Below are 55485 nucleotides of genomic sequence, written 5' to 3' on the forward strand. Positions count from 1 at the left end.
GGCCCTTTTCCTCGGCGGTGACCGCCAGGAACAGCAGCGAGCGCTGCGGGCGCTTTTCCTTGGCGAAGCCACGGGCAAGCTCGATCAGCGAGGCGGTACCGCTGGCGTTGTCCAGTGCGCCGTTGAAGATGCGGTCGCCGCGCGCGTCCGGCTCGCCCACGCCGATGTGGTCCCAGTGCGCGCTGTAGATGATCGTCTCGTCCGGGTGGCGGCTGCCTTCCAGGCGTGCGGCCACGTTGTGCGAGGTGATCACTTCGGTCTTCACCGCGTACTTGGCGTCCAGGCTGGCGCCGGTCAGCGGCACCGGGGTGAAGTCGCGCTGCTGCGCCTTCTTCTTCAGCGCCTCGAAGTCCTGCCCGGCCGAGCGGAACAGCTCCACCGCCAGGTCGCGCTGGATCCAGCCTTCCAGCAGCGGGTGGCTTTCGGCCGGGTTGTCGCGCACCACGTCGAACATGGTGTTGGTGTTGGAACCGGCCACGGTGGCCCAGCCATAGGAGGCCGGTGCGGTCTCGTGCACGATCAGCACGCCCAGTGCCCCCTGGCGCGCGCCTTCCTCGTACTTGTAGGTCCAGCGGCCGTAATAGGTCATGCCCTTGCCGTCGAAATCACCCTGGCCGGTCTCGAAGTCCGGATCGTTGATCAGTACGACGGCGATCTTGCCCTTCAGGTCCACGCCCTTGAAGTCGTCCCAGTTGCGCTCCGGCGCTTTCACGCCATAGCCGAGGAACACCAGCGGGGCCTTGCTGATGTCGACGTTGCTGGCGCCGTTCATGGCGGCGCGCACGGCGATCTGCTTGCCCTGCTCCAGCGGCACGGTCTTGCCGCCCTGGTGCAGCGCCAGCTGCGGTGTGCCGACGATGTCGCCCTTGCGCAGCGGTACGGCCTGGGTCCACAGGCGCTTGCCGTCCTTCAGGTCGCCGCCCGGCTGCAGCCCCGCATCGGCAAACTGCTTGCTGAGGTAGGCGATGGTCTTCTCTTCGCCGGCGGTGGCCGGCGAGCGGCCTTCGTAGGCGTCGGAGGCCAGTTCCTTGACGTCGGCGGAGATCCGCGCGCCATCGAATTTCGGGGTGGCTGCCATCAGTGCGCTCGACACCGACAGGGCCAGCACGCCCAGTACCACTCGTTTCATTGCTCTCTCCAGCAGGGAAATCCTTCTGGAGTGTAAGGGGTAAGGGGTTCGGCAGGGCTGCGCCCTGCACCTGCGGTAGTGCCGGCCGCTGGCCGGCAACGTCGGGGGCAACAGCCGAAGCAACAGCGGCATTCCGTGGGATGGCGGGTCGGTCCCGCTGCTGTTGCTGGCTGTCGACCCGGGTCGACACGGACGGAAACACGAAGGGGTCAGATCCCTTTCCCGGCGGGAAAGGGATCTGACCCCATCTGTGTGTTGCTTGGGCGTGTTACCAGTTCGGATCTTCGGCCGGGGCCGCGGCGGGCTTGGGCTTCGGCTTGGCCGCCGGGCGTGCGGCCGCTGCAGCCGGGCCAGTCCCGCCCGCAGCAGCGGCGGCAGCCGGCTTGCTGCCCAGCTTCTGGCGCAGTTCGATCTGGCCCGGACGGAAGCCGCCGCGCATCGCGTCGACGCCATCTTCGATGGTGCCGTACGAGGTCTGTGCAGCCACGCGGTCGATGCGGATGGTGCAGCACGGGTGTTCGCTGCGGCCCAGCGAACGGCCGGTCTGCGGGTCCTTCAGTTCCTCGCCCAGGCGCACAGCCTGCCAGCGCTGGCCGGCCTGCACGGTGTCACCGCCCTGGCTCAGCACCACCTGGTCACCGTCCACCGACACCACCGATACCGGGAACAGCGTGGTGACGATGCTGGTGCCGATCTGGCCGGACAGCGATTCCATCATCGCCGCGGCCATGTTGCGGCCGTTCACCACACGCGGCAGGGTGCTCGGCCCGGTCGATGCCAACTGGTGGTCGAAGCTGTCGGACATCACCACCTGGCCGGTGGTGGCGTTGACCAGGCGCAGGGTGATGCGGCCGCCCCCGGAGTACGAGGTCACCTGACGGTCGGACATGCGCAGGTTGCGCACGCTGCGCGGGTACTCGAAGCGTTCGATGGTCGGGATCAGGATCAGGTCGGTCGCCAGCTGCTGGCCGACGCGGGCAGTGTCCTGCAGACGCACGTTGCCGCTGTTGATGTGGTCGATCTCGGCCTGCAGTTCGTCGCCGAACTCGCGATCCAGCACGATGAAGCGCTGGGTCTGGGTCAGCGTGTCGGACAGGCGTGCGCGGATCGCGTCGGCCACTTCATCGGCGCTCACGCGGCCATCGCCCACGGCATAGCTGCCGGCCTTGGTACGCGGCAGCGCGACCACGATCTTCGGCTTGCCCTGCTCGTCCGGTGCGCGGTACTGGGCGATCTGGGCACGCACGCGTACCTTCCAGTAGCTGCGCATGCTGCGGTGGGTCACGTCGGAATCGAACGAGCTTGCGCCACGCTTGGCATCGACACTGACCTTCTCGTCGTAGCGCTCCTTGACACTGGCCGAGGCACCGCCGCCCTTTGCCGTGGCTTCGCCAGAGGCGCTGGCAGAGGCCGAGCCCTTGAAGCTCCAGCCTTCATCGCTGGCGCGCACGCGGGCGATGGTTTCCTCGTCCAGCTGCCGCACTTCGTCCTGCGACAGGATTTCATAGCCCAGCACCGCGCCCTGCGAGCCGGCGATCATCTGCTGGGTGAACGCGTCGGCGCGGATATCGCCGACGTGTTCGTCATCCACGTCCACATGCAGGCCTGCGCGCAGGCTCTGCATCTGGCTGGCCACGCGTACGCCGTTGACCTGCGCCACCGCCGACTGCAGCGCCGCCAGCACCGCCAGTTCCGGGGTGCTGCCGATGCCATCGGCCTCGCGCGCGACCTGGGTGGTGCCGCCGAAATCCGGCGTGCCACGCAGGGGCGCGGCTTCCATTGGCGCATTGCTGGCCAGTGCACTGGTTGCCTTGTCCTTGGCGGGTGTGGGCGCATCGGCGGCCGGGGCGTCCTGCTTGCCGCAGGCTGCAAGCAGCACGGCAGCCAAGCCCAGGCCGATCAAACGGGAGGTCGTACGCATGGGGTTGATCCTCGGATCAGATCGAGTCGAGCATCGAATCGGCGTTCGACGGCACCTTCACCTTGCTCTTCTTGGCGAAGGTCACGGCCGACTTGGTCGAGCCGTACAGGCCCTGGATGAAGCCCGGCGATTCCTTGGCCACCCATGCACCGGCAGCCAGCTTGCGGCCGACGGTGGCCATCTGGGTGGCGCCCAGGTTCTTCATACCGGCGGTGAAGTTGCTGGCTTCGCCGCCCAGCTTCTGCGCTTCGGCAGCCGAAGCCAGCAGCGAGACCAGGCCTTCGGCATAGTGCTGCTTGGATTCAGCGTTCAGCTCCGGCTGCGCGGCCTGGCGCTCGTCGATCGCGGCCTGAGCGGCTTCGCTGACCGACACCGACTTCTTCATCGCATCGACGCTGACCGAACCCGACGACAGCGCCTGGCGCTCGGCTTCCAGCAGCTGCACCTGCTCGGCCAGGCCGAAGGCACGGGCGAACGAGGTCTGGGCCTGCAGCGAGTGCGACTGCGAGCTGACGAAACGACGCACCAGTGCTTCCTGCGCGGCTTCATCCGGTGCGGCGGCGCTGGAGGCGCTGCTGCTGGAGGTACCGGTGGCGGCGCCGGCCAGGTCCTTCAGCTTGCCCAGGCCAGCGTGCGCCGGCATCGACAGGGTGGCGGCAGCGATGGCCAGGACAAGAGCGGTATTGCGGATCATGTGAGAGTCCTTTGGGAGAGACGGCCGCGGTGCGGCACGTGGGGAATCGGTAAGCCCTGGGGCGATGCCGAGCGCGCTCGGCACCCACCGGGGCGGCGGATCAGCGCACTGCCTTGACGTTCAGCTCGTTGATCATCTGCTGGGCGGCCTTTTCGGCAGCCAGCTGCAGTGCGTTGGTACGGGCCACGGTTTCATTCGGGCCGGTACCGGAGAACTGCACCGGGCCGACCGACGACACGGTGCGTGGGAAACGACCGGTCACATCCAGTACCTTGCCGGTAACGGTGACGAACACGCGGGTGTTGCCACTGGCCGGATCACGGTCGCGCATGCCGATGTCGAGGGTGCCGACGGCGATGTACGGAATGTTGGCTGCACGGATGCCGTTGGCGGTGTCACGCAGGGTGGCCGGGGCCAGGTCGTTGCCGGTGCTGAAGTCCTTGCGGATGCGCTCGATGCTGAGCAGGCCACGCGACTCGCCTTCCACGTATTCGGCTTCAACCACTTCGTAGCCGGCGGCGCTGAAGGCACCGGTCATCGCGGTGTTGACCTCGGCGGCGTTGGCCACCTTCCAGGTGATGTTGTCGGCGCGCGCGGTGGTGCTGCCGCCGCTGGTGACCGACACCGAACCATTCTGGTTGATGCTGCCGTTGGTGCTGACCGAGTTGCCGCGGAAGCTGTCGCCCTCACGGGTGTTCTCGCTGTAGCTGCTGCTGGCGTCGACGCGGCGGTATTCCTTGTCCTGGAACGACTGCACGGTGTCCTGCGAGCGCGCCATGAACAGGAAGGTCAGCAGCGAGCGCTGCGCGGCGGTGGCACCGGCAACGGCCGAACCCGCATCCAGCTTGGTCTGCAGCAGGGTGGTGTTGATCTCGGCCCGGACGGTGACGGTGTAGGTCTTGGCTTTCTTGTCTTCGGTGTCCGACAGCTGCACGGCGCTGAGCACGTAGCGGTCGATCTCGCCGATGAACTCGGCGCGACGCGCTTCGAACAGGCGCAGCTTGGCCGCACCGGTTTCGGCGATGTACGCCTCCAGGGCATTGACCTTGGCCTTGTTCAGGGCCTGGGCACGGGTATCGGCACTCAGGCGCAGGCCGTAGCTGGCCGAGCCGGTGCCGCGCGAACTCGCGGTCTGCGCAGCGACCGGCGAGGCCACCACCAGCGCGATGAGGATGAGCAGGATGGTACGCATCAACGACATGACTTGATCAACTCCTGGAGGGCTTGGGTCTGCTGCTGCAACGGGCGGCCGCCCGGCTTCTGTTCGTCCAGCCAGGCGCGCGAATCGGCACGCTTGGCGGCGGCGCCGGCGAAGGCGTCGAGCCCGGCCAGCAGGGTTTCGTAGCTGGCCGACCACTGGTCGACCTGCCACTGCGTGGCCGGAACCACCTTGGTGGCCCCCTTGCGCAGCGGCTGTTCGAAATAGACCTTCCCCGAGAACGGCTCGGTCACCTTGGCGGTGAAGAAGGCGCCGAACAGCATCGTCTTCATCGCCGGGGTTTCATTGATGACGCCGTTCTTCAGCGCATCGACCTGCACGGTGATGACATAGTCCGGCTCGGGAATCTTCAGCTGGTAGACCTTGCCGTCGGCAAAGCGCGCCGCCATCGCACCGCCGATCGCCTGGCCCGAGGCCGGCGGCAGCAGCCCGACGCCGGTGTTGGACGACAGCGTCTTGGACAGTTCATGGGCCAGGGTGGCGCGCAGCGGCGCTTCCCACTTCAGGTCGGGCAGCTTGGCGCGGACCGCGTCGGACAGGGTTACACCACCGACCTGCAGACGGCGCACCGCCGCGTCGGGCAACCTGGCCTGGGCAAGGCTGGCCGCCAGCACCTGCGACAGGCTGGTATCGGCGCCGCCATACAGCAGATCGGCGACGATCGCGTCGATATCGTCGTTGTCCGGTCGGTAATCCTGCACGTCGATGCGCTGCAGCGTGAGCGGATAGGACGCGATCACCTGGCGCTCGCGGAAGTCGAAGAACAACGCCTGCAGCGCGACTTCCACCAGCACCTTGTACTGGTCACCGATCGGCTCGACCGAGACCAGTTCGCGGTCCAGCGCGGCGGCCAGCACGGTGGCACTGGTGGTGCCGTCGAGCATCGCCACCGGCTGGTCGATCAGTTCCAGGTTGGCCGGCGCGCGACGCTTGAGCCCCTGCGCCAGCGTCTGGTTCAGCGGGACCAGGCCACGCCGTTCCAGCACCGCATGCGCATGAGGGGTGGTCGCCTGCACGGCGGCGGCGTCAGCGGTATAGGCAAAACCGGCCCAATAGGCCTGCTGCGATTTGTCCGCGGCCTGCACGGCCGCCGGCCATACGGCCAGGCACAGGGCACAGGCAAGCAGGCGCGCAAAAGCGCGCGATGCGCTCTTCGTCCTTGAATACATTCAACCGCTCCTCGGTCAATACGCACGGAATGCGGACGCTGATGCGTCCGCTGGGCGCGAAACATAGCCGCTCAGGCGCGCGGCGACAAGTGCTGTCCTTGTCGGCTCAGTCCGTGGGCGGCAGGCCGGCCCGTTGCCGCAGCAGTCCGCGCTCGGCCTGGTTCTGGCTGAGCCGGGCGGCCTGGCCAAAAGCGTCACGCGCGTCCTGCTCACGTCCCAGTGCCTGCAGCAGCTCGCCGCGCACCACCTGCAGCGGCGCGTAGTCACGCAGGCGCGCGTCGACCAGCAGGGGCTGCAGCTGCGCCCACGCGGCGAAGGGACCGTCGCTGCGCAGGATCGCCACCACCCGGTTCAATGCCACCACCGGCGAAGGTTGCACCTGCAGCAGCTGTGCATAGAGCGCAGCAATGCGCGGCCAATCGGTATCCTCGGGGCGCCGCGCCGCTGCATGGCAGGCCGCAATGCGCGCCTGCAGCACGTAGGGATCGTCGCCACCACCTGCCGCCAGCGCACGCGCCAGAACCTGCTGCCCGCGTTCGATCTGCAGCCAATCCCAGCGCGCGCGGTTCTGCTGGTCCAGCAGCACCGGCACACCCTGCGCGTCCACCCGCGCCGCTGCGCGCGAGGCCTGCAGCTCCATCAGCGCCAGCAGGCCCAGTACCGGCGGCACCGGCAACCGATGCGCCAGGATGCGGGCCAGCCGCAGCGCTTCCTCGCACAGTGCCGGGCGCATCCAGTCATCGCCAGCGCTGGCCGCATAGCCTTCGTTGAACACCAGGTAGATCGCCTCCAGCACCGAGGCCAGGCGCTCGGGCATCGCCTCCGCGCGCGGCACTTCATAGGGCACCTGCTTCTGCGCCAGGGTGCGCTTGGCGCGCACGATGCGCTGGGCGATGGTCGGCTCCGGCTGCAGGAACGCGCGCGCGATCTCCACGGTGGTCAGGCCACCGAGCAGGCGCAGGGTGAGTGCCACGCGCGCATCGGCCGGCAGCACCGGATGGCAGGCCACGAACATCAGCCGCAGCAGGTCATCGCCCAGGTCATCCTCCAGCGCCTGGCTGTCATCGGGTGCCGGCAGCGCCGCCGGATGCAGTTCCTCGCCCCATTGCGCGTGCTGCTGCGCCACGCGCTGGTGCTGGCGCAGCACGTCGATGGCACGGTTGCGCGCGGTGGTCATCAGCCAGGCTCCGGGATTGTCCGGGATGCCCTGCTCCGGCCAACGCTCCAGCGCGGCCAGCCAGGTGTCCTGGGCCAGTTCCTCGGCACGGCCGACATCGCCACCGAGCAGCCGCGCCAGGCGCGCGATCAACACTGGCGACTCCATCCGCCAGAGGGTTTCCAGACGCTGCGTCAGTGCGGGCTCGAGCATGCGCCGATCACAGCACGCACGCCCGGCCCACACAAGCGCCGCAGCTCACGCTTCAACAATCGGCTTGAAGCCGCCCCAGAACATGCGCTTCGTATCGAACGGCATGTCCTTCGGGCCCAGCGACGCCAGTCGCGGGTCGGCCATCACCCGGGCATTGATGCGGTCGCGTGCCGCGCGCGAGCGGAACACCACGAAGGCGACGATCACCGTCTCGCCCGGTTTCGCCTTGACCGCGCGCGGGAACGAGGTGCTCTTGCCCGGCTCCACATCGTCGGCCACGCATTCCATGTACTGCAGCGCGCCATGGTCCTTCCACACCGCGCCGGCCTTGCGGGCAAGGCGGCGGTAGGCCGCCACCTTGTCCTGCGGGCACGGCAGCACGTAAGCGTCCACGTAAGCCATGCGGATTCTCCTGCGGCGGCCGTCAGCCCGGCTCGCCGTCCATGTGTGCGATCTCCCAGAGATGGCCGTCCAGGTCCTGGAAGCCACGCTGGTACATGAAGCCGTAGTCGCGCGCCGGCTGCGGTTCGCTGGCGCCGGCGGCCAGGGCCTTGTCCACCAACTCGTCAACGGCCTTGCGACTAGGTGCCGAGAGTGCGTTGATCACTTCGGTGTGGGTGTGCGCGTCGGCAATCGGCTTGTTGGTGAACTGCTGGAAAAAGGGCTGGGTCAGCAGCATCACGTAGATGCTTTCGCTGATGACCATGCCGGCCGCGTCGTCGTTGGTGTAGGTCGGATTGAAGCTGTAGCCCAGCGCGGTGAAGAACGCCTTCGACTTCTCCAGGTCCTGCACGGGCAGGTTGACGAAGATCATCTGCGGTTGTGGTGCACTCATCGTTGAAGCTCCTTGTGGATGACAGAGGCGGGATCAGGGCTGCTTCATGCAGTTGACCATCCACGGCTTGCCGTAACGGTCGATCAGCATGCCCCAGCGATGTGCCCAGAACGTTTCGGCGATCGGCATCTGCACCTGGCCACCTTCGGCCAGTGCAGCGAACACGCGTTCGGCTTCTTCGATGCTGTCCAAATCGACATTGATGGTGGTCGAGCCGCCCTCGCCGCCGCCGGGGCCGTCGGCTGCCATCAGGATGGCGTTGCCGATCTCGAGCTGGCTGTGCGCGACGTGGTCGAGGGTTTCCGGCGGCATTTCGTTGCAGCCCGGCGAGCCATCGGAGGGCGGCATGTCGCGGTACTTCATTTCCGAGGTGACCTGGCCACCGAGTGCCTTGGCATAGAACGCCATTGCCTCGTGGGCCTGGCCGCTGAAGCCGAGGAAGGGAATCAGTATCATGGCAATACTCCGTTGTGCGATTCAGGGTGGTAGTGCCGGGGCGTGCCCGGCTGGGAGAGGAATCGGGTCAGCCTTCCAGCTGTGCACGCAGACGCTGTTCCTGCTGCTGTAATTCGGGGGTGAAGGCTTCACCAAAGTCTTCTGCGGAGATCAGGGGACGCAGTTCCAGCGTGCCGCCCTCGCCGAACGGCGCACGGCTGGCCCATTCAACGGCCTCGTCCAGCGACCGCACCTCCCACAGCCAGAAGCCGGCGATCTGTTCGCCGGCGGGACCGAACGGACCGGCCTCGACCTTGGGTGCCCCGCCGCCGAAATGAATGCGACGGCCGCGCTGGGTGGCGTGCAGGCCTTCACCGGCGAGCATGATGCCGGCGGCCACCAGTTGTTCGTTGAAGGCGCCCATTTCGGACAGTTCCTGTTCGCTGGGCATGCGGCCGGCTTCGGAGTCGGCGTTGGCCTTCACGATCACCATCACTTTCATTGCGGTCTCCTGTGGGACGCGTGGTGCGTGCCCTTCATTGGGTACAACGAACCAGGGGGCTGGGAATCGACACGTCTGTTGGAAATTTTTTCTTGCGCGGAAAGCGCGCCTTCGGCGGGGTCGGCGAACGGCGGAGCCCCTCCGTGGAGGGGTGGGTTGGTCGCTGAAAGCTCGGGTTCATGGGTTTGGCCGGGTGGGTAGGCGGGTCGGGGGACGCCGTAAACCCGTCCGTGGGGGCCAGATCACAGATCAGACACCCCCGCCCCGCCTACCCACTCGGCCCTGGACAGTTTCCTGCCTCCGGTACCCACCACGGGAAGATCAAGAGAAAAGGCAACAGCAACAGCAAAGGCAACGGCGGTTGGCTGGCGGGGTCGGCTTTGCGAGCGAAGCGACCCGCTTTTTGCTCTTGTTGTTGATTTCCCGTGGTGGGTCAGCCGCAGAGATCTGTCCAAGGCCGGGCGGGGAGGCAGGGCAGGGGCGTGAGCCGCATGGATGCGGCGACCGAGCTTACATGGACGTACTTGCAGCGCCCCCTGCCCTGCCTCCCCGCCCGGCCCACCCTCAGGAAACCCGCTTTCAGCGACCAACCCCACCCCGCCACGGAGGGGCTCCGCCGTTCGCCGATCCGCCGAAGGCGCGCTTCTGCGCTGCAACATGCCCGTGCGCAATCCTGCGCCATCATGGAACCCCCGCCCCCGCCCCCGCCAGGACCGTGCCATGCAGCAGTACCTGCTTCTGATCTACATCGAGCCTGCCCTGCTGCAGGCCCTGCCCACCGAAGAATTCAACGCGCTGATGCGCGACTGCCTGGCCCACGCCGACAAACTGCAGGCCGAAGGCACGCTGCTGGCCGCACAGAAGCTGCAGCCGGTCGACACCGCACAGACCCTGCGCGTGCGTGATGGCCACAGCCGCGTGCTGGACGGCCCCTTCGCCGAGACCCGCGAACTGCTGGCCGGCTTCAACCTGATCGTCGCCCGCGACCGCGACGACGCCATGCGCATCGCCCGCGACTTCCCGTGGGCACGCTTCGGCAGCATCGAAGTGCGGCCGCTGGAAGACATGGACGCCGAGCGCGAACGCTGCGGCGCCCCGGCTGCGGCTATGGCAGCAGCCGTACCCTGATCTCGCGCGGGCCGACGCCCTCGTTGCCGCTGTAGTCGCGCACGCTGGCGCGCACGATGTACTCGCCCGGCGGCAGCGCCGCCGGCTGCCAGCGTCCGGTTTCCATCAGGCCGTCGCGCACGGTGTTGGTGGCCAGGTAGCGGAACCGGGTGACCGCGCTGCCATGTACGGTGATGCCGCTGTCCGGTGCGTAGGCCACGCGCACCGCTTCCCGCTGCGGCGGCATGCGGTTGAACACGATGTTCCAGCGCGGCTGCTCGTAGCCCTGCAGCGGTTGTCCCGTAGCATCGAGGATCTGGTAACCCACCTGGTACATGCCCAGGCGGCGCCGCGGCAGGTTGTTGTCGACCTGGTCCCAGGCCTCCACCACGATCTGCACGCCACGCCCCTGCCGCGCGACCATCACCACGCCATCGCTGCCTGCGGCCATCGGCCGGTCGTTGTCGTCCAGCAGTGCGACATCAGTGATGCGCGGTGCGAAGTGATCGGCGTAGTTATGGAAGCCAAGCGCCACCGCATTGGTCTCGAAACCACCGGTACCCACCGCCAGGTGCACGTGCGCCTGGTTGTTGATGCTGCCCAGGCGGTCACCCACATGGATGCGCATGCCACGGCGCACGCGCATCCGCTGCAGCTTGCCCTGCTCGTCGTACAACGCCTGCCAGCGCGCGTCGAACGGTACATCGCGCGGGGTGCGGCCGACGCGCATGTGGATGTACTTGAGGCGGTCCACCGCCAGGCCCTCGGCCTGCTCGCCCAGGTTCCAGGCTGCCACCGGACTGCTGATCTTGCCTTCGGCAATCGCCAGCACGGTCTGGCCCACATCACCGCGCACGTCGAAGCCGCCATGCAGGTGGTGGCGGCTCTCGCCGCTGAAGTTGCCGCGCACTTCGCCGAGGGTGCCGACCACTTCATGCCAACCGTCCTGCGGTGCCAGCGGCCAGCGGCCGTCCGTCTTCGGCAGCGCCGCATCGGCCGCCGGGCCAACCAGTGCCGGTGCCGGCAGGTCGCCTACCGGCAGCGGGCGCAGGCGATGCAGACGGTAGCTGGCGGCGTCGGCCACCAGCACGCTGCCATCTGCATCCATCGCCAGTCCGCTGGGGCGGGCCAGCCGCGGCAGGCGACCATTGCCAACCAGCGCGATCTGGTGGCCCTGCGGCGTCACCTGCACGATGCGGCCATCCATATCCCCCACGTACAGCACGCCGTCGTGGGTGGTGGCCAGCGACAGCGGCCCATTGATCACGCCGCCGGCGGCGACCACGGTGCTGACCGTGCCATCGGCCCCCACCCGGCGCACCGCGTTGTTGAACAGGTCGGCCACCAGCAGCGCGCCCTGCGCATCAAAGGCCAACGCCACCGGCGTATCGAAGCGCGCAGCGGCGCCGGTGCCATCGGCCAGGCCCGGCCGATCACCGCCTGCCAGGGTGCGCACCATGCCGTCGGTGCCGATCACCCGGATGCGGTCATTGAAGGTATCGGCCACGTAGACCTGGCCCTGCGCGTCCACCGCAACGCCCATCGGTGCATCGAAGCGGGCCTGCGTGGCCGGGCCATCGGCGTGGCCCTGTTCACCACCGGCCAGCGTGGTCACCTGGCCATCGGTGCCGATGCGGCGGATCGCATGATTGCCGGTGTCGGCCACGTACAGGTTGCCCTGCGCATCGCCGGCAATGCCCGAGGGCGTATTGAAGCTGGCCTGCAGCGCAGGGCCATCGACACGGCCCTCGCCCTGCCCGGCCACGGTTTCAACGCGGCCATCGGGCAAGCGGCGGCGGATCCGGTTGTTGTCACCGGCATCGGTGAAATAGACGCTGCCATCGGCACTGCGCAGCAATGCATACGGATCGGCGAAGCGCGCCTGCGCGGACGCACCGTCGCGGTCGCCGGGGTGGCCATCACCCGCCAGCGGCTCGATCTGCGCGGTCCAGGCCAGCGGCGTGGGCACCGGGCCTGCAGGGCCGGCCAGCGTTTTCAGCGGGGTGTCCCACCAAGTTGCAGCCAAGCCCACCGCCGTTGCCAACGCCACCCCTGCCGCCATCCATTGCCACCGTGCCATCGTGTTGCGCTGCCTCTGCCTGCCGCTTGAAGAGGCACCGACAATAGACGCTGCGCGTGCGATCCGCCACGGCCGATCATGCGGCAGAAGGCCAGGATTCGCTTCGTCGTGCTTGTCCTCGCTGGCCGTAGCAGGTTCAATGCGGTTCCCACGGATGGAGATTCTCCATGCCCCACGTTCTCCCTCTCACCGCCCTGCTGCTGGCCGCATTGGTCAGCGCGCCCGCCTCCGCCTCGATCACGGTGGCCCCGCAGAAGCCATCGGCCACCGCCGATGCAGTACACGCGGCGTACGCCACGCGCTGGGATGAAGCCATCCAGCAGGCACGCGGCGGCAACACGCTGGGTGCGCTGATCAGCATGGAGCGGCTGATGGAGGATCCGTTGCTGGACGACTTCGATGCCGAGCGTCGCGGCCGCGCCTCGCAGGTCGCCGGCTGGACCGCGCTGATGCAGAAGAAGCCCGACCAGGCCCGCCGCTACCTGCAACGGGCGCAGGAGGCCCTGCCGGAGGATGCACAGATCCTGCTCACCCAGGTGTCGGTGGAACTGTCGGACAACCAGCCGGCCGCAGCCACCACTTTCCTGGTGAAGGCACTGCAGCACGCCGACGCACCGCTGCAGATCGATCACCACGCCATCAACTACCTGCAGTACCGCCTGCGTGACCAGCCGCAGAAGCGCATGGACCTGCTGCAGGCGCTGTTTGACAACGGCTGGAAGAGTGGCGGCCTGGAACCCACCGGGCTGTGGCTGGCGCTGGCCACGCTGCAGGCCGACAACGGCCGTGGCGACAGCATTCCGGCCACGCTGGCGCGCATCGACAGCCCGGCCGAGATCATCCGCCTGCGCAGCGACAAGCGCTTCGATCGCTATGTCGATCGCGGTGACGCGCGTTTCGATCCGGTGCAGGCGGCACAGCGCCACCTCGATGAACTGCGTGTTTCCGGCCTGCTCGACCGCGCACTGGACGCGCGCATGGCCGAGTTCAGCACCACCTTGCTGATGCTGGACCGCAACGAGGAAGTGCTGTCGTTGACCGAGGGCATGGCCGGTGCCGCAAGCAACGGCGAATCGCCTGCCGCCGCGGAAGCGGAATGGGTGGCCTGGCTGCTCAACAGCCGGCTCACCGCACTGCGCCGGCTGGGCCGCACCGATGAGGCACTGGCCACGGCGAAACAGGCCGCCCGCATCGGCGCGCTCGGCCCGGATGGTGTCGAGCACCAGATGAATGTCGGCTTCGTGTTCAGTTCGCTGGGGCGCATGCAGGACGCTGCGCAGGCAGTGAATGACATGCCGGGCCTCGCCGGGTACGGCAAGGCCGCACAGGCGCTGCTGCAGTTCGCCGCCGCCGGCGAGCGCGGTGATGCCAAGGCGCGCGATGCAGCACGCGCGGTGATCCTGGCCCAGCGCGACGATGCCCGCCTGTTCCATCGCGAAATGCTGCTGGAGGAAGGCGACCTGGACGGTGCCGCCGCCGTGCTGATCGAACAGCTGCGCTCGCCGGTTGAACGCGGTGAAACCCTGGCCAGCCTGCAGGACATGCGCACCTATCCGTCATTGCCGGGCGATGTGCGCATCGATGCCGCGTGGCGTGCACTCAAGCAGCGTGCCGACGTGCAGGCCGAGGTGGCACGCGTCGGCCGCATCGAGCGCTACGACCTGGTCAGCAGCTCTACCTCGCGCTGAGCGGCTCGGCTCTACAACGCCACGTGCAGGCAGCACCGTCCGCTAGCGGGCTGGCACTTCAGTGCGGATGCCCATCGCTTCGCGGTAGCGCGCGTACAGCGCCATCACCTTGTCCACATAGGCCAGGGTTTCGGCGTAGGGCGGCACGCCCTTGTAGCGGGTGACCGCACCGATGCCCGCGTTGTACGCAGCCGCCGCCAACGGACGATCGCCGTTGTAACGGCGCAGCAGCGCGCGCATGTAGCGCGCGCCGCCCTCGATCGACTGCTGCGGCGAGAACGGATCGCGCACGCCATACTCCTGTGCGGTCTCCGGCATCAACTGCATCACGCCCTGTGCGCCCTTGGTCGAGACCGCCAGCGGATTGAAATTGCTTTCGGCATGGGCGATCGCGCGCAGCCAGGCATCGTCGACGCCGGTGGCTTTGGCCGCGGCCTTGAACTGCCTGGCGTGCTGCGCGAGCTGCGGCTTGCCGACCTTGCCCAGGCCCTCGTGCGCCGGCTCGCCCGGCGGCGTGGCCACGGTGAACTTCAGGAATACCCGCGAGCCGGGCAGGTTGCGGGTGGAATAGACCAGCACGCCGTCCTGCTCGCGCTCGTACAGCACACCACTGAACACGCCCATGTTGCCCCACAGGTTCGGGGCCTGGATGGCATTGTCGTCGATCTCCTTCGGCGTGCACCGCGATCCCGGCTCTGGTGCGGTGGCCAGGCTGACGGTGTTGCCCTGCACGCAGCGATAGACCGTGCGCGCGGCAGCCATCCCGGGCCACAGGATGGGCAGCAGCACCAGTGCAAGCAGGAGAGGTCGATGGGACATGGCGGCCGGATGATCCGGCCGCGCCCGCGAATGTTGGGTGAATGGGGGCCGGCAGGGCTGCGTCCTGCACCCGTGGTAGTGCCGGCCGCTGGCCGGCCACCTCAACGGCAACAGCCGTTTTCACGCGAGGAGGCGGGGTGGGTCCCGCGACCTGCCGGGGTCAGGTCCCGTTGCTGAGCAACGGGACCTGACCCCACTTCGGATCACTTCGCGGCCCTCCGGCGCACCCAGTACCCCGCGCCCAGCAGCACGAACCACACCGGGCTGGCGATCAGCGCCTGGCGGGTGTCGCCCTGCAGGCTCAGCAGCACCAGCACGGCGGCGAAGAACATCAGGCAGGCCCAGCACATGGCGACGCCCCCAGGCATCTTGAAGATCGATGCAGCGTGGCGCTCCGGGTAGCGACGGCGATAGGCCATGTAGGCCACCAGGATCAGCGACCAGACGAAGATGAACAGCACCGTCGCCAGCGTCGTCACCAGGGTGAAGGCGGTTACCAGGTTGGGAATCAGGTAGATCAGCAGCGTGCCGCCCAGCAGGCACAGGCACGAGAACAGCAGGCCACGGGCCGGCACCGCAGCGCGCGACAGTTTCGACAGCCCGCGCGGAGCGTGGCCCTCTTCGGCCAGGCCGTACAGCATGCGGCTGGTGGAGAAGATGCCACTGTTGGCCGAGGACGTGGCCGAGGTCAGCACCACGAAATTGATCAGGCTGGCCGCGGCGGGAATGCCGGCCAGCACGAACAGCTGCACGAACGGGCTCTTGTCCGGCACCACCTGCCGCCACGGGGTGACGGCCATGATCGCGATCAGCGCCAGCACGTAGAAGATGATGATGCGCACCGGAATCGAGTTGATCGCCTTGGGCAGGTTGCGCTCGGGGTCGGCGGTTTCGGCGGCGGTGGTGCCGACCAGCTCGATGCCGACGAAGGCGAACACCGCAATCTGGAATCCAGCGAAGAAACCGACCAGGCCCATCGGGAACATGCCGCCGTCATTCCACAGGTTCGACAACGACGCGGTGTGGCCGCTCGGCGAGGTGAAGCCCCACGCCACCAGACCGGCGCCGGTGATGATCAGCGCACAGATCGCCACGATCTTGATCAGCGCGAACCAGAATTCCATTTCACCGAACAGCTTCACCGTCACCAGGTTCAACGCCAGCAGCAGCATCACGCAGGCCAGCGCCGGTTTCCAGGCTTCAAGCCCCGGGAACCAGAACTGCGCATAGGCGGCGATCGCGATCACGTCGGCAATGGCGGTGACGATCCAGCAGAACCAGTAGGTCCATCCACAGAAGAACCCGGCCCACGGGCCGAGCAGGTCGGTGGAGAAATCGATGAAGGACTTGTACTGCAGGTTGGACAGCAGCAGCTCGCCCATCGCGCGCATCACGAAGAACAGCATCGCGCCGATGATCAGGTAGACGAAGACGATGGACGGGCCGGCCAGGCTGATGGTCTTGCCCGAGCCCATGAACAGGCCGGTGCCGATGGCACCGCCGATGGCGATCAGTTGCAGGTGGCGGTTGGACAGGCTGCGGCGCAGGTGCTCGGGGGGCGTGGCGGGCTCGGTCATGGGCGCGGGAAGGGGCGGGCGAAGCGTTCGACGGTAGTCCTCCGCGGCGCCGAGCGCCAGCGCCAGACGGCCCCATTGCGTCAAAGCAGGCCGCTTTCACCACAATGTGACCGAATACCGTATTGATCCCATTCCGCCCGGCCCGGCGCCATGCTCAGATAGCCGCACCTGCCCAAGGACCGGCCCGACCATGCGCCCTGCCCCGCCCGCCCTGCTGGAGCCCCGGCCATGAGCCGCCTGCGCGTCATCATCGGCGGTACCGCACTGGCCCTGCTGGCCGCTGCGGTGCCGATCGCGGTCATGGCCTACGCCACCTGGGACCGCGCGGTCAGCGTCGAACAGCAGCGCCTGCGCGACATCGCCGATCGCACCCTGCGCCGCTCCGACCTGTCCTACCAGGAGGCGCTGGCGGCGCTGAAATCCGCCGAAGCCGGTGCCTACGTGTCCTGCAGCCCCGAGCACATCCGGCGCATGCAGACCCTGGTGATGACCACCCCATCGATTGACCAGATGGGCTACTTCGAAGGAGGCAAGCTGCGCTGCACCTCCTGGGGGCCGTTCCTGTCGGATGTGGATCAGCCCAGGCCGGACCACGTCACCAGCGACGGCGCCGGCATCGCGGTGGACGTGCGCCCGGAAATCAGCGGGCGACGCCAGGTGCTGGCGATCCTGTATGGGTCCTACGACGCACTGGTGGACCCACGCCGCTTCGTCGATGTCATCGCCGACCCGAATGTGCGGCTGGCACTGGCCAGCCCCGATGGACGCCTGCTGGCCAAACAGCCCGGCCTGGATCCGGACCTGCTGCAGGCGCTGCTGCGCGACCCGGGCGAAGGCCTGGACCAGACCACGCTGTTCGCTACCGCGCGCAACGAGGAATGGCTGGCCGTCGCCACTACACCGCGCACCGCGCTCGCTGCGGCCTTCCGCCAACAGGCCTGGCTGTACGTGCCGGTGGGCCTGCTGCTGGCCGCCGCCGGCGCCGGGCTGGTGATCTGGCTGTCGCGGCGCCGCCTTTCCCTGCGCGGCGAACTGGCCACCGCCATCCGCCGCCGCGAGCTGTACCTGCATTACCAGCCGATCATCGAACTGGACACCGGCATCTGCGTCGGCGCCGAGGCGCTGGTGCGCTGGCAGCGCCCGGATGGCACCCAGGTGCGCCCTGACCTGTTCATTCCGCTGGCCGAAGAGGCCGGCATGATCGCCGACGTCACCGACCTGGTGATCGAGAACGTGGTGCGCGACATGCGCGAGCTGCTGGTCGCCGACCGCAGCGCGCACATCGCGATCAACCTCGCCGCCGAAGACATCAGCAGCGGTCGCGCCCTGAAGATGATCTCCCGGCACATGGCCGGCAGCGGCATCCTGCCGCAGCAGATCTGGATGGAGGCCACCGAACGTGGCTTCCTCGATCTGGACCGTGCGCGCACCATGCTCGCCGCCGCCCGCCGCGCCGGCCACAGCGTGGCCATCGATGATTTCGGCGTCGGCTTCTCCAGCCTGCAATACCTGCAGCAGCTGCCACTGGATGCGCTGAAGATCGACAAATCATTCATCGATGCGATCGGCACCGAAAGCGCCACCAGCCCGGTCACGCCGCACATCATCGACATGGCCAAGGAGCTGGGCCTGTGGGTGGTGGCCGAGGGCGTGGAAACCGAAGCGCAGCTGGCCTACCTGCACAGCCGGCATGTGGAATTCGGGCAGGGCTGGCTGTTCTCGCGGCCGCTGCCGCGCGATGAGTTCGTCGCCTTCCATCAGAAGCGGCAGCAGCAGTACGGCGCTGCACGCGAACACATGCAGAACCCGCGCAGCGTGCCGATCGAGCGTGAGGGAGTGGAGTAGGACGGCGAACGGCGGAGCCCCTCGTGGCGGATCGCGCCCGGTGGATCCATCAGGTGAGGCCGCGTGGGTAGGTCGCGCAGGGGGCGCTGCAAGTACCCGTCCAGGGCCCGGCCCAGCCGCTGGCGGCTGTGCGTTCGGACGCTTGCGAAGCAGTGCTTCGCAAGCAAAGCGCCCTCACCCATGTAGGCTCGGTCGCCGCCTGCTCGTGTGCGCTGTCCTGCGCACACGGCAAGACCGGGGTTGGGCGTCCTGCGCAACCCACCCACCCGGCCACGGACACATTGCGGCGGCGTCCCGCCACGGAATCAACGGAAGAAAGCGAAAGCAAAGGCAAACGCGGGTCGCTGCGCTCGGTAGATCCACGCCATGCGGGATGGCGTGGACCACGGTAGTGCCGGCCGCTGGCCGGCACCTCCGTAACGTTTGGCCTGCGCCTACGCCCAGGCCTTCGGCCGTGCCAGCAGCCACGCGGCGGTCACCGCCAGCAGCAGCAACGGCAGCCATCCCAGCTGGCGTGGGCCGCTGGCCTGCAGCAGCACGCCGCCTGCCACGCCGCCGGCCGCAATGGCCAGGTTCCAGCCGGTCACCAGCATCGATTGCGCCAGGTCCGCAGCGGCCCCGGCGCGCCGTGCCAAGGCGGTCTGGAACAGGGTCGGCACGGCGCCGAACGCCACGCCCCACAGGATCGTCGCCAGCAGCAGTGCGCTCGCCACGCCAGGCCACACCAGCAAGGCCAGCACCGGCACGATGAAGCCGATCACCGCCGCCCACACCAGCGCATGCAGGTGGCGATCCACGCCCCAGCCGGCAATCGCGATGCCGGCAATGGCCGCCATGCCGAATGCAAGCAGCAGCCGGTCCAGCCAAGCACCGGCACCCGCGTCGACCGCCAGCGGCTCGATATAGGTGTACAGCACGTTGTGCGCCAGCACGTACAGCGCCATCACCAGCAGCGCACTGCGTACACCGGGCAGGCGCCACACGGTCGCCAGCGAAGTGCGTTGCCCGGCCCCAGCGGCCGGCAGCGCAGGCAACGCCCAGCGCGCGTAGGCCAGCAGCAGCAGACCCAGCACGCTCATCAGCGCGAACGCCCAGCGCCAGCCGATCTGCTGCCCCAGCAGCGTCCCTGCCGGCACCCCCAGCGACAGCGCCAGAGGCGAACCGACCATTGCCACTGCGATGGCCCGTCCCTGCAGCGACGGCACCACCATGCGCGCGGCATAACCGGCCACCAGCGACCACAGCAGTCCACCGCTCACACCGGCCAGGAAGCGCGCAGCCAGGATCAGCGCGTAGCTGCTGCTCAACGCCGTCAGCGTATTGACCACCACGAAGCCGGCGATGGCCGCCAGCAGCAGCGGACGCCGTGGCAGGCGCTGGGTCAGCGCGGTCATCGGCAGTGCGGCCATCACCGAACCCAGCGCATACACGCTCACCAGCTGGCCGACCGCCGCATCACTCACGCCCAGGCTTTCGCCCATCGGCCGCAGCACACCCGCCGGCAGGGTCTCGGTCAACAGGGTGATGAAGCCGCCACCGGCCAAGGCAAGCAGGCCCGCCCACGGCAGGCGCGTGGCCTCGCCGGCCGGACTGGCGGCATCGATGGCATGGCCGCTCATCGCGTTGCCCCCAGGTCGGCATAAATCGCATCGCGCAGTTCATCGACAAAGGCGCCATCCATGCCTTCGTACAGGGTGTTGGTCAGCGCCACCACGCTCAGCCCGCGCGCCGGATCGACGAACCAGCTGTGCCCGTACGCGCCGCCCCAGCGCCAGCTGCCCACGCCCTGCGGGGTACCGCTGGCGGCGGCATCACGCAGCACCGCAAAGCCCAGCCCGAAGCCCCAGCCGGCCGGTTCCGGCGGCCCCTGTTCGCCCACCTGCCCGGTGGCCATCTCCTCCGCCAGCGCGGGTGGCAACAGACCAGAGCGCTGTACGTCGCGCAAGGCCTCGAGCACCGCCATCACCTCGTCGGCGGTGCCGACCAGGCCCGCACCGGCCGAGGCGAAGCGGCTGGCATCGGTGGCGCGCGCAAGGCTGTACTCGATGCCGACCGTGCCCTCGAACGGCGCGACCATCTCGCCTTCCTGCAGGCGATGCGGCTGCGGCGTGTCGCTCACATAGGGCGTTGCCAGGCGCTCGGCAGCGCGGGTGGCGAACGCCGTATCGCGCAGGCCCAACGGGGCAGCCAGCAGACGCTCGAACAGCGCCTGCAGTGGTTCACCGGTCGCGGCTTCGGCCACCGCACCGGCCACGTCCACGCCCAGCGAGTACAGCCACTGGCTGCCCGGCTCGAACAGCAGTGGCGCCTGCGCGATCCGGCGTACGTTCTCGGCCAGGGACACCGGGCTGGCGTCCATGCCATCGCTGACGCCGGCCCGGGCGTACGGTCCGTGCGCATCGGCTTCCAGGAAGCGGTAGCCCAGCCCGCTGCTGTGGCTGAGCAGCCGGCGCAGGCTGATCGGCGGCCTGCGGCCATCGGCCAGTGCCGGCCGGAAGTCCGGCAGCCAGCGCTGCACCGGCGCATCGAGGTCGAGCACGCCCTCGGCCACCAGGCGCAGGATCACCGTGGCCAGCAACGGCTTGCTGACCGATGCCAGCCGGAACAGCTGATCGCGCTGCATCGGCCTGGCCGACTCGCGATCGGCCAGCCCGGTCGCGCTGGCATGGCGCAGCACGCCGTGCTCGCGCACCAGCACCACCGCACCGACCAGGCGCAGCGGGTGGACCTGCTGCAGCAGCCGCTGCACCGAAGGCAGCGTCGGTGCAGGTTCAAGGGAAAGAGCGGCATTCATCGCGGTGATCCGTGGGGAGAGGCCCGCCACGTTAGGCAGCACGGCGCGGCGCAAAAAGCCGGTTGCCGCTCCGGGCATCATGGACCGTGCAGTCCGCAATCGGCATCATGCCCGGAGCTGTAACGCCGCAAGGGCTGCGCGAGGCCCCGCACCACAGTGTTGCGATGGCCGCGCCGCGTGCCGCGATCACCCGCCCCTACCCTGCCGTTTTCATTGCCGGTACGCCCATGTCAGTCCTGGACAACCTCGCCAACCTGCAGACCTTCGTGCACGCCGCCGACACCCGCAGCTTCGTCGAGACCGGTCGCCTGCAGGGCATCTCGGCATCGGCCGCCGGCAAATGCGTTGCGCGGCTGGAGCACGCACTGGGCGTGCGCCTGTTCCACCGCAGCACGCGCAGCATCACGCTCACCGCCGAGGGCCAGCTGTTCCTGGCACGCTGCCGGCGCATCCTCGACGAGCGCGATGCCGCGCGCACCGAACTGGCGCAACCGCACGCTGCACCGAGCGGCACGCTGCGCATCGGCCTACCGTTGGTGGGCGACCTCACCCTGCCGTTGATGGCCGAGTTCATGGCCGCGTATCCGGACATCCGCCTCGACCTGGATTTCAGCGACCGGCTGGTCGATGTCATCGAGGAAGGCTTCGATGCGGTGCTGCGCGTTGGCGAACCCAGCGACTCGCGGATGAACGCACGCCGGCTGGGCGTGTTCCCGCGGCGTGTCGTCGCCTCGCCGGGCTACCTGCAGCGTCGCGGCGTTCCGCGCACGCCGGCGGGACTGATGCAGCACACGCTGCTGCACTATCGCTTCCCCACCACCGGCAAGCTGGAGCCGTGGCCGATCCACTGGCCCGATGACGAAGCACCGCAGGAACTTCCGGTGCACATGGTGGCCAACACCATCGAGGCGCGGGTGGCGCTGGCACTGCGTGATGTCGGCCTGGCCTTCGTGCCGGTGCACTCGGTACGCGAAGCGCTGGCCGACGGCCGCCTGGTCACCGTGCTGGAGGATCATGTGCACTCCTGCGGCACCTTCCACCTGCTGTGGCCGTCGGGCCGACACGTACTGCCGAAGCTGCGGGTGTTCATCGACTTCGTCGGCGCCCGCCTGGACACCGTGCCGTAGATCCACGCCACGCATGGATGCTTCTTGTGGAGTCGAGCCATGCTCGACTCACCGGCACCCCAAGCGAAGATCAGCCGAGCGTGGCTCCGCGCTACAGCTGCACGCAGCCATTCAGCCAACCCCGCTATACTGCCCGCTCATTCCTCCCAGAGGCTCGCGACCAATGCGCCATTGATGCCGCCGTCTTCCCAGCAGACGGCCTGACTCTTCCCGCCCCTGCGCGCAGGGGAGAACCCGGCATCCATGGAGGTCGCATGACCACACATTCCCTCACGCTCGATCGCGTGTCGTATCGGCTGGCCGACGGCCGCCCGCTGTTTTCCGATCTGTCGTTTTCCTTCGATCCGGTCGCCACCGGCCTGGTGGGTGCCAATGGCACCGGCAAGAGCGTGCTCGCACGCCTGCTGGCCGGCCGGGTGCGGCCAGAGAACGGGCAGGTGCGCAGCAGCGGCCGCGTATTCCTGTTGCCGACGCCTGGCTATCCACCCGCCGGCACGGTCGCTGAACTGGCCGGCGTCGGCGCGGAACTGGCCGCGCTGCAACGCATCGAAGCCGGCAGCGTGGATGAGGCCGACTTCGCCTGCGTCGGCGACCATTGGGATCTGCGCGAGCGCCTGCAGCAGCAATGGCAGGCGCTCCGCCTGCCCGACGATCTCGATCCCGCCCAACCCGCCGCGCGTCTCAGTGGCGGCCAGGCCATGCAGGTGGCGCTGTCCGGCGCCTGGGCCAGCGGCGCCGATTGGCTGATCCTGGACGAACCCAGCAACCACCTCGATGCCCGCCATCGCCAGCGGCTATACGAACGGTTGCGGCAGTGGCGCGGCGGCCTGCTGGTGATCAGCCATGATCGCGAGCTGCTGGCGCAGATGCAGCAGATCGTCGAGCTCGATGCGCGCGGACTGCGTCGCTATGGCGGGCCGTGGCAGCACTACGCCGACGCGCGGGCCGCCGAACGCGCAGCGGCCGCCGCACAGCTCGACCACGCACGGGCCCAGCACCGGCAGCAACAGCGCAGCGCGCGCGAGCAGCACGAACGCCAGCAGCAGCGCCAGGCACGTGGCAATCGCGATGCGAAGCAGGCCAACCAGGCACCGATCCTGCTTGGCCGGCAGAAACAGCGTGCAGAGGCCAGCCACGGGCGCGCGCAACAGGTCCAGGCCGATCGTCTGCAGGCCAGCAGCGACCAACTGCGCGCAGCGGCTTCGGCAGTTCACGCCGCGCCAGAGCTGGCGCTGTTCGCCGGTGACGGTGAACGCGGCAGCGCACGTCTGCTGCAGGCGGAGTCGCTGGTGCTGCCGCATGGTTGCAGTGCACCGTTGCAACTGGAGGTCCGCCGCGGCCAGCGCATCGCCGTGGTCGGTGACAACGGCAGTGGCAAGTCCACGCTCCTGCGCGTGCTGGCCGGCCAGCTGCCTGCACGCAGTGGCATCGTGCAGCGTCATGCACCACTGGCGCTGCTCGACCAGCAGCTGCTGGGGCTCTCCGGCGAACGCAGCATTCTCGACACCGTGCAGGCTGCCAACCCGGCGGCCGATACCGGTGAACTGCGCACACGGCTGGCCCTGCTCGGGCTGGACGCGCAGCGCATCCAGCGTGCAGCCCATCGCCTCAGCGATGGCGAACGGGTAAAAGGCGCGCTGGCCAGCGTGCTGTATGCCGATCCCGCACCGCAGCTGTTGCTGCTGGACGAGCCTGGCAATGCACTGGATCTTGATGCCCTGCAGGCGCTGGAAGAACTGCTGGCGGCATGGCCGGGCGCGCTGCTGATGGTCAGCCACGACCGGCACCTGCTGCAGGCGTTGCGGCCGACCCACGTGCTGCAGGTGGGCACCGGGGGTTGGCAGTGGCGTGACGCCTTGTAGATCCACGCCATGCGTGGGTCCACTGCAGCAGCCGAGCATGGGCTCGGCTCTACAGGATTGGCCGCGACGGATCACATTGTAGAGTCGAGCCATGCTCGACTCCGCCATGCATCCATCCACGCATGGCGTATCGACCAGGGGTAGTGCCGCCCGCTGGCCGGCAACCCATGGATCCTCAGTGCACCGTCACCGCTTCCACACCGGGAACGCCTGCGGCAGCTGTTGCCACAGCAGCGGCCCCGCACGCAGTTCCTGATCGTTGAGCAGGCACGCGTCCAGCTCCGCACGCACCGCACGCTCATCCATGTGCACGCCGATCACCACCAGCTCCTGGCGGCGGTCGCCCCACAACGGGTGCCACACGCGCTGCATCGCCGAATGCGCGGCTGCATCCGGGAAGTCTTCCGGTCCCGGCAACGGTGCGCTCCAGCAGTCGGCCTGCTGCCGCGCCCAGCCCAGATCGCTGTACGGCAGCGGCGTGGGCGGCAGCAACGGCGGCGTGTCCTCCAGCCCGGCACGCACGCGATCGCGTGCGGCGTACCAGAACCCCGCCGCCTGCGTCCGCGTCGCGGCGCCCACGGTGTTCAGCTCGCCCACCCAGTCCATGCGGTTGGCCAGCCAGAACCAGCCCTTGCTGCGGATCACGCCGGGCATGCCCGACTGCAGCGCACGGGCGAAGCGCGCGGGATGGAACGGTCGCCGCGAGCGGTAGACGAAACTGGCGATGCCATATTCTTCGGTCTCCGGCGTATGCTCGCCACGCAGTTCCTTTACCCAGCCCGGCGCACGTTGCGCACGCTCGTAGTCGAAGCGGCCGGTGTCCAGCAGCTCGGCCAGTGGCACGTCACCGAAGCGTGACAGCAGCAGCTTCGCGTCGCGGTTCAGGCCACGCAGCACGGCCAGCGTGTCCTGCAGCACTTCGTCATCTGTCTGGTCGACCTTGCTGACCACGATCACGTCGGCGAACTCGACCTGCTCGCACAGCAGGTCGACTACGCCGCGATCGTCATCCGGCCCGGCCTGCTGGCCGCGCTCGGCAAGGCGCAACGTCGAGCCGAAGTCGGCGAGGAAAGCGCTGCCATCCACCACCGTCACCATCGTGTCCAGGCGCGCGATGTCACTCAGGCTGAAGCCCTGCTCGTCGCGTACCGCGAAGGTGGCCGCCACCGGCATCGGCTCACCGATGCCCGTCGACTCGATCAGCAGATAGTCATAGCGCCCCGCATCGGCCAGGCGCCGCACTTCCTGCAGCAGGTCATCGCGCAGCGTGCAGCAGATGCAGCCATTGCTGAACTCCACCAGCGTCTCTTCGGTGCGGTGCAGTTCGGCGCCGCCCTCGCGTAGCAGCTGCGCATCGATGTTGACCTCGCTCATGTCGTTGACGATGACCGCCACGCGCAGGCCCTCGCGATTGCGCAGGATCTGGTTGAGCAGGGTGGTCTTGCCGGCTCCGAGGAAGCCGGACAGCACGGTGACCGGAAGGCGACGGTCGGCGCGGGAAACAGTGTTCATGTCGGAGCGGGTTGGCTGCGGAACGGAAATGTTACTGTATAACAATTGCTGCGCAAGGAACCTCCCCCGATGAAGTCGCCTTCTGCCGCCCTGCTTGATGCCGGCGCGGTCGCCCTGTCCAGCCTGTGCCTGCTGCACTGCCTGGCGCTGCCCCTGCTGGCCGCCGCGCTGCCGCTGTTCGGCACGTGGGCCGAAGCGGAATGGGTGCATCTGCTGTTCGTGGCCATCGCCCTGCCGCTGACCGGGTATGCACTATGGCGGGCCGAGCGCCGCCATCCGTTGCCGGTGCTGGCCTGGGCCACCGCCGGCGCCGGGCTCGGCCTGCTGCTGGCCGGCGCGCTGGCGTTGCCCTCGCACGACTGGGAAACACCGATGACCGTCACCGGCAGCCTGTTGCTGGCCGCCACGCACATCTGGAACGCGCGGCACCGGCACGGGTAATGCCGGTCGCTGGCCGGCAACTTCACGAACGGGGAAGGCAACCTGCGGTTGCCGGCCAGCGGCCGGCACTACCCGGTCATTTGCCGTAGCGGCGCAGCAGTTCGACCAGCACTTCGGCCTCGGCCGCCCGCTGCTGCGGGTCTTCGGCGCCGACCACATGTTCCTGCAGATGCTCGTGCAGCAGCTCCATCAGCAGGCTGTGGGCGGCGCCGCGCACCGCAGCAACCTGCACCAGCACGTCCGCACAGTCGCCGGCCTCACCCTCCGGCCTGTCCAGCGCCTGCTCCAACGCCGCCACCTGGCCGCCGATCCGGCGCACCCGGGTCAGCAGCTGCTTTCGATTCCTGTGTACATGGGCCATGGGCGCATCGTATACCCTATGAGGGTATCCTTCCACCCTCTGGTCTTCCCATGCACCTGGACGCCCTCGCCGCCGCCCGTCGCCACGAACACCGCTTCGACGACGGCAACCCGCTGGCCGAACGCAATACCCGCCGCGCCCTGTGGCTCACCGTCAGCATGATGCTGGTGGAAATTGTCGGCGGCTGGTGGTTCAACTCCATGGCCGTGCTCGCCGACGGCTGGCACATGAGTTCGCACGCACTCGCGTTGGGCCTGGCAGTGTTCGCCTACCGCTGCGCGCGCCGCTACGCGCACGACCCGCGCTTCGCTTTCGGCACCTGGAAGATCGAGATCCTGGCCGGCTATACCAGCGCCATCGCCCTGCTTGGCGTCGCCGCGCTGATGGCGGTGCAATCGCTGGAGCGGCTGTGGGTACCAGCGCCGATCCACTACAACGAAGCCATCGCCATCGCCGCGGTCGGGCTGGGCGTGAACCTGCTGTGTGCCTGGTGGCTGCACGACAGCCCGGGCCACGCGCATCATCACCATGGCCATGACCACGGGCATGGCCACGACCACCACGACCACGGGCATGCGCACGGTCACGACCTCAACCTGCGCTCGGCCTACGTCCACGTGCTGGCCGACGCCGCCACCTCGGTGCTGGCCATCGTCGCCCTGCTCGGCGGCAAGCTGCTTGGCCTGACCTGGCTGGACCCGGTGATGGGCCTGGTCGGCGCCGTGCTGGTCACGGTGTGGGCGATCGGCCTGCTGCGCGACAGCGGCCGCATCCTGCTCGACGCGCAGATGGACGCGCCAGTGGTGGCCGAAGTACGCGAGGTGATCGAACAGGGCCCGTGGCCGGCACGCCTGGCCGACCTGCACGTCTGGCAGGTGGGTCGCGGCAAGTACGCGGTCAGCGCCAGCGTGGTCACCAGCGACGCCACGCTGGATGCCGATACCGTGCGCAGCGCGCTGGCGATCCATGAAGAGCTGGTGCACGTAACGGTGGAGATCCACCGCAGCGCGTGAGACATCCGGTAGTGCCGGCCGCTGGCCGGCAACCCCATGAACACCGCACGCGATCTGCAGTTGCCGGCCAGCGGCCGGCACTACCGCTAGAGCTTCAGCATCATCCGCAACAGGTACATCAGCAGCGGCAGCGCACTCAGCACTGCACCGCCGATGCCGATCCACGGCCAGCGCTCACCGCGCACGCGCGAGGCCACGGCCAGGCCGCCCCCCACCAGCGCCGCACCCAGCACGCCCACGCCCAGCCCTGCGGCCATGCCATTGCCACCCGCGGCGACCGCCGCCTGTGCCGCCACGGTGCCTGCCCCCCACCCCACTGCAATACCCAGCCAACTGGCCACGCCACACCACGGTGCCTTGCCCTGCGCCATCCGAAAACCCCTGTGTCCTTGCCGAATTTCTGTACGGGCCACGCCCGCGTGCTGCCTACACTAGCCGCACCTGCCCTGTAGGGACATCCCATGCGCGCGCTCCGCCTGCTGCTGCCCGGTGCCCTCCTGCTGCTCACTGCCTGCGGCGACGATGCACGGCTTCCCTTCTCCGCCGACCCATTACAGGGCTGCTTCGCCACAGGCGCGCGCAAGCCCGCCGACTTCCGCATCGACAAGGAAGGCGGCCAGTACTTCGTTTCCTTCAGCCGTGGCGCGCAGTGGCAGCGCGAACCCAATGCCCTGCACAAGGCCACCCGCAGCGAGATCGGCCGTTACTTCCGCGACGGCGCCGAGCAGATCGACAGTGCCCTGATCCGCATGTCCGGCGGCTTCGGCATCTTCCACTTCAACAAGGGCGCGACGCTGAAGGGCAAGGCCGGCGACAGCGACTACATGGCGCTGATGCTGATCGGGGCTGGGCCGGTGTATGCGGTGAAGTGCGATTAGGCAATGGATCAACATTCAAACTAGTGAGAAAAGTTTGAAATGTGGTCAAGCACAGCGCAGGTCACAATCTGAAACATGAATATGTTTGAGCCTGATGTCTCCGCAACCGTAGAACGGAGACTCGCAGATGAGCAATCGCACGCTGATCCTGTGTCTGGCAATCGCCACGGCCTCGCCTGCATTCGCAGAAACACCATTGAGTGTCGACAAAACGGAGCTCGGCACCAAGGGGGAGATCATCATTGTTCGCCGTACAACTTGGCCGGACTTCGACGGCGGGCAGATTCCAGTTGATCAGCATCTCAAGCCGGATGGATTTGGACGCCTGATCTATCGATACAGCGACCAGCCGGAGGCGACCAAGCTCTATCATCAAGCCTTCTGCGCTTCCATGGATATGGAACCATCTCAAGGCGAAGGGACGATTGAAGGGCCTGCAGCAGGCTGGGCATGCACTCGTGAAAACACACCTGGTAATCCAACCTCAAAATTGAATTCGAAGAGTATTGACTGGGTTACGGCAACTGCGCCGAATGGACGTGTGCCTGTGGGTGTTTCCTATTACTCAACAGGCCAGATGAACGCAGAGAGCTCCGTCGCCGGAGCCCGAACAGCTAAGATTGGTGTTGACAACGGCAGATGCTACCTTAGCGATACACGTCATTACTCATCCCCCTTCTATCTCAGCGAGGGAATTGGCGTCGTCTGCACCGTAATGGAGTCACGGTTCGTGAGCACCTCCCTGGACGTGTGCATACCAAAGCAATGCGCATCCAATCGCGGAACTCAGTTCGCCCAGTAGGCAACTGATCTTAGGCGGCCTTCAGCCTTTCACTGAAGGCCGTGCCGCGGCATCCCGTCATACTGATTGATTGCACACGCCTCACAGACCGTTGTTCTCAACGACCATGGTCAGAAACCACTCTTTCAACCCATCATGGGGGCTGCGGTAACATGCCCTCCCCCGAACCGCCCCGGTACCCGCCGTGCCCCATTACACCGGCCCCCTGCTGACCCGCGACAGCGCCGACACCCTGCGCCGTGCCCATGACAAGGGCGCCGCCGACTGGCAGGGCTCGCTCGACCTCGGGCGCAGCCAGGACAGCGTGGCGCTGGACGCGGACGGCTTCCACTTCCGGGGCCAGCCCTACCCCTGGCCGGGCAAGCTGAAGGACCGCACGCTGTACTACTGGGATGGCGAGGACTTCGCGCCGATCTCGCGCTACAGCGGCTCGCTGATCAAGCTGGTGCCCACCGAATGGGGCGCACCGACCTTCGAGATCGACGGCATCAAGATGCTGCCCACCTCGAAGCTGTCGCCGTTCGAGGATGCGCGCCGCAAGGTCGAGCTGGTCGCGCCGGCCGGCAAGGTCATCCTCGATACCTGCGGTGGCCTCGGCTACTTCGCCGCCTGTGCGCTGGAAGCCGGTGTCAGCCAGATCCGTTCGTTCGAGAAGAACGCCGATGTGATGTGGCTGCGCACGCTCAACCCGTGGTCGCCGGATCCAGACTCGGCTGCCGCCGGCGGCCGCCTGCAGTTCAGCCACGGCGACGTCTCGCAGCAGATCGAACAGGTGGCCAGCAACAGCGTCGACGCGATCCTGCACGACCCGCCGCGCTTCGGCATCGCCGGCGAGCTGTACTCGCAGGTGTTCTACGACCACCTCGCCCGCGTGATCCGCAAGGGCGGCCGCCTGTTCCACTACACCGGCGCGCCGAACAAGCTGACCAGCGGCCGCGACGTGCCGCGTGAAGTGGCCAAGCGCCTGGAAAAGGCCGGTTTCAAGGCCGAACTGGCGCTGGACGGCGTGCTGGCCGTCAAGCGCTGAGCCTTACTCCGAATCGACCTTGGCCAGCTTCATCACCCACGCCGGCACCTCGGGTTCGCCGGCGTAGAAGTCCTTCGGCTTGTTCTCCGCCATCGCCCAGCGGTGCAGCCAGCTCGGGCCATAGCGGCCGTTGTAGCCCTCGGCACCCCGCGCGTAGGCCGGGTCACGCATCGCCTCGTCCAGCGAAATGAAGCGATAGCCGCGGCGCTTCGTGGCCGCGACCAGTTCGGCGAAGGTGGCCGCGTTGAGCTCATTGGCGTGCATCAGCCACACCTGCGGCAGCGCGTACCCCAGCAGCGCCTGCGACTGCTTCTCGTAGTAATCCAGCTTGTTCAGCATGTACGGCACGTAGCCCTTGCGCAGCTGCGCCAACGTCGCCGCGCGCGCGGGCGAGTCCGCCTGCTCGTTCATCACGTTGGCATAGGCGAACGCCCACACCCACTCGCCGTTGTCCACCGTCACCGGCGCCACGCGGTAGCCATGCTGCTTGAAGAACGCATCCATCTGCGCGCGCTCATCCGCGGTGCGCCCGGCGCGCAGGTAGGGGTGGCGCATCCACTGCGGCGCCTGCCCCTGCTCAGCCAGCAGCGGCCGCAGCACCGTCTCGCCGCGCAGGAAATCCTGCTGGAACGCCGCCACGCCCTTCGCATTCAGATCCATGTGCGAGTAGGTGTGGTTGCCCAGCACATAGCCCGCATCGCGCCAGTCGCGCAGCATCTGCACCCGCGCCGGCTGCACCTGTCCATCCACCTCAAGCTTGTTCTCGTTGACGAAGCCGACCACCGGCACGCCTGCCTGGTGCAGCTGGGCCATCAACGCCTCATGCCGCGCCTGCAGGTCCGGCGGCGCAATCTGGTCAAGTCGTGCCCATGGCAGGTCATCGATGGTCACCGCGATACGGCGGTCCACCTCGGCGGCATGTACCGCCAGCGAACACAGCAACAACGGCAACGCACGCAGCAACAAGCGCATCGGGTCTTCCCTGGAGTGGCGAGGCATCGACTGTAGCGCGATTGCCGCGCGCCGCCGAGCGTGCTCAGCCCGCCCGGGCCCGCGCGATCGCACGCCACAGGGCAACGCCGCCGGCCATTGCGGCCAACAACAGCACCGTCAACACCAGCGCCAGATCATCCGGATTGCGCAGCAGTGGCGCGTTCACCCGCGTCAGGATGTGGAACACCACGCGCTGCGCCTGCTCCAGCGGTACATCACCCTCCGACACCAGCTCCACCAGGCACGCCGTGGGTGACAGCAGCGCCACATTGCTCCACGCATTCTCGTACAGGTGCAGCACCCATCCGGCCAAAGCCAGTGCGCCACCGTGCAGCACCATAAGCGCCACGTTCGCAGTGCGCAGCCGATCGCGCAGCCACAGGGCACGGCTTGCGCATACCGCCATGGCCCCCAGCAACGCCAGCACCACGCCTACCCATGGAATCCAGCCCAGGGGCTGCCAGTCATCCAGTGCGCCCGCACGCGCCATCACTTGTTCGGCAACCTGCAATCGCGCTTGGGCGTCCGGGCCCCCACAGGCCGCCGTCACCGGCTCCAGCAACAGCTCCACGCGGTAATGGAAGAAGCCGGCAGCCAGTACCACAGACAGCAGCGCGACCCACTGGAGCATCAACAGGATCGGCCCCTGCCCACAGATGCGGCGGATTCGGGAAGTGGCGGCGCTCATCGGTTCATCCATGACAGCAAAGAGCCATCCTAACCAAGCGCTTCGCACGTGTCGGCTGGCGGATGCGACACGCACCACGCAGCGCCGTTACGATGACGAGGTTGATTGAATCCGTGTGTGCCAAGCAGGATGTTCCCGATGGTGATGCTGTACCTGATCGTACGAACGCTGCTGCCACTGCTGGCGTTCGTGCTCGCATGGTGGCTGCTGGCGCGCCTGATCAATGCGCGCGTCGCCCGGATGCCACGCGTCCCGTTGAACCTGCCGGAGCACAGCAGCAGCCCCCGCAAGAACGATCGACGCATCTACGCGCGCAAGCTGCGGCGGAAGCCGGGCCTGCGTATGGCAACCCGCGCCGCCACCGCACCCCGCAGCTGGCACGTCGCCGCGGCCATCCTCTTGCTGATGGCGCTGATCGCCACCGTGCTGGCCATCCCCGATGGCGCACGCTTCCAGGTGATGGTGGGCAATCTCATCGGTTATCCGGGAATCGTCATCGAGGCGCAGGTTCCCGTGGCCGCACAGCCCGTCGTGCTGCAGGCATGGCAACCCGCGCTCGCACAGCTGGGGCGGCCCACGGCGATGCGCTACCCGATCGGTCGCACCGGTGGTGAGCATGAAGCCCATGCGGTCGTACCCGTGCAGGTACGGCTGCAGGGTGATCGCCTGCAGGTGGCCGTCGCGCGACCGGTAGACGCTGAAATGCTGCGTGTAGAACTGGCACGGCTGGCCGGGTTGCCAATCGAGGCCATTGACGTACAGCAACGCGACGTTGCGCCGTGGAGGGAGTCGGGCTGGCAGCCACTGCCCGGCCCTTAGAGCAGAGCCCATGCTCCGCTGCCCTTTACCCCTTCCCCGGACGGCACGCGCTGCGCGCGCCAGCCGAGCATCGGCTCGGCTCTACATCAAGCCCACACCCAGCCTTTGAATCACGACCCTCGCGGCAGCTTCGCCGCCCACATGTTGTCGACCAGGTTGGGATAGCGCCGCCCGTTCTCCTCGGCACGTTGCCGTGCCGCCGCCTTCTGCGCATCCGACAGCGGTTGCGACGTCTGGCCCTTGGGGTTGGGCTTCTTCCACGGGGGGGTTCTGGTCTGGCGCATGGCCGCAGCTTAGCGCTTCAGGAAGTTCAGCAGGGCCAGATTGAAGCGGTCGGCGTGGCTGGTGTTGCAGCCATGTGGCGCGCCTTCCAGGATCACCACTTCGCTGCCCTTGATGGCCTTGTGGGTACGCTGGCCGGAGCCCTCGAACGGCACGATGGCGTCACTGTCGCCGTGCAGGATCAAGGTCGGCACCGTGATCTTTTTCAAGTCATCCCGGAAATCGGTCGTGGCGAACGCCTTCATGCAGCCCAGTGCCGCCGTCTGGTCGGATTGATGGCACAGCGCGATGGCCGCCTGGCGCGTTTCTTCGGTCACCATCAGCTGGCCATTGGCGCTGAAGAAGTCGCGGGTGAAGCCGTCGAAGAACGCCTCGCGGTCCTTCTCCAATCCGCTGCGCATTTCATCGGCCTTGGCCTGGGGCAGCGGCCCCTCCGGGTTGTCGTCACTGCGCAGCAGGAACGGCGGCACCGCCGCAGCGAACACCACACTGTGCAGGCGATCCTGGCCGTGGTTGGCCACGTAGCGCGCTACCTCGCCACCGCCCATCGAGAAACCGACCAGGGTGACATCGCGCAGGTCACGTTCCTCGATCAACCCCGCCAGGTCCGCCGCCAGGGTGTCGTAGTCATAGCCGTCGGCCGGTTTGTCGGAGCGGCCGAAACCGCGCCGGTCGTAGCTGATCACGCGGTGCTGTGCATCGCGCAGGATCGCCACCTGGGTCTTCCAGGCGTCGGCAGACAGCGGCCAGCCGTGGATCAGGATGACCGGGCGGCCGTCGCCACCAGTGTCTTCAACGTGCAGGCGGATGCGGGAAGCAGGCATGGGCGCTCCTGTGGAAGGGGAGGATTTCAGGCTAGTGGCCGTCACCTGTGGCGGCTGTGAGGGAATCCCGGCCGCTCATGACATCCCCTGCACAGGCAACGGCCTCAAGGCTGGAACAGGGCCGCCAATATGGGCATTCATTCCGTGGCGAGGCCGTTTCGTCGGAAGCCGGCTGCAGCGGCCCAAACGCCATGCCAGCCTGCGTGAACCCTCCCTGGAGCCTCACCATGCTGCTGCTCACCCTGCCCTTGCTGGCCGCCGGCCTCGTTGCCGCGCCAGCGCCCGCCGACACCCTGCGCGCGCAGGTCCGCCAGGCCGACACCCAGCTGTTCGCCGCCGCCTTCGAGGCCTGCGATGCCGACAAGGCCGCCGCGATGACCACCGAAGACATGGAATTCTTCCATGACAAGGATGGCAAATCGGCCAGCAACCGCGAGGACTTCCGCCGCAGCGTGGCCAGCCTGTGCAGCAGCGCGCGCAAGGGTGGCTGGCAGCTGCGCCGCGAGCTCGTGGAATCTTCGCTGCAGGTGTTTCCGCTGCACGATGAGCGGGCGCTCGAAATCGGCGACCACCGCTTTTACGAGCGCGGCAAGGACGGCGTGGAACGCTGGACCGGCCAGGCCCGCTTCATCCAGGTCTGGCGCCGCGTGGGCGGGCACTGGCTGGCCGAACGGGTGATCAGCTATGACCATCGGCCGGCGGACTGACGTTTCCGGCGCCCTTCACCGGCCGGATCTATACTGGCAGAGTTAACCCCGACCCACCGCTACCGTTCGATCGCCATGGCAGAGATCACCCCCAACCACCCCGACTACGGCCTCAACCAGCAGATCCGTCAGGGCGTGGCCGCACTGGACGCCCAGCATGGCCGTGCGTTCGACCAGACCAGCGAACGCCTGACCGCCAGCCTGACCGTGCTCGCCCGCGAGCAGGGCCTGCAACAGGTCGACCACGTGCTGGTCAGCAACGCCACGGCCCAGCACCCGGCCGGACACAACATCTTCGTGGTGCAGGGCGACCCGGCCAATCCAGCGCACCTGCGCGCGATGATGCCGACCGCGGTGGCGGCGCAGACGCCGGTGGAGCAGTCGATGCAGAAGTTGGGGTTGGGTGTGCAGCAGCAGGTTGAGGCGCAGGCGCAGGAAATGCAGAATCCCGCGCCTCGGATGGGGTGATGCTTCTCTGAAGCTATCTTCACGATTTACGGCATTTTCCAGTAATGGACCTCAATAGAGATAGCGCCGCCCGGCTGACGTCTCGCCACAGAGTAAACACCGTTGGCGTGCATCAGCGTGCGATCGTCGGCGGGCAAGCCCGGATACTTGTCGGCTGCTTGATAATCGCCATAGTACGCAATCCAAAGCCCTACCCACTCAAGCTCTGGTTGAAAATCCCTCAACTGTTGACTTGAGACAAGAAGCCCGCCGAACAACCCAACTACGCCCAGAAGCCGTGCCAATGCGATGTTCTTCTTCCCTTCCAATCTATTCTTTACACGCCGGCCGACAGAAGGGATCAGCATCGCCAGAAGTGGCACTCCGAGCGCCACCAATCCCAACGTGATTTGCCAGACAACGGTCGCCAAGCCTACAAGCAACATTGCCAGCGTCAGCCAAACAAATATGTAAAGCGGAAGCGCTAGTGCTCCGGTAGCCATGACGAAATCCTGCCCCGGAAGACCGGTTGCGCTGGTCATGATGTTTCGCGCGATCATGGCCGCCCCAAGAATAACCCCCAAGTGCAGCATCAGCATTAGCCTGCGCACATAGCCATACCTCCATGCCCCCTGAAAAATTGGGATAAGCCAGGTCATCAACCCCAGCGCCATCAATGTATAGCCAAGGACAAGAGCAGCCTGGCAGCTGTACTGATTCCCGGTTCTTACCACCTCAAAAATCCACACCGCCAGCAGTGATACTCCGAGCAGGTAGAATTTTTTCTCCAAATCCAGCGCTCTGAGGCGATCAACAGTGCGCGCAAGAATTTCCATGTTTTCCGAACTCAGTAGGAGCGGCCAGCATTCTGCAGGTTCATCAATTTGTTGACCACTGTGGATCAAGTCCACAGTGGTCACTCGTTCGACTCCTTACAACTGGATGCGCGCCACGCTCTCGTCAGCGCCCTTGTCATCCTTCTCGCCGTTCTTGATGCTCACGAACAACACGTTGTTCTTCGCATCCAGCGCCAGGCTGTTCGGGTGGGTCGGCACCGTGTAGGTGGCCACCTTCTGGTAGCTGTCACTGTTGTATGCGGTCACCGTACCGGCTTCGCGGTTGGTCACGTACAGGCGCTTGCGCGGTGCATCCAGCAGGATGCCCAGCGGGCCGGCATCGGTCGGGATGCTGGCCAGTTCCTTGCCGGTGCTGCGGTCGAGCACCAGTACGCGCTGGCCCGGATGCTTGCTGACCAGGCCGCTGCTCTTGGCCTGGTAGCCACGCAGGAATTCCGAGCCCTGGTCGGTCACGAACAGGCGCTTGCCCGCCGGGTCCAGCGCGATGTTCATCGGCTGCTCGGCGGCGATCCTGTGCTGCGCCACCACCTTGTTCGAATCGGTACCCACCACCACCAGGTCGGCCAGCAGGTTGCTGGTGTAGACGCGCTTGTTGGCCGCATCCAGTGCCAGGCCCGGCGCCTTGGCATTGCCCAGGCCGTCGATGGTGTTGATCACCTTCAGCGTGTTCGTATCGATCACGAACAGCACGCTGCTCACGTCCGGCTGGCTGCTGTGGCCGGTCACGTACAGGCGGTTGGCCGCGCTGTCGACCACCAGCTCGCGCAGGTCATGGGTGTAGGCGGCCTTGCCGTCCTTGCCGGTCTTCTTCTCCATCAGCTGGATGGTGCCGACGGCCTTGTTCTGCGCGGTGTCGACCACGGTCACCGACAGGTCCACGGTGTTGCCCACGTACAGGCGGTTGTGGGCGTCATCCAGCACCACGCCGAAGGCTTTGCGCTCCAGCGGGATGCGGGTTTCCACCGCCAGCGTGGCCGGGTTCAGGCGCAGCACCTGGGCCGGGCCGGCGTCATCGCCGAAACCGCCAGAGGAGGCCACGAACACGGCGTTCTGCTTCGGGCTGTAGGCCAGCTCGTACAGGCCCTTGGCCACGGCCTGGCGCTGTACAGCGGCGGTGGCACTGGCGGCGGGCGCGTTGTCGGCGAACGCGGAGGGCACGCCGAGGCTGAGCGAAACGGCAACGGCCAGCGCGGCCGAGCGGAAGAGAGGAGTACGGAACATGCGAGCGTCCTTGAATGGGCACGGGAAGGTGTCCTGGCTCGCTGGGCCGTACTTCGACGGCCCGCCCCGCATCTGTCTGCGCGGGGTGGGCTGGCTGGGGTTGCGGGGGGAATGGTAGCAGGTGGGGGGCGTGGCGTGCGCCGGCGCGGGCATGGCCGACGCTCGACCTCGATGCTGCGCCCGCCGCTATGCCATCCGTGGACCGTGGCTCTGCTGAAGCTGCTGCTCCTCCTGCAGGCGCTGCGCGTCTCGCTGCGGCTCATTCTGCTGCAACTGCGCGACCCGATCGAACGAGGCCTCCACCGGTGCCTGCGCAGCCACCTCCGCCGGCATGCTGGCGCGCTGGTGTGCCGGGTCACTGCGGTCCCCCTGCACGATGAACAGCTTCGGTGCGGTATCACCGCGCTGCTCGCCCAGCACCACTTCGTCCACGCGCGAGAACTGCTGCTCCTTCGACAGCGCGAGCAGGCTGGCACTGACATTGCCGTTGCGCGCCCCGAAAGCGCCGAGGTCGGCCACCTGCTGGTGGATCTGGTTGAGGCGGGCATGATCGTCGTGCGCCGGGTCTGCGGGCGTGCCGCTTGCCGCGAGGGTGCTGTTGCCGCGCCACTGCTCGCCGTTCTCGGTGAACATCCACTCGCGGAAGGTCTGCTTCGGCATCGGGTTCCACTGCACCTTGTCCAGCTCGCTGCCCTTCACCTGCTGCGGAATGGCGTTGACCGCGCGGATGTTGTCCAGGACCCTGGTAGCGCCCTCGTAGTTGCTGATCTCCCCGGCCAGCCCGACCGGGCGCAGCCCAGCGTGGTTCAGGGCACCCCATGCGAAATCGGTGCACGCGTTGGAGAAGAAGTCGTACTCCATGTCGAAGCCGTGCTTCTTCGGGTTCGCCGAGAACTCGAGGATGCGGTCGTACTGCTCCTTGCTGATCTCGATCGTGCGCTCGAAGCGGGGCTTGTCGTAGACCCGCAGATCCGTGTCATCGACTTTGCCCAGCGAGGGATTCGCACGGTCGTTCCCCATCGTGAATCCCCTGCTCACGGGTACCGGGTCATTTGATCGCGCCAGCGAAAGAAACATGTGCCCGGCAAATGACGGATCCAACAATCTCTTCTGGCCCGCGTCGCCCACATCGACTCTCGGCGTGCCCGGTGCGGCGAGATGAATCGTGACCGTATAGCGCTCTGCTTCCTTGCTCATGTCTTACTTCCCTAGCGATTGATATCCAACAATCAGTTCGGCTTGGAGCCCTTCCAACTGCGGGCGGTCCTCCATCAGGTCGACAGTCAACCGATACCGGCCCGGCTCCAGCCAACCGACCTGCGCGAACTGAAGCACCTGATACAGCATCTCATCCGAGTGCAAACCGGCCTCGATCAGTGCGTTGTCATCCAAGCTTGTATCAGCCAGATATCGCACAACCTCATCTTCTGGAATTCTCTGTGAGTCGCGCCCGTCAGGAGTGCTCTGCCATAGCTGTACAGGACCAAGTGCGCCGCCATCAATCCGCTCCAGGCGCAATCGCGTGGGTGGCTTTCCCAGCCTGATCTTCTCCCACGCGTCCAGCAACGAGCGCCCATCGGTATCCTGCAGCCGCAACCCGATGTTCAGGATCGGAATGGCCGGCTTCTGGGGCGCCGGCAAATCAAACGTGACCTCGGCAATCCGACCGGCCTTCTGCAACTGCACGGCCCGCGTGAGCGGCACAACCGTGCGGGCCTCGGCCTGTGCGCGCGTCAGCAGGGACGGCGCAACCTCAGGCGCTGGTGACGCACGGCATGCCGTCAGCGCGCCCAGCACCGCCAGTACCACCAGCCCCCGCCGCAGTGGCCGCGTCATTGCTCCTTCAACCGCAGCGAATCGGCCACATCGGTCTTGGCCGCCACCTCGGTGGCGATGCTGGCGCGGCGGTGCCCCGGGTCGTTGCGGTCGCCCTGCACGATGAAGATGCTTTCGGCGGCATGGCTGTTCTGGGTCGGCCGGCTGAGCAGCACGTGGTCCACGCGCGAGAGATTGTTCTGCTTGGCCAGCACCAGCAGGCTGGCGCTGATGCGCTGGCTGGCTGCATCGAACGGGCGGCCGTGCGCGGCGTCCAGCTCCGCCACCTTCTGGATCAGCTGCGAGAACAGGCGATGGTCTGGGTGCGAAGGGTCCAGCAGCGTGCCGGCCACTTCAATCGGCGTCGGCGGCGGCTCGTCGCTGGCGCGGTCACCCTGGCGATGGTGCTCGGCCTCGTGCTCGGGCATCGCGTTGTGGGTTTCGGCATTCAGGTCGCTGCCCGGGAACGGCGCGGCGATGCACTGGATCTCCGGCAGGTTGAACAGCACCGCGAACTCGCCCAGATTGCTGCCGCCATCCAGCGTCGCCGGCAGCGGATGCAGGCCAGCGTAGTGCAGGGCCGCCCAGACGAAATCGCTGCAGCGATTGATGGTGGCCGGGCGATCAACGTCGAATTCGAACTCGGCCGGTTCCTCGGCGAAGTCGCGCAGGCAGCCGTAGTGCTCCTCGGTGATTTCCAGGGTGCGGCTGTAGTACGGGTCCAGGTGCTCGTCGGCATCGTCGTGGCGCACCTGTGCGTACTGCACGCCGGTGCGGGTTTCGCCCGGCGCGTGGCACGGTGGTGCGAAGCCATAGCTGTGGGCCTCGTCGCCCGCAGCGACCTGCAGGTACATGTGGCCGCGCGGCGAGATGCCCCCACTTTTCAGCGGGGTGCCGGGCGCGGCCAGATAAAGGGTTGCGGTGTAGCGTGTTGCCTGCTCCATGCCTGTTCAGCCTTGATGGGTACTGCGGTCCTGGGCGGATGATGGCATAGGTGGGATGGGGGGCAGGTGGAGGTGAAAGCAGTTTCGAGGCCGAGGCGCTCGAAACTGTGATCTGCCGTGCAGTCGCTGGAAGTCAGCCCATCTGCAGCGGCGCCCGGGTTTGTTCCATGGCCAGCTCCTGCGGCGCCAACGAGGCGCGCTCCTGCTGGGCTTTCGAAATCTGCTCGACCTTCGCAAAGGACTGCTCCACTGGCGTTCGCGCGGCCTCCTCCGCCGCCATCGACGCCCGCACGTGGGCCGGATCGTTGAGCTCCCCCTGCACAACGAACAGTCGCTGCGCCGAACCATCGCTTGGCGCATTGCCCAATACCACATGATCAACGCGCTCCAGCCCGCTCTCCTTGGCCGTGGCCAACAACCCCACTGAGATCCTCTCGCTGGTCGCATCGTAGGAACGGCCATGCCCCTCATCGATACCCGCCACTCCCTTGCGGATGGAGTCGAGCATATCCCTGTCCCCCCGCGGCAGTTGCTCATCGCTGATGATTCGCTGGAACAGCGTTCTCTCCGGCATTTTGTTGTAGTGCTCGGTATTCAACGCGCTGTCCGGAAAAGGCGCCCGGATACTACGGATGTACTCGATGTTGGTGAGAGGCTTGAGGCCGCCTTGGAAATCCTTGTCCTGCATGAAAAGCGCATTGGTGCGATGAAGTCCCGCGTGGTTCAACGCACCCCAAGTGAAATCGATACAACTATTGTTGAGCCCGTGATACTCCGTATTGAACCCGTGCTTGTCCGGCGCATCACCAAATTCTTTGAGCTTTTCGTACTGATCTTTCGAGATTTCGAGCGTTCGCTGGTAAAAGGGATTCTGGTAATCACCCGCGTCGGAGTCATAAACCTTGCCGGGACCGGTCGTTGCCCCGTGCTCCTTCGGCGCAAAGCCATAGCTGATGCTCTCACGGCCATCGCCCACCGTGTAGTAGACGTGACCCGCGGCAGACGTTCCGCCCCCCAACAGCGGGGTTCCTGGCGCCGCAACGTAGATTGTCACGCGATATCGTTCGTCCATGAAGCGCTCCTATTTTGACTTGTGCTTGTAGGCGACCAGCAATTCTGCCGGGATTGGCGCAAGGCGCGGTGAGGGGTCAAGTAACTCCACACTCAGGCGATAGCGGCCTGGAGAGAGATTCTGGCCCCACGCCATCGCCAACTGCTTGTAGTGCCCTTGCAGACTGGACAGCCCCGCCGCCTCAAGTGAAGTGTCGTCCACGTCATCGAGCCACACCGTTGAAACTTGCCCATCAGCGTTGATCGGCACAAGAGTGGCGGCCGTTCCTGGCTGCTGCTCAACACGCACGAGTGGAGCATTTGCCTCACCCATTTCCCCGAGCCGAGTGAGGTGCACGCGTGCAGGCAGACCAGCGCGTCGAATCATCAAGGCCCGCTCAAGCGCTGCTGCGCCATCCTCCCCACTTACGCGGACGGCAACCAGGAGTGTTGGCGCGGCGTTTCTACCGGGCGGCTCAAGATTGAACTCTACAACCATGGGCTCGGCCATTGACGTCAACGTAAGCGGCCTGACAAGCGGCACATTGTTCTGCGCAGCACCGGAAGAAGGCTCAGATCGCGGCGGTGCTGTCTGAGCCTGGCAAGCGCTTAGCAGTAGCAAAGCCAAGCATGCGCCTGCCCCCAGCATCCGTCGTCCCAGTCGCAGCATCGTCCGTCCTCGCTTCAACTTTGATTGATAGGTGTTTTCTCACCAGACCTTCTTATACACGCAGGCCTGGAAGCAATCCATGACGACTGCCACCACAGAACGGGAGAGCTGCAAATTGGACAGCGGCTGATTAGTCGCTATGGGCTGCAGAGCACGAGGCATTGACGACCCAATGCGTGCTTGTCCCAGCGCAGCCTATGAAACACTCAATCGTTGAGGCTGTTGACTGTCCATAGTCCTATTTCACGTTGTAGTTAGCGACGAGAAGCTCGAAGTTGAGATGCGCAACGTCTGGATTGCCCTGAAGGTTGGTCACCTTCAGCCGGTACTTCCCGGCTGTCAGATCCCCGGAATCGGCACGGGCCACCTCGTATTCCCTGTAGGCCAGGGACATGTCGTACTTTCCTGCGTTGACCAGACTGTTCGAATCCGCGCCGACGGCGCTCCTGTACTCGTACACATCGCCCTTGGCCGGTTGATATCGGCTGCCCTGCCAGACGGCAGGCAGATCGCGAGTCAATACCTGTAGTGCTATGGGCGTTTCGGCGTCACCCTCCAGCTTCCACAACTGTACCTTCAGGGGAATCCGGGCGTCTTCAAGGAAGTCGACATCGCCCGGCTTCATGTCCGGGCGCTTGGCAGGCCCACCGGTACGGAAACCGATCAGGAAGGTGCGAGGTCTGGGATCCTTCTCCCAAGGCGGTGGCAGCTCAAAACGCGCCTCTACCGTCGCACCTGCATGGACCAGGTCCATTGGCTTGGCGACAGGGAAACCGTCGCCATACATCTGGGGTGCCTGGGCGCCACAGCCGCCCACAAGCAGCGGCAGCAGTACCATCCATGGCCTCAGTAGGTGTCGCATCCGTTCCTCACGTTCGGGCACTCACTTGCCGGCAGTTTATACACCGCACCGGCCGGGGGACCTGAACTGGCTTCACATTGCCCAGCGGCGGGATGGGGATTTCTGCCGGTGAACATTGCGTGGGCAAGTTCTGGTGTTAGCAGGCACGCGATGGTGCAGGCACTATTCCTGCAGTCAGGAGGATGACCATGACCACGATAGACACCGCATGGCTGGAAGCGTTCGACAAGGAGCTCCTCCACCTGTTCGCCATCGACCACCGCGATGCTGGCATGGATGAGTACCTGCTGGGCTGCTACGCAGACCTTCCGCCGCGCGAGGCGCTGGCGTTCGGCAGCGACTACGACCTGGAGCGCGACGATGCGCTGTGGCCACGGCCGTGCGTGGCGTCGGAAAGTTAAGCTGTGTCGCAATCGGCACACTTCGGATCGAAGCCCAGCGGGCGGACTGTCGCTTTTGAGACCCCGATCCTCTGCAAACCGTGCTTTTCAATGCGCATTCGGGCGGTAACTTAACACCGGACGAAACCACTGCACCGCAAGGGTTCTGCCACGCGCGCGCCATGCAACAATGCCGTAAGCGTCAGCATTTGCGGCCTCTGCGGCCTACGGTTTCTTGGCATCTCGCAACCATGCGAGTACACCTTGGCGTGCCACCGGAAAAGGGTGGCGCGGGACTCGAAAACCCGTCTATGTACCAGATGTATGCGCTTGCCAGCCGGCGCCACCGTTTGTGTGGCGCCGGCTGGCAATCCGTTCGCGTTTCCATGGCGGGCGGTGCGTGGGGATCTTCGGATCCGCCGGTCTGGTACATACCGGTTTTCGAGCCCGCACCGTCCGCCACCTTTATCGGTGGCGTTGCTATCTGTCCTGTACGGAGCATTGCCATGAACACATCGGACTTCCGTTCCCTGCACGCGCAGTACGATCCGGACAACGCCGAACCCGAGCGCGTACCCTTCCCCGATCCCAACGCATTCGTCGCCACGCTGCGCCGCATCGGAACTGGTGCGGCTGCGGATGGCCAGCCTTGGCCGGAGCGGCATCAGCTGCCTGGGCGTTGTCTTCAGCTGGCGGATGCGGATTGCGCGCTGGCCGGGCTGCGTGTGGTGGCGGAGCTGATGTTGGCTGCGGAGCGCACGCGGCAGAACGGTGCGCCCGAGGAGTACCTGGGGGATCGGGTGATGGAAGGGTTGAAGATGGCGTGTGTGGCGTTGACTGCGCAGGTGGCTGAGCGGTTACAGGTGCGGGAGTAGCTACCCGATTTGCATCTCATGACACTGCACTGCAACCTTCTTGGAGATCTGCGCTGTTAGGGCAGTACACCGAGCCTCATTTGTATGTCTTTGCGATGCCTGGGTTCACACCCCACTTACCGCGCTATGCAGTAGGTGGGGCCTAGAGCTCTAGGTCCCTCCAATCAACTTAGGAGAGCAAAGAAGAAAGCCTCTCGACGGTTCGCCTGAGACTGTCCGAAGCTACCGAAGCCCGGCGGGGGCACCAATGTTCTGCTACGAACTCCGAAAGTTTCGTGTTATAGCCGACTCCTTGGGATGCGATAGCAGAGCGCTGACTTATCAACTCTTCCCTGATGGCTCGGGGCGCCTGTCGTGCCAGATGCAGCAATTTAGCTTTAGGATCAGGCAGCTGTTCCGGGTCAAAATCAATGCGAGTCCCGATAAACTGCCCGAATCCATCACGATCTGCCATTATCCAGCTTTCAACCTCTCGGACAGCCACTCGCAAGAAGAATTGATCTGAAACTTGCCGCCCAGCCACCCATTGTCGCACTAATTCTTCCGCGCAGACTCCATCATCCAAGTCAGTTACAACGAGGACCGGGTACTGGCGGGCCATCTCGATAAATGAACTAATTCTGGACTTTAGATAACCGCAACCACCCTTCCTAAGACGCATAAAGACATTCAATCCGAGTTCACTTGCAATTCTCTCGCAAACTACTTCGGTAAGAAGATCTTCTGTCGCAATTGCAATCTCTGTCACTCCCAGAACCCCAATTGCTCAATTGAGGTAGGCCTTGTTTTTGGAAGTATGACTTCTGCAACAGAAAGTCCGGCATTCAGCGCAACCGCCTCTTTCTCATTGACGGGACGAATCACCGTACCTTCCACGACCGGCTCCAAAAGAAGAACCCCTCTCGCGTCAATCCCAGGATTGCTAAGTAGCGCCTCACTATGGGTGCTCACTATGATTTGACGATTCTTCCTCTTTCTGTCCCGCTGAATCCTAGTCAAGAGGAGCGGAATCTCCCTGACAATTGCATCATTTAGAGAAAGCTCTGGCTCTTCGAGCAGAAGCAAAGAGTCTCCTTCAATGAGAACCCATAGCAGGCCCAGCAGCCTCAGCGTACCGTCGGAAAAATGTTCTTCTCGTTGCCAGCCCGCGTTAGGGCGGTAATGCGAATAGAGCGCCTCGAGGTGGGGCCTCCCGTTAACAGGATCGGGGGCAAATCGAAGCTCTTTGAACTGCGGAACTGCCAGCGCCAGGGCCTTTCCAATTTTCTTAAGCCGGGAGTCTCTGGCGCGAGGCTGGGTCTTTGCAACGCGCTCCAGAAATCCCTGACCAAAGGGATCGTCCTCCAGCAATTGACCGCCAATTCGGTCTGCATACTTAAGCAGCTGAGGGACCAGATGGAGATACGTGGTCTCCCCGAAAAACTCAGCTAATTCTCGGAACTTTACGTTTGCCTGGATTTGTTCTAAAGCGGTCTGAGTGAGGCGAACTTCGTCCGCTCTGTCCTTATCATCCGGCCTATCAAGAACGGGCTTCCCATTCCGGAAGACTTGCTCTCTCGAAACAATTGTTCTTTGCGCGCCCTTCCCTTCAGGACGAAAGCCAAGCACATACTTCCAAGTGGGTGCATCGTCTTCGGCATTCTCTGACAACTCAATTTCAATCCTGACCTCTGGATCACGCCGCGCGTGGAGGCAGCGCAGTTTCTGAATACCTCCTCGATCATGAACCGCCTTCTGCAGACCGCCACCATGAGACTTGCTTACGTCCCGAAGGAACCGAAAAACGTCGAGAAAGTTCGACTTCCCGGATGCGTTCGCACCGAGCAAGTAGGTGCGCTCTCTAAGCGGGACATCGACCTCCCTAAAGTTTCGCCAGTTTCTGAGCTTCAGATGCGTCACGATCATCGAAATAGTCCATACATAGAAAGAGCGACCCTTGACGGGTCGCTCTATCATGTCCAATCAGTCGAGAAAATCAAACCCCAACAGGATTAGCCTTCTCCGGATCAATCTTGTACTGCTTGATCGCCCGGGCCACGTCCTTCGCGGTCATCTTCCCTTCCTTCGCCAGCGCCGCAATCGCGGCATGGGCGATGTAGTAGCGATCCACCTCAAAGAACCGGCGCAGGTTCGCACGCGTATCCGACCGGCCGAAGCCATCCGTACCCAGCACCGTGTAAGACATCGGCACGAACGCGCGGATCTGGTCCGCATACGCACGCACGTAGTCGGTGGCGGCAATCGCCGGGCCCTGGCGGCCTTCCAGCAGCTCGGTCACGTAAGCCTTGCGCTGCTCACCTTCCGGATGCAGGCGGTTGGCACGTTCCACGTCGAAACCATCGCGACGCAGTTCGTTGAAGCTCGGGCAGCTCCAGATGTCGGCGGTCACGCCGAAGTCCTTGTCCAGCAGCTCGGCGGCAGCAATGGCTTCGCGCAGGATGGTGCCCGAACCCAGCAGCTGCACGCGCAGCTCGCCCTTCTTCGGCTTGCCGGCGTCGGTCAGCAGATACATGCCCTTGACGATGCCTTCGGCCGCGCCTTCCGGCATTTCCGGGTGGGTGTAGTTCTCGTTCATCAGGGTGACGTAGTAATACTCGTCCACCTGGTCTTCCATCATGCGCTTGGTGCCGTGCTGCAGGATCACCGTCACTTCGAAGCCGAAGGTCGGGTCGTAGCTGCGCACGTTCGGGATGCCACCGGCCACCAGATGGCTGAAGCCATCCTCGTGCTGCAGGCCTTCACCGTTCAGCGTGGTGCGGCCGGCGGTGCCACCCAACAGGAAGCCGCGGGTACGCATGTCGGCGGCCTGCCAGGCGATGTCGCCCACGCGCTGGAAGCCGAACATCGAGTAGTAGATGTAGAACGGCAGCATCGGCACGTTGCTGACCGAGTAGCTGGTACCGGCGGCCATCCACGAGCTGATCGCACCCGGCTCGCTGATGCCCTGCTGCAGCACCTGACCGCTCTGGTCTTCGCGGTAGAACATCAGCTGGTCGGCGTCGACCGGCTTGTACTTCTGGCCGAACGGCGCGTAGATGCCGATCTGGCGGAACAGGCCTTCCATACCGAAGGTACGGGCTTCGTCGGCCACGATCGGCACGATGTGCGGGCCCAGTTCCTTGTCACGCAGGGTGATGTTCAGGCTCTGCACGAAGGCCATGGTGGTGGAGTAGCTGCGCTCGCCGCTGCTCTTCAGCAGGCGCTCGTAGGCTTCCAGCTTCGGCGCCACGAAGGTCTTGTCGGCCTTGCGGCGGCGCTGCGGCAGGTAACCGCCCAGCGCGGCACGGCGTTCCTGCAGGTACTGCACTTCCGGCGAATCCGGGCCCGGGTGGTAGAACGGCACCTGGCCGTCGGCCAGCTGCGCATCGGTCACCGGAATGTTGAAGCGGTCGCGGAAGTGGCGCACCGCTTCGTCGTCCAGCTTCTTGGTCTGGTGGGTGGGGTTCAGTGCCTCACCGGCGCTGCCCATGCCGTAACCCTTCACGGTCTTGGCCAGGATGACGGTCGGCATGCCCTTGGTGTTCACGGCCTGGTGGTAGGCGGCGTACACCTTGTGCGGGTCGTGGCCACCACGGTTCAGGCGCCAGATGTCGTCGTCGGAAAGGCCGGCGACCATCGCAGCGGTTTCCGGGTACTTGCCGAAGAAATGCTCGCGGGTATACGCGCCGCCGAAGGCCTTGCAGTTCTGGTATTCGCCGTCGACGGTTTCCATCATCAGCTTCTTCAGGACGCCGTTGGTGTCCTTGGCCAGCAGGGCATCCCAGTAACCGCCCCACAGCAGCTTGATCACGTTCCAGCCGCCGCCACGGAACACGCCTTCCAGTTCCTGGATGATCTTGCCGTTGCCGCGCACCGGGCCGTCCAGGCGCTGCAGGTTGCAGTTCACCACGAAGATCAGGTTGTCCAGGCCTTCACGGCCGGCCAGGGCGATGGCACCCAGGGTTTCCGGCTCGTCGCTCTCGCCGTCGCCGATGAAGCACCACACCTTGCGGTCGGACTTCTCGATCAGGCCACGGTTTTCCAGGTAGCGCATGAACTGCGCCTGGTAGATGGCGGCCAGCGGGCCCAGGCCCATCGACACGGTCGGGGTCTGCCAGTAGTCCGGCATCAGCCACGGGTGCGGGTACGAGGACAGGCCACCGCCGTCCACTTCCATGCGGAACTTGTCCAGCTGCTCTTCGCTGATGCGGCCTTCCAGGAAGGAACGCGCGTAGATGCCCGGGGCGCTGTGGCCCTGGATGAACAGCAGGTCGCCCGGGTGGTTCTCGCTCGGGGCGCGCCAGAAGTGGTTGAAGCCCACGTCGTACAGGGTGGCGCCGGAGGCGAACGAGGCGATGTGGCCGCCCAGGTCACCCGGCTTGCGGTTGGCGCGCACCACGGTGGCCATCGCGTTCCAGCGGATGATCGAACGGATGCGCCATTCCAGCTCGGCGTTGCCCGGGCTCTTGGCCTCGAACTGCGGTTCGATGGTATTGACGTATTCGGTGGTGGGAGAGAACGGCAGGTAGGCGCCCGAACGACGGGTCAGTTCCACCATGCCTTCCAGCAGCTGATGCGCGCGCTCGGAGCCCTCGACATCAATAACGGCCTTCAACGACTCGATCCACTCCTGGGTTTCCACAGGATTCGGGTCGTTGTTCAGCACCTCGTTCAACCAGTTCATTAGCGCTCCCATAACCGCACGCACGCGCGCGACTGTTGTATAGATTTCTAGACCGCAAAGTGTAGCGCACCAAGGGCTTTCGTCACTTGGCTACGCAGGCGTATGGATGCAACCGGCCAGTGTCCGCAAGGGGCTTGCCGGGCCCGCTGATGGCCCTGCGGCAGGCCTTGGCGGCTGCGCGGGCTGTCGCTTGCGGGCCGCTGCGCCCATGTGCAGGACGCAGTGTTACCGCTGCCGATGACGGTTGTAGGGCAACCCCGGCACCGCTGTAGGGGCGGTTTGGGCAACGGTACTGAACCGGCGACAACATGTCGCACCTGCCTCTGGATCGGTACCGGCAGCGGGTCCAGCGTGGGCCGCGAGTGAGGGGCCTGGCGGCCCTGCTCCCTTCCACGGTTCGCCGGGGCGCCCTGCAAGGGGCGCCCCTTTTGCTGTGCACGCGGCCGCCCGTGGCCCAAAACGGACCTGCTTGTGGCCGGATCGATGATTGCCGGCTTCGATATATCGATATATCGTTTGCACACTCGTTTACCGATATATCGAAATGAGCCGCGTCTCCTCTCCCAGAACCCGTTCCACCGATCCGGATGTGCCCCGCCGCAACGGCCAGCCGCGCGTGCTGAGCCGCGGCGACCTGCGCCTGCTGGTGCTGGCCCTGATCGGCGAGCAGCCGCGCCATGGCTACGAGCTGATGCAGCTGATCAGCAACCAGTTCATGCAGGCCTATACGCCCAGCGCCGGCACCATGTACCCGCTGCTGGCCAGCTTCGAGCAGGCCGGCTGGATCGAGGCCGAGGAAGTGGACGGCAAGCGGATCTTCCGCATCACCGCTGCCGGCGAGTTCGAGCTGAAGGTGCAGCGCACCCAGGTGCGGCTGGCGCAGCGACGTGCCTTCGACCGTGCCCGCGAGATCACCAAGGCTTCGCTGCCGCCGCCGCTGGCCACCGCCCTGCGCGAGTTCAAGCGGGCGCTGGTGCATCACCACGGCCGCTGGGCCGAGGGTGAGGCGGACGAAGTGGCGGCGCTGCTGACGCGGGCATCGGCCCTGCTCAACGGTACGGCCGGTAGCGAGAGCCCACCCATTTCAACGACCCAGCCAGACTGAATCCAGCCAGGTCTCCCCTACGCCGCGCGCCCCCGCGCGACACCTTTACAGGTATCCCCATGACCGAACACAACAACACGCGCCTGCGCCTGGATGTGCGCTTCCGTGAACTGACCGTGCTGCGCACCGAAGAGGTCACCCCGCACATGCGCCGCATCGTGCTGGGTGGCGACGACCTGGCCGGCTTCGATTCGCCCGGCGCCGACGACCACATCAAGCTGTTCTTCCCCAACGCTGCGGGCGAGATGGTGTTGCCGGTGCTGACCGCCGAAGGCCGCAGCTATCCAGCCGGCAAGGAGCCTTCGCCGTCGCGCGACTACACCCCGCGCTGGTGGGACCACGAAACCGGCGAGCTGGCCATCGACTTCGTACTGCACGACCAGGGCGTGGCCGGGCCGTGGGCCGAGCGCGCGCAGCCCGGCGACACGCTGGTGATCGGCGGCCCGCGCGGCTCGTTCGTGGTGGCCGACAGCTACGACGCCTACGTGCTGATCGGCGATGAAACCGCGCTGCCGGCCATCGCCCGCTGGCTGGACGTGCTGCCGGACGGTGCCGAGGTGCAGGCCTTCATTGAAGTGCGCGACGAAGCCGAGCGCCAGGACCTGCCGCAGTACGAGAACGTGCGCATCCACTGGCTGGAGCGCAACGGCTTCCCAGCGGCCAGCAGCACGCTGCTGGAAGACATGCTGACCGACTTCGAGGCCCCGGACGGTGATGTCTTCTACTGGATCGCCACCGAATCGCGTCGGGCACGGATGATGCGCAAGTTCATCGAAGGCCACCTGGGCGTACCGCGCGACTGGATTCGTTCCACCGGCTACTGGAAGGCCCACCCGGACGAAGCCGACGGCGATTGACCGGGCAGCCGGCGGGTTGCGCGCCGTTGCCCGCACGCCCATGACTAGGTAGAGCCGAGCCCACGCTCGGCTGCTCTCCGCTCCGCCATCGGAAAACCCTCGCGCGCGATGAGCCGAGCATGGGCTCGGCTCTACGGGTATGCCGCCGCCCGGTTCAACGCATCAGCCGCCAAGCAATGCGACAATCGCGCTCCTTTCCTGCAGCAACGAGGCCCACATGGCCAAACTGACCCTGGCCAGCGTGGATGCGCTGCGTACCCGCTTTGCCGATGACGCCGCCTGCGATGCGGCGCTAGCCGCCTTCGCCGACGCCGCTGCCCTGCGCGCGCCGCTGCGCGAGCTGGTGGCGGCACAGCACCGCTACCTGCAGGCCGAATTCGAAGTGGCCCAGGTGGCCGACGTGCTGCGCCGCGACCAGAAGTACGCGCCGGTGGGCCGGCCGTCGGTGCACATCGTGCAGCTGCGCAAGCAACAGGCCGCGACCAAGCAGGCGGCGCTGATCGCACGCCAGGTGGTGGCGCAGGCCGCGCAGACGTTCGCACGGGCCAGCGGGCTGGCGGTGAAGGCCAAGCAGAGCCCGAGCGAAGCGTGCGTGGCATGGTTGGGTACGTTGCGCTGAGGGATCGTGCGGACCAACGGTCCGCACCCACCAGATGCCGGTTGGCACCTGCCGGGTAGTGCCGGCCGCTGGCCGGCACCCCCCTCATCATCGGGCACCTCGCAAGCAGCCGGCCAGCGGCCGGCTCTACCAGAACCCAAAAAGAAGGCCCGCTTTTCAGCGGGCCCTCTGCCTTCTCACGACGAGTGAGCGGGGTGCATCAAGCCGCCGGCTTTTCGCCGGTGGCTTCGGTGGTGATGCGGATCTTCACTTCATCGCTGACGTTCGGAGCGTAGGCGCCGACGCCGAAATCGCTGCGCTTCAGGGTGGTGGTGGCGTCGAAGCCGGCGGCCGGAACCTTGGCCATCGGGTGCTCGCCGCCGCCGTTGACGGTGACGTCCAGGGTGACCGGCTTGGTGATGCCCTTGATGGTCAGGTCACCGGTAACGGTCAGCTTGTTGGTGCCGGCCGCTTCCACCTTGGTGCTCTTGAAGGTGGCATCGGCGAACTTGGCGGCGTCGAAGAAGTCGGCGCTCTTCAGGTGCTCGTCGAACTTGGCGGTGAAGCTGTTCAGGCCGCTCAGCGGCAGCTTCACTTCCACGGTGGACTTGGTCACGTCTTCAGCGTTGTACACCAGGGTGCCTTCGACGTTGCCGAAGTGCGCGCTCGGGTTGGAGAAGCCGAAGTGGCTCCACTGCGCCAGCACGTCGGTGTGGCTCGGGTCCAGCTTGTAGGTGCCCGAGGCGATCTTGATCGCTTCGGCGGCCGGCGCGGCAGCAGCGGCATCAGCGGCCGGGGTGGCGGCCTGCTCGGTGGTGGCCGGGGCGGCGGCATCGGCCGCCGGGGCAGCGGTGTCGGCCGGCTTGGAGCAGGCGGCGATGGCCAGGGTCAGGGCCAGCGGCAGCAGCAGTTTACGGGTGGCGCTCATCTGAGGAACTCTCCGGATCGTAGGGTGGGTACACGGTGCAGCAATGGCCCGCCGCGGAACAGCGGGCCCGAAACCGATACAGCGACTTACGCGATGCGCGCCGCTTCGTCGAACGACAGGCGCGGCAGGCGCGGGAACAGGCCCGCCGGGTCACCGTAACCCAGGTTGACCAGGAAATTCGACCTGATGGAGGTGCCGGCGAAGAAGGCTTCGTCAACCTTGGCCGGGTCGAAGCCGGACATCGGGCCGGCATCCAGGCCCAGCGCGCGCGCAGCCAGGATCAGGTAGGCGCCCTGCAGGCTGCCGTTGCGGATGGCGGCTTCGTGGCGGCCTTCCTGCGGGCCATCGAACCAGGCCTTGGCATCGGTGTGCGGGAACAGGTACGGCAGCTTCTCGTGGAAGTCCAGGTCGAAACCGATGATGACGGTGACCGGCGCAGCCATGGTCTTGGCCAGGTTGCCTTCGGACAGCGCCGGGGCCAGCTTGTCCTTGGCTTCCTTCGAGGTGACGAAGACGAAGCGCGCCGGCGTGGTGTTGGCCGCGGTGGGGCCCCACTTCACCAGGTCGTACAGTTCCTTCAGCAGGCTCTCGGGGACCGGCTTGTCGAGGAAGGCGTTCTGGGTGCGAGCCGTGCGGAACAGCTGGTCGAGGGCGGCGGCGTCGAGCGCGTGGGACATCGGTGGATCTCCAGGGCGGCGAAGGGAAGTCAGTGCCCGCGGGCGGCGCGGGGCGAAACGACGAGCCGCAGTGTAGAGTGTCGCGACTGTTGCAACACCCAGCAGGGCTGAAACGAATTAATGCCAATGGTGAAACGATCGAGCGCGCCATGGACGGTCACTGATGGCCGCGCGGGCAATGTCCGCCAGGCGGTCGCGCTGGCCTCGGCACTGCGCCAGGGCACCCACCGACCGCTGCTCCTGCAACCGCGCGCGCCCTGGCGCTGGCTGTCGCCGCAGCGCCTGCCCGGCGATGTCAACGGCTACGGCGAGGCCTTTGCGTCACTGGCCAACGAGGCGCCGGCGCTGGCCATCGGCTGCGGGCGCCAGGCGGCCGGTGCCCTGCGCGTGCTGCGTGCACGCGGCAGCCAGGTGGTGCAAATCCTCGACCCGCGCATCGGCGCCCGCCATTGGGACGTGGTGGTGGTGCCCGAACACGATGCCCTGCGCGGCAGCAACGTGCTGACCCTGCTCGGCAGCCTCAACCCGGTGGACGATGACTGGCTGGCCTGGGGCCGCGCCGCGTTCGCCGGCTTCAGTACCCTGCCCGGCCCGCGCACCGCACTGCTGGTCGGCGGGCCGACGCCGCTGGCGCCGTGGGATGAGACGGCAATGGTCGGTGTGTTCCAGGCGCTGGCCGAGCAGATCCGCAGCGAAGGCGGCAGCCTGCTGGCAACGACCTCGCGTCGTACGCCGCCGGCCCTGGCCGAGGTCCTGCGTGCGAAATTCGCCGACCTGCCGCACGTGATCTGGGGCGATGGCGGCGACGGCACCAATCCCTATGGCGGCCTGCTCGGCTGGGCCAACCGCGTGGTGGTCTCACCCGATTCGGTGAACCTGCTCTCTGAGGCCTGCGCCACGCGCATGCCGGTGATGGTGGCGCTGGCCGAGACCGCGCAGGGCCGGCTGGCCCGCTTCCAGCAGCAGCTGCGCGAGCGCGGGCGCCTGCAGCCGCACTGGCTGGACTGGCAGTACGACCGCATCGAGCCACTGCGCGAGACTGCGCGGGTAGCGGCGGAAGTGAAGCAGCGCCTGGCATTGGGGTAGTGCCGGCCGCTGGCCGGCAATGCTGCACGCATTACCGAACACCCTGCCGATGCCGGCCAGCGGCCGGCACTACCCGACTACGCGGCGCAAGGGCGTGGATCGCCCGCTGCGCTGAGCAGCGTATGATCGGCGCGCGGGCCTGCCCGCCGTTGAAGGTACCGACATGGATCGTTTTTCCCGCCTGCGCCGCGCCGCGCTGCTGATCGCCAGCCTGCTGGCGACCGCACCGGCCTGGGCCGACAGCACCGCCTGCCGCGAGCGCTACCCGAGCGTGGCGTCGCAGGCGGCGATGCTGGACGTGGCCTGGACCACCGCCGAACGCCTGGACGCGCTGCCCGATGTGGACGTGGTGATGGCCGCGCGCGGTGGCCAGGACCTGAGCCGCTACGGCCTGCGCCACAGCCACCTGGCCTTCCTGCTGCGCGAGGACGACGGCCGCTGGCGTGCGATGCACCTGCTCAACCGCTGCAAGACCGACCGCTCGCAGCTGTACCACGAGGGCCTGGGCAACTTTGTCGGCGAAAGCGGCGGGCATACCGACCTGCGCATCGGCGTGCCTTCGGCACCGCTGCGTGCTGCATTGAAAGCGATGCTGGTATCGCCGTCGATCCAGCCCAAGGCGCTGCACGAAGCGAAGTACAACGTGGTCGCCTACCCGTTCGCCACCGACTACCAGAACTCCAACCAGTGGGTGCTGGAAGTGCTGGCGGCGGCGATGGCGCAGGCCGAAGGCACGCCGGCCATCGTCAAGCGCGAACAGGCGCAGCAGTGGCTGCGCCAGCACAAATACCAGCCCAGCGTGCTGCACATCGGCCTCGGCAAGCGCGTGGGTGCGCGCCTGTTCGTGGCCAACGCCACCACCACCGACCATCCGGCCGGCGAGCGCATCTCCGGCAACTATTCGGTGGTGACGGTGGAATCGGTGTTCGACTTCCTGCACCAGCGCAGCCAGCTGCAGCAGGAACTGGTCATCCCCCATGTGCCGGTGGCCGGTGCCACCGCCGCCGCCCCCTGATTTCCCCGAGGAGAACGACATGCGTCCGCTGCTTACCTCTGTGTTGTCGATGGTGATCGTCACCGGCCTGGCCTGGTCCACGGCCGCCCACGCCGAACGCCGCATCGTGATCATCCACGACCCGGGTCCGCAGGGACCGAGCCTGGAGATGTCTACGCAGATGGTGGCCTCGGCCCGCGCCGCAGCAGCGAAGGAAGCCCAGGACGCGGCCGACGCCGGCCGGCCGCTGGCCCGCCCGCAGCAGATCAAGCTGCCGCAGATGGAGGTGAGTGCCATCGCCACCACCGTCGATGGCCGCCGCGAAGTGCTGCTGCGTGATGCCAACGATCCGCAGAACACCGCATCGATGCAGTATCCGCGCGGCGTCGGCGACCCAGCCGTGCAGTTCACCGTGGGCCAGACCGTGAACTTCGAGCCAACCGGCAACGACCAGGGCTGGCAGCTGAAGGACAACCAGGGCCGCCCGCTGGAATACCTGCCCGAGGCCACCGGCCCGCGCGACATCTTTGACACCCGGCGCTGAGCCGCCGTCCCACGCTGACCAGGAGGTCTCCATGCTCCGTTGCCTGCGCGTTCCCACCACTGCATTGCTGCTCTCGGCGCTGCTGGTGCCCACCGTCCATGCCGGCGCCGCGCCGCAGTTGAACAGCAGCGAGGCCAGCGTGATCGTGACCTCGTTCGTGGTGCTGTCGCTGCCGCTGGCGGCGTCGATGGGCCTGTCCGAACTGTCCAAGGCGCCGTTCAAGGCCAGCGAACGCAACGCCAGGGCTGCCCGCACCAAGGCGGTGCCGCTGCCGCCGATGGAAGTGAAGAAGGTGGAGACCACGCCGTCGGGCGAGCGCCAGGTGCAGCTGCAGGTACCCGACAAGGCCGACCACACCGCCACCCTGCGCTGGCCGGTGCAGCCGCAGGGCGA

General features: G+C 66.4%; 56 protein-coding genes (2 of these 56 only partly in view). 22 read left to right on the top strand and 34 right to left on the bottom strand.

What is annotated here, in order from left to right:
- The 10 genes from KXV01_RS16695 to KXV01_RS16740 all read right to left on the bottom strand — a co-directional run.
- Positions 1-1129, bottom strand: the 5' portion of a protein-coding gene (locus KXV01_RS16695) for a M28 family metallopeptidase (RefSeq protein WP_049411451.1). 521 nt of this gene lie to the left of the window's left edge; only the first 1129 of its 1650 coding nucleotides appear in the window; the start codon lies at positions 1127-1129; the stop codon falls past the left edge of the window.
- A 268-nt stretch (positions 1130-1397) separates the two neighbouring features.
- Complete coding sequence (locus KXV01_RS16700; protein WP_099495384.1) at positions 1398-3050, bottom strand: CsgG/HfaB family protein; 1653 nt, start codon at positions 3048-3050, stop codon at positions 1398-1400.
- Positions 3051-3066: 16 nt separating this feature from the next.
- Complete coding sequence (locus tag KXV01_RS16705; RefSeq protein WP_005415096.1) at positions 3067-3744, bottom strand: hypothetical protein; 678 nt, start codon at positions 3742-3744, stop codon at positions 3067-3069.
- Positions 3745-3844: 100 nt separating this feature from the next.
- Positions 3845-4945 (bottom strand): hypothetical protein, encoded by a 1101-nt coding sequence (locus KXV01_RS16710; RefSeq protein WP_032953880.1) that lies wholly within the window; start codon positions 4943-4945, stop codon positions 3845-3847.
- The gene (locus KXV01_RS16715) at positions 4936-6132 is read right to left on the bottom strand and encodes a hypothetical protein (RefSeq protein WP_099495383.1); all 1197 of its coding nucleotides are present in this window, start codon (positions 6130-6132) and stop codon (positions 4936-4938) included. The genes KXV01_RS16710 and KXV01_RS16715 overlap by 10 nt, the downstream gene beginning before the upstream one ends.
- 106 nt (positions 6133-6238) lie before the next feature.
- Positions 6239-7501, bottom strand: coding sequence for a sigma-70 family RNA polymerase sigma factor (locus KXV01_RS16720; protein WP_049438307.1), 1263 nt, complete (start codon positions 7499-7501; stop codon positions 6239-6241).
- Between the two features lie 45 nt (positions 7502-7546).
- Positions 7547-7903, bottom strand: coding sequence for a DUF1428 domain-containing protein (locus KXV01_RS16725; RefSeq protein WP_010484145.1), 357 nt, complete (start codon positions 7901-7903; stop codon positions 7547-7549).
- Positions 7904-7925: 22 nt separating this feature from the next.
- Positions 7926-8336: a VOC family protein gene (locus tag KXV01_RS16730; RefSeq protein WP_005415091.1), complete on the bottom strand. Its 411-nt coding sequence runs from the start codon at positions 8334-8336 to the stop codon at positions 7926-7928.
- A gap of 33 nt (positions 8337-8369) precedes the next feature.
- Positions 8370-8792, bottom strand: coding sequence for a VOC family protein (locus KXV01_RS16735; RefSeq protein ID WP_099495382.1), 423 nt, complete (start codon positions 8790-8792; stop codon positions 8370-8372).
- Positions 8793-8859: 67 nt separating this feature from the next.
- Positions 8860-9273: a YciI family protein gene (locus KXV01_RS16740; RefSeq protein WP_099495381.1), complete on the bottom strand. Its 414-nt coding sequence runs from the start codon at positions 9271-9273 to the stop codon at positions 8860-8862.
- 720 nt (positions 9274-9993) lie between these two features.
- Between KXV01_RS16740 and KXV01_RS16745 the strand changes: the two genes are divergently transcribed.
- Positions 9994-10401 carry a YciI family protein gene (locus KXV01_RS16745; RefSeq protein ID WP_049413606.1) on the top strand — a complete coding sequence of 136 codons (408 nt, stop codon included), beginning with the start codon at positions 9994-9996 and terminating at the stop codon, positions 10399-10401.
- On the opposite strand, the gene KXV01_RS16750 is transcribed toward KXV01_RS16745, so the two are convergent.
- A complete protein-coding gene (locus KXV01_RS16750; RefSeq protein ID WP_099495194.1) occupies positions 10379-12460 on the bottom strand; it encodes a gluconolaconase in 2082 nt (693 codons plus the stop codon). The two genes, KXV01_RS16745 and KXV01_RS16750, sit on opposite strands and share 23 nt — an antisense overlap.
- A gap of 167 nt (positions 12461-12627) precedes the next feature.
- On the opposite strand from KXV01_RS16750, the gene KXV01_RS16755 reads away from it, so the two are divergent.
- Positions 12628-14148: a hypothetical protein gene (locus tag KXV01_RS16755; protein WP_111097392.1), complete on the top strand. Its 1521-nt coding sequence runs from the start codon at positions 12628-12630 to the stop codon at positions 14146-14148.
- 42 nt (positions 14149-14190) lie between these two features.
- Here KXV01_RS16755 and KXV01_RS16760 read toward each other — a convergent pair whose 3' ends face one another.
- Both KXV01_RS16760 and cycA read right to left on the bottom strand, forming a co-directional pair.
- Positions 14191-14967 (bottom strand): lytic transglycosylase domain-containing protein, encoded by a 777-nt coding sequence (locus KXV01_RS16760; protein ID WP_111097393.1) that lies wholly within the window; start codon positions 14965-14967, stop codon positions 14191-14193.
- A gap of 203 nt (positions 14968-15170) precedes the next feature.
- A complete protein-coding gene (gene cycA, locus KXV01_RS16765; RefSeq protein ID WP_111207490.1) occupies positions 15171-16544 on the bottom strand; it encodes a D-serine/D-alanine/glycine transporter in 1374 nt (457 codons plus the stop codon).
- Between the two features lie 228 nt (positions 16545-16772).
- Here cycA and KXV01_RS16770 point away from each other — a divergent pair, with 228 nt between their 5' ends.
- Positions 16773-18389: an EAL domain-containing protein gene (locus KXV01_RS16770; protein WP_049413610.1), complete on the top strand. Its 1617-nt coding sequence runs from the start codon at positions 16773-16775 to the stop codon at positions 18387-18389.
- A gap of 434 nt (positions 18390-18823) precedes the next feature.
- Here KXV01_RS16770 and KXV01_RS16775 read toward each other — a convergent pair whose 3' ends face one another.
- Together KXV01_RS16775 and KXV01_RS16780 are read right to left on the bottom strand one after the other, a co-directional pair.
- Positions 18824-20008 carry an MFS transporter gene (locus KXV01_RS16775; protein ID WP_099495197.1) on the bottom strand — a complete coding sequence of 395 codons (1185 nt, stop codon included), beginning with the start codon at positions 20006-20008 and terminating at the stop codon, positions 18824-18826.
- Positions 20005-21183, bottom strand: coding sequence for a serine hydrolase domain-containing protein (locus KXV01_RS16780; protein ID WP_111097144.1), 1179 nt, complete (start codon positions 21181-21183; stop codon positions 20005-20007). Before KXV01_RS16780 ends, KXV01_RS16775 begins: the two co-directional genes overlap by 4 nt.
- 227 nt (positions 21184-21410) lie before the next feature.
- Here KXV01_RS16780 and KXV01_RS16785 point away from each other — a divergent pair, with 227 nt between their 5' ends.
- Positions 21411-22310, top strand: coding sequence for a LysR family transcriptional regulator (locus KXV01_RS16785; RefSeq protein ID WP_049417321.1), 900 nt, complete (start codon positions 21411-21413; stop codon positions 22308-22310).
- 254 nt (positions 22311-22564) lie between these two features.
- The gene (locus KXV01_RS16790) at positions 22565-24172 is read left to right on the top strand and encodes an ATP-binding cassette domain-containing protein (RefSeq protein ID WP_111097143.1); all 1608 of its coding nucleotides are present in this window, start codon (positions 22565-22567) and stop codon (positions 24170-24172) included.
- Between the two features lie 186 nt (positions 24173-24358).
- On the opposite strand, the gene KXV01_RS16795 is transcribed toward KXV01_RS16790, so the two are convergent.
- Positions 24359-25684 carry a GTP-binding protein gene (locus KXV01_RS16795; protein WP_111097142.1) on the bottom strand — a complete coding sequence of 442 codons (1326 nt, stop codon included), beginning with the start codon at positions 25682-25684 and terminating at the stop codon, positions 24359-24361.
- A gap of 69 nt (positions 25685-25753) precedes the next feature.
- Here KXV01_RS16795 and KXV01_RS16800 point away from each other — a divergent pair, with 69 nt between their 5' ends.
- On the top strand, positions 25754-26125 hold the full coding sequence (locus tag KXV01_RS16800; RefSeq protein WP_014645760.1) for a MerC domain-containing protein: 372 nt from the start codon (positions 25754-25756) through the stop codon (positions 26123-26125).
- Between the two features lie 76 nt (positions 26126-26201).
- Here KXV01_RS16800 and KXV01_RS16805 read toward each other — a convergent pair whose 3' ends face one another.
- On the bottom strand, positions 26202-26486 hold the full coding sequence (locus KXV01_RS16805; RefSeq protein ID WP_049417302.1) for a metal-sensing transcriptional repressor: 285 nt from the start codon (positions 26484-26486) through the stop codon (positions 26202-26204).
- Between the two features lie 50 nt (positions 26487-26536).
- Between KXV01_RS16805 and dmeF the strand changes: the two genes are divergently transcribed.
- A complete protein-coding gene (dmeF, locus tag KXV01_RS16810) occupies positions 26537-27499 on the top strand; it encodes a CDF family Co(II)/Ni(II) efflux transporter DmeF (RefSeq protein ID WP_049417304.1) in 963 nt (320 codons plus the stop codon).
- A gap of 86 nt (positions 27500-27585) precedes the next feature.
- On the opposite strand, the gene KXV01_RS16815 is transcribed toward dmeF, so the two are convergent.
- Positions 27586-27870 carry a hypothetical protein gene (locus tag KXV01_RS16815; protein WP_005415073.1) on the bottom strand — a complete coding sequence of 95 codons (285 nt, stop codon included), beginning with the start codon at positions 27868-27870 and terminating at the stop codon, positions 27586-27588.
- Positions 27871-27960: 90 nt separating this feature from the next.
- On the opposite strand from KXV01_RS16815, the gene KXV01_RS16820 reads away from it, so the two are divergent.
- The 3 genes from KXV01_RS16820 to KXV01_RS16830 all read left to right on the top strand — a co-directional run bounded on the left by KXV01_RS16820 (position 27961) and on the right by KXV01_RS16830 (position 30206).
- Positions 27961-28377 (top strand): hypothetical protein, encoded by a 417-nt coding sequence (locus KXV01_RS16820; protein WP_099495202.1) that lies wholly within the window; start codon positions 27961-27963, stop codon positions 28375-28377.
- Positions 28378-28504: 127 nt separating this feature from the next.
- Complete coding sequence (locus KXV01_RS16825) at positions 28505-29179, top strand: hypothetical protein (protein ID WP_143566455.1); 675 nt, start codon at positions 28505-28507, stop codon at positions 29177-29179.
- A gap of 184 nt (positions 29180-29363) precedes the next feature.
- Positions 29364-30206 (top strand): MnmC family methyltransferase, encoded by an 843-nt coding sequence (locus tag KXV01_RS16830; RefSeq protein WP_099591125.1) that lies wholly within the window; start codon positions 29364-29366, stop codon positions 30204-30206.
- A gap of 3 nt (positions 30207-30209) precedes the next feature.
- On the opposite strand, the gene KXV01_RS16835 is transcribed toward KXV01_RS16830, so the two are convergent.
- Positions 30210-31178, bottom strand: a complete 969-nt coding sequence (locus tag KXV01_RS16835) for a polysaccharide deacetylase family protein (RefSeq protein ID WP_099495376.1) — start codon at positions 31176-31178, stop codon at positions 30210-30212.
- A 64-nt stretch (positions 31179-31242) separates the two neighbouring features.
- Positions 31243-31887, bottom strand: a complete 645-nt coding sequence (locus KXV01_RS16840) for a hypothetical protein (RefSeq protein ID WP_099495375.1) — start codon at positions 31885-31887, stop codon at positions 31243-31245.
- Positions 31888-32025: 138 nt separating this feature from the next.
- Between KXV01_RS16840 and KXV01_RS16845 the strand changes: the two genes are divergently transcribed.
- Positions 32026-32706: a hypothetical protein gene (locus tag KXV01_RS16845; RefSeq protein ID WP_099495380.1), complete on the top strand. Its 681-nt coding sequence runs from the start codon at positions 32026-32028 to the stop codon at positions 32704-32706.
- Between the two features lie 110 nt (positions 32707-32816).
- Here KXV01_RS16845 and KXV01_RS16850 read toward each other — a convergent pair whose 3' ends face one another.
- Both KXV01_RS16850 and KXV01_RS16855 read right to left on the bottom strand, forming a co-directional pair.
- Positions 32817-32990 carry a hypothetical protein gene (locus KXV01_RS16850; protein WP_005415066.1) on the bottom strand — a complete coding sequence of 58 codons (174 nt, stop codon included), beginning with the start codon at positions 32988-32990 and terminating at the stop codon, positions 32817-32819.
- Positions 32991-32999: 9 nt separating this feature from the next.
- Positions 33000-33812, bottom strand: a complete 813-nt coding sequence (locus KXV01_RS16855) for an alpha/beta hydrolase (protein WP_099495374.1) — start codon at positions 33810-33812, stop codon at positions 33000-33002.
- 227 nt (positions 33813-34039) lie between these two features.
- Here KXV01_RS16855 and KXV01_RS16860 point away from each other — a divergent pair, with 227 nt between their 5' ends.
- Both KXV01_RS16860 and KXV01_RS16865 read left to right on the top strand, forming a co-directional pair.
- Positions 34040-34519, top strand: coding sequence for a nuclear transport factor 2 family protein (locus KXV01_RS16860; RefSeq protein ID WP_111097141.1), 480 nt, complete (start codon positions 34040-34042; stop codon positions 34517-34519).
- Positions 34520-34594: 75 nt separating this feature from the next.
- Positions 34595-34987, top strand: coding sequence for an XVIPCD domain-containing protein (locus KXV01_RS16865; RefSeq protein WP_111097140.1), 393 nt, complete (start codon positions 34595-34597; stop codon positions 34985-34987).
- A 26-nt stretch (positions 34988-35013) separates the two neighbouring features.
- Here the strand turns inward: KXV01_RS16865 and KXV01_RS16870 are convergent, their stop codons facing one another.
- The 8 genes from KXV01_RS16870 to KXV01_RS16905 form a co-directional block, all read right to left on the bottom strand.
- Positions 35014-35886, bottom strand: a complete 873-nt coding sequence (locus KXV01_RS16870; protein ID WP_146256750.1) for a hypothetical protein — start codon at positions 35884-35886, stop codon at positions 35014-35016.
- Positions 35887-35898: 12 nt separating this feature from the next.
- Entirely contained in the window at positions 35899-37044 is a 1146-nt protein-coding gene (locus KXV01_RS16875) for a YncE family protein (protein WP_111097139.1), read from the bottom strand.
- A 186-nt stretch (positions 37045-37230) separates the two neighbouring features.
- Positions 37231-38064, bottom strand: coding sequence for an XVIPCD domain-containing protein (locus KXV01_RS16880; protein ID WP_258390918.1), 834 nt, complete (start codon positions 38062-38064; stop codon positions 37231-37233).
- Positions 38065-38244: 180 nt separating this feature from the next.
- Positions 38245-38880: a hypothetical protein gene (locus KXV01_RS16885; RefSeq protein WP_111097001.1), complete on the bottom strand. Its 636-nt coding sequence runs from the start codon at positions 38878-38880 to the stop codon at positions 38245-38247.
- Entirely contained in the window at positions 38877-39803 is a 927-nt protein-coding gene (locus KXV01_RS16890; RefSeq protein ID WP_111097002.1) for an XVIPCD domain-containing protein, read from the bottom strand. Before KXV01_RS16890 ends, KXV01_RS16885 begins: the two co-directional genes overlap by 4 nt.
- A 133-nt stretch (positions 39804-39936) precedes the next feature.
- Positions 39937-40875, bottom strand: a complete 939-nt coding sequence (locus KXV01_RS16895) for an XVIPCD domain-containing protein (protein WP_111097003.1) — start codon at positions 40873-40875, stop codon at positions 39937-39939.
- Positions 40876-40884: 9 nt separating this feature from the next.
- Positions 40885-41352: a hypothetical protein gene (locus KXV01_RS16900; RefSeq protein ID WP_258390919.1), complete on the bottom strand. Its 468-nt coding sequence runs from the start codon at positions 41350-41352 to the stop codon at positions 40885-40887.
- 409 nt (positions 41353-41761) lie between these two features.
- Positions 41762-42361, bottom strand: coding sequence for a hypothetical protein (locus KXV01_RS16905; protein WP_111097005.1), 600 nt, complete (start codon positions 42359-42361; stop codon positions 41762-41764).
- A 212-nt stretch (positions 42362-42573) separates the two neighbouring features.
- Between KXV01_RS16905 and KXV01_RS16910 the strand changes: the two genes are divergently transcribed.
- Both KXV01_RS16910 and KXV01_RS16915 read left to right on the top strand, forming a co-directional pair.
- Positions 42574-42786 carry a hypothetical protein gene (locus tag KXV01_RS16910; RefSeq protein WP_181452448.1) on the top strand — a complete coding sequence of 71 codons (213 nt, stop codon included), beginning with the start codon at positions 42574-42576 and terminating at the stop codon, positions 42784-42786.
- A gap of 485 nt (positions 42787-43271) precedes the next feature.
- Positions 43272-43640 carry a hypothetical protein gene (locus KXV01_RS16915; RefSeq protein ID WP_111097007.1) on the top strand — a complete coding sequence of 123 codons (369 nt, stop codon included), beginning with the start codon at positions 43272-43274 and terminating at the stop codon, positions 43638-43640.
- 744 nt (positions 43641-44384) lie between these two features.
- On the opposite strand, the gene KXV01_RS16920 is transcribed toward KXV01_RS16915, so the two are convergent.
- Positions 44385-45545 carry an AAA family ATPase gene (locus KXV01_RS16920; protein ID WP_111097009.1) on the bottom strand — a complete coding sequence of 387 codons (1161 nt, stop codon included), beginning with the start codon at positions 45543-45545 and terminating at the stop codon, positions 44385-44387.
- 70 nt (positions 45546-45615) lie between these two features.
- Positions 45616-48303 (bottom strand): pyruvate dehydrogenase (acetyl-transferring), homodimeric type, encoded by a 2688-nt coding sequence (gene aceE / locus KXV01_RS16925; protein WP_012478970.1) that lies wholly within the window; start codon positions 48301-48303, stop codon positions 45616-45618.
- Positions 48304-48847: 544 nt separating this feature from the next.
- On the opposite strand from aceE, the gene KXV01_RS16930 reads away from it, so the two are divergent.
- The 3 genes from KXV01_RS16930 (at position 48848) to KXV01_RS16940 (ending at position 50884) form a co-directional block, all read left to right on the top strand.
- Positions 48848-49408 carry a PadR family transcriptional regulator gene (locus KXV01_RS16930; protein ID WP_099496177.1) on the top strand — a complete coding sequence of 187 codons (561 nt, stop codon included), beginning with the start codon at positions 48848-48850 and terminating at the stop codon, positions 49406-49408.
- A 59-nt stretch (positions 49409-49467) separates the two neighbouring features.
- Positions 49468-50265 carry a siderophore-interacting protein gene (locus tag KXV01_RS16935; RefSeq protein WP_099496176.1) on the top strand — a complete coding sequence of 266 codons (798 nt, stop codon included), beginning with the start codon at positions 49468-49470 and terminating at the stop codon, positions 50263-50265.
- Between the two features lie 217 nt (positions 50266-50482).
- Positions 50483-50884: a hypothetical protein gene (locus KXV01_RS16940; protein WP_263467949.1), complete on the top strand. Its 402-nt coding sequence runs from the start codon at positions 50483-50485 to the stop codon at positions 50882-50884.
- 199 nt (positions 50885-51083) lie between these two features.
- Here KXV01_RS16940 and KXV01_RS16945 read toward each other — a convergent pair whose 3' ends face one another.
- Positions 51084-51791 (bottom strand): YceI family protein, encoded by a 708-nt coding sequence (locus KXV01_RS16945; RefSeq protein WP_005415047.1) that lies wholly within the window; start codon positions 51789-51791, stop codon positions 51084-51086.
- 86 nt (positions 51792-51877) lie between these two features.
- On the bottom strand, positions 51878-52468 hold the full coding sequence (locus KXV01_RS16950; protein WP_099487351.1) for a malonic semialdehyde reductase: 591 nt from the start codon (positions 52466-52468) through the stop codon (positions 51878-51880).
- Between the two features lie 126 nt (positions 52469-52594).
- On the opposite strand from KXV01_RS16950, the gene KXV01_RS16955 reads away from it, so the two are divergent.
- The 4 genes from KXV01_RS16955 to KXV01_RS16970 all read left to right on the top strand — a co-directional run.
- Positions 52595-53554 (top strand): mitochondrial fission ELM1 family protein, encoded by a 960-nt coding sequence (locus KXV01_RS16955; protein WP_263467950.1) that lies wholly within the window; start codon positions 52595-52597, stop codon positions 53552-53554.
- Between the two features lie 163 nt (positions 53555-53717).
- Positions 53718-54569 (top strand): DUF2145 domain-containing protein, encoded by an 852-nt coding sequence (locus KXV01_RS16960; RefSeq protein WP_262223457.1) that lies wholly within the window; start codon positions 53718-53720, stop codon positions 54567-54569.
- A 19-nt stretch (positions 54570-54588) separates the two neighbouring features.
- Positions 54589-55092: a hypothetical protein gene (locus KXV01_RS16965; protein WP_049412302.1), complete on the top strand. Its 504-nt coding sequence runs from the start codon at positions 54589-54591 to the stop codon at positions 55090-55092.
- 31 nt (positions 55093-55123) lie between these two features.
- Positions 55124-55485, top strand: partial view of a hypothetical protein gene (locus KXV01_RS16970; RefSeq protein ID WP_263467951.1) — the 5' portion only. The gene runs 154 nt beyond the window's last position; the window shows 362 of its 516 coding nt (coding positions 1-362); it begins with the start codon at positions 55124-55126; its stop codon lies off the right edge, out of view.

It is taken from the genome of Stenotrophomonas sp. Ps181 (assembly GCF_025697425.1).
GTDB lineage: Bacteria > Pseudomonadota > Gammaproteobacteria > Xanthomonadales > Xanthomonadaceae > Stenotrophomonas > Stenotrophomonas sepilia.

Bases quoted from the DNA above. Each gene is read 5' to 3' on its own strand.
- KXV01_RS16700 (WP_099495384.1), bottom strand. From the start codon at position 3,050: ATGCGTACGACCTCCCGTTTGATCGGCCTGGGCTTGGCTGCCGTGCTG.
- KXV01_RS16705 (WP_005415096.1), bottom strand. From the start codon at position 3,744: ATGATCCGCAATACCGCTCTTGTCCTGGCCATCGCTGCCGCCACCCTG.
- KXV01_RS16710 (WP_032953880.1), bottom strand. From the start codon at position 4,945: ATGTCGTTGATGCGTACCATCCTGCTCATCCTCATCGCGCTGGTGGTG.
- KXV01_RS16715 (WP_099495383.1), bottom strand. From the start codon at position 6,132: ATGTATTCAAGGACGAAGAGCGCATCGCGCGCTTTTGCGCGCCTGCTT.
- KXV01_RS16720 (WP_049438307.1), bottom strand. From the start codon at position 7,501: ATGCTCGAGCCCGCACTGACGCAGCGTCTGGAAACCCTCTGGCGGATG.
- KXV01_RS16725 (WP_010484145.1), bottom strand. From the start codon at position 7,903: ATGGCTTACGTGGACGCTTACGTGCTGCCGTGCCCGCAGGACAAGGTG.
- KXV01_RS16730 (WP_005415091.1), bottom strand. From the start codon at position 8,336: ATGAGTGCACCACAACCGCAGATGATCTTCGTCAACCTGCCCGTGCAG.
- KXV01_RS16735 (WP_099495382.1), bottom strand. From the start codon at position 8,792: ATGATACTGATTCCCTTCCTCGGCTTCAGCGGCCAGGCCCACGAGGCA.
- KXV01_RS16740 (WP_099495381.1), bottom strand. From the start codon at position 9,273: ATGAAAGTGATGGTGATCGTGAAGGCCAACGCCGACTCCGAAGCCGGC.
- KXV01_RS16745 (WP_049413606.1), top strand. From the start codon at position 9,994: ATGCAGCAGTACCTGCTTCTGATCTACATCGAGCCTGCCCTGCTGCAG.
- KXV01_RS16750 (WP_099495194.1), bottom strand. From the start codon at position 12,460: ATGGCACGGTGGCAATGGATGGCGGCAGGGGTGGCGTTGGCAACGGCG.
- KXV01_RS16755 (WP_111097392.1), top strand. From the start codon at position 12,628: ATGCCCCACGTTCTCCCTCTCACCGCCCTGCTGCTGGCCGCATTGGTC.
- KXV01_RS16760 (WP_111097393.1), bottom strand. From the start codon at position 14,967: ATGTCCCATCGACCTCTCCTGCTTGCACTGGTGCTGCTGCCCATCCTG.
- cycA (WP_111207490.1), bottom strand. From the start codon at position 16,544: ATGACCGAGCCCGCCACGCCCCCCGAGCACCTGCGCCGCAGCCTGTCC.
- KXV01_RS16770 (WP_049413610.1), top strand. From the start codon at position 16,773: ATGAGCCGCCTGCGCGTCATCATCGGCGGTACCGCACTGGCCCTGCTG.
- KXV01_RS16775 (WP_099495197.1), bottom strand. From the start codon at position 20,008: ATGAGCGGCCATGCCATCGATGCCGCCAGTCCGGCCGGCGAGGCCACG.
- KXV01_RS16780 (WP_111097144.1), bottom strand. From the start codon at position 21,183: ATGAATGCCGCTCTTTCCCTTGAACCTGCACCGACGCTGCCTTCGGTG.
- KXV01_RS16785 (WP_049417321.1), top strand. From the start codon at position 21,411: ATGTCAGTCCTGGACAACCTCGCCAACCTGCAGACCTTCGTGCACGCC.
- KXV01_RS16790 (WP_111097143.1), top strand. From the start codon at position 22,565: ATGACCACACATTCCCTCACGCTCGATCGCGTGTCGTATCGGCTGGCC.
- KXV01_RS16795 (WP_111097142.1), bottom strand. From the start codon at position 25,684: ATGAACACTGTTTCCCGCGCCGACCGTCGCCTTCCGGTCACCGTGCTG.
- KXV01_RS16800 (WP_014645760.1), top strand. From the start codon at position 25,754: ATGAAGTCGCCTTCTGCCGCCCTGCTTGATGCCGGCGCGGTCGCCCTG.
- KXV01_RS16805 (WP_049417302.1), bottom strand. From the start codon at position 26,486: ATGGCCCATGTACACAGGAATCGAAAGCAGCTGCTGACCCGGGTGCGC.
- dmeF (WP_049417304.1), top strand. From the start codon at position 26,537: ATGCACCTGGACGCCCTCGCCGCCGCCCGTCGCCACGAACACCGCTTC.
- KXV01_RS16815 (WP_005415073.1), bottom strand. From the start codon at position 27,870: ATGGCGCAGGGCAAGGCACCGTGGTGTGGCGTGGCCAGTTGGCTGGGT.
- KXV01_RS16820 (WP_099495202.1), top strand. From the start codon at position 27,961: ATGCGCGCGCTCCGCCTGCTGCTGCCCGGTGCCCTCCTGCTGCTCACT.
- KXV01_RS16825 (WP_143566455.1), top strand. From the start codon at position 28,505: ATGAGCAATCGCACGCTGATCCTGTGTCTGGCAATCGCCACGGCCTCG.
- KXV01_RS16835 (WP_099495376.1), bottom strand. From the start codon at position 31,178: ATGCGCTTGTTGCTGCGTGCGTTGCCGTTGTTGCTGTGTTCGCTGGCG.
- KXV01_RS16840 (WP_099495375.1), bottom strand. From the start codon at position 31,887: ATGAGCGCCGCCACTTCCCGAATCCGCCGCATCTGTGGGCAGGGGCCG.
- KXV01_RS16845 (WP_099495380.1), top strand. From the start codon at position 32,026: ATGGTGATGCTGTACCTGATCGTACGAACGCTGCTGCCACTGCTGGCG.
- KXV01_RS16850 (WP_005415066.1), bottom strand. From the start codon at position 32,990: ATGCGCCAGACCAGAACCCCCCCGTGGAAGAAGCCCAACCCCAAGGGC.
- KXV01_RS16855 (WP_099495374.1), bottom strand. From the start codon at position 33,812: ATGCCTGCTTCCCGCATCCGCCTGCACGTTGAAGACACTGGTGGCGAC.
- KXV01_RS16860 (WP_111097141.1), top strand. From the start codon at position 34,040: ATGCTGCTGCTCACCCTGCCCTTGCTGGCCGCCGGCCTCGTTGCCGCG.
- KXV01_RS16865 (WP_111097140.1), top strand. From the start codon at position 34,595: ATGGCAGAGATCACCCCCAACCACCCCGACTACGGCCTCAACCAGCAG.
- KXV01_RS16875 (WP_111097139.1), bottom strand. From the start codon at position 37,044: ATGTTCCGTACTCCTCTCTTCCGCTCGGCCGCGCTGGCCGTTGCCGTT.
- KXV01_RS16880 (WP_258390918.1), bottom strand. From the start codon at position 38,064: ATGGGGAACGACCGTGCGAATCCCTCGCTGGGCAAAGTCGATGACACG.
- KXV01_RS16885 (WP_111097001.1), bottom strand. From the start codon at position 38,880: ATGACGCGGCCACTGCGGCGGGGGCTGGTGGTACTGGCGGTGCTGGGC.
- KXV01_RS16890 (WP_111097002.1), bottom strand. From the start codon at position 39,803: ATGGAGCAGGCAACACGCTACACCGCAACCCTTTATCTGGCCGCGCCC.
- KXV01_RS16895 (WP_111097003.1), bottom strand. From the start codon at position 40,875: ATGGACGAACGATATCGCGTGACAATCTACGTTGCGGCGCCAGGAACC.
- KXV01_RS16900 (WP_258390919.1), bottom strand. From the start codon at position 41,352: ATGGTTGTAGAGTTCAATCTTGAGCCGCCCGGTAGAAACGCCGCGCCA.
- KXV01_RS16905 (WP_111097005.1), bottom strand. From the start codon at position 42,361: ATGGTACTGCTGCCGCTGCTTGTGGGCGGCTGTGGCGCCCAGGCACCC.
- KXV01_RS16910 (WP_181452448.1), top strand. From the start codon at position 42,574: ATGACCACGATAGACACCGCATGGCTGGAAGCGTTCGACAAGGAGCTC.
- KXV01_RS16915 (WP_111097007.1), top strand. From the start codon at position 43,272: ATGAACACATCGGACTTCCGTTCCCTGCACGCGCAGTACGATCCGGAC.
- KXV01_RS16920 (WP_111097009.1), bottom strand. From the start codon at position 45,545: ATGATCGTGACGCATCTGAAGCTCAGAAACTGGCGAAACTTTAGGGAG.
- aceE (WP_012478970.1), bottom strand. From the start codon at position 48,303: ATGAACTGGTTGAACGAGGTGCTGAACAACGACCCGAATCCTGTGGAA.
- KXV01_RS16930 (WP_099496177.1), top strand. From the start codon at position 48,848: ATGAGCCGCGTCTCCTCTCCCAGAACCCGTTCCACCGATCCGGATGTG.
- KXV01_RS16935 (WP_099496176.1), top strand. From the start codon at position 49,468: ATGACCGAACACAACAACACGCGCCTGCGCCTGGATGTGCGCTTCCGT.
- KXV01_RS16940 (WP_263467949.1), top strand. From the start codon at position 50,483: ATGGCCAAACTGACCCTGGCCAGCGTGGATGCGCTGCGTACCCGCTTT.
- KXV01_RS16945 (WP_005415047.1), bottom strand. From the start codon at position 51,791: ATGAGCGCCACCCGTAAACTGCTGCTGCCGCTGGCCCTGACCCTGGCC.
- KXV01_RS16950 (WP_099487351.1), bottom strand. From the start codon at position 52,468: ATGTCCCACGCGCTCGACGCCGCCGCCCTCGACCAGCTGTTCCGCACG.
- KXV01_RS16955 (WP_263467950.1), top strand. From the start codon at position 52,595: ATGGTGAAACGATCGAGCGCGCCATGGACGGTCACTGATGGCCGCGCG.
- KXV01_RS16960 (WP_262223457.1), top strand. From the start codon at position 53,718: ATGGATCGTTTTTCCCGCCTGCGCCGCGCCGCGCTGCTGATCGCCAGC.
- KXV01_RS16965 (WP_049412302.1), top strand. From the start codon at position 54,589: ATGCGTCCGCTGCTTACCTCTGTGTTGTCGATGGTGATCGTCACCGGC.